Source organism: Pseudonocardia sp. ICBG601, from assembly GCF_020496245.1.
On record NZ_JAHLJA010000150.1, the window covers coordinates 798,259 to 855,929 of the forward strand.

Sequence of the window (57,671 nt, forward strand, 5' to 3'; positions counted from 1 at the left end):
GGGTTGGCCTCCAGCACGTAGAGCACGTCGCCGTGCAGGGCGTACTGGACGTTGAGCAGCCCGCGCACGCCGACGCCGTGCGCGATGGCGGCGGTGGCCTCGCGGACCTTCGCCAGCACCGACGAGCCCAGCGTGATCGGCGGCAGGGTGCAGGAGGAGTCCCCGGAGTGGACCCCGGCCTCCTCGATGTGCTCCATCACGCCGCCGAGGTAGATCTCCTCGCCGTCGCACAGGGCGTCGACGTCGATCTCGATGGCGTCGTCGAGGAACTTGTCGACCAGCACCGGGCGGTCCGGGGAGATGGTGGTGGCGCGGGCGATGTAGCCGGCCAGGGTCGCCTCGTCGTAGACGATCTCCATGCCGCGCCCGCCGAGCACGTAGGACGGCCGCACGAGCACCGGGTAGCCGATCCGGGTCGCGATCCCCCGGGCCTGCTCGAAGGAGGTCGCCATGCCGAACTCCGGGGCGGGCAGGCCGGCCTTGCGCAGGACCTCGCCGAACGCGCCGCGGTCCTCGGCCAGGTCGATCGCGGCCGCGGAGGTCCCGACGACGGGCACCCCGGCGTCGGTGAGGCGCTGCGCGAGCCCCAGCGGGGTCTGCCCGCCGAGCTGCACGATGACGCCCGCGACGGTGCCGGAGGTCTGCTCGGCGTGCACGACCTCCAGGACGTCCTCGAAGGTCAGCGGCTCGAAGTAGAGGCGGTCGGCGGTGTCGTAGTCGGTGGACACCGTCTCCGGGTTGCAGTTGACCATGACGGTCTCGAACCCGGCGGCGCGCAGCGCCATGACCGCGTGCACGCAGGAGTAGTCGAACTCGATGCCCTGCCCGATGCGGTTCGGGCCGGAGCCGAGGATCAGGACCTTCGGCTTCTCGGTCTGCGGGGCGATCTCCGACTCGGCCGAGGGGTCGGTCTCGTAGGCCGAGTAGTGGTACGGCGTCCTCGCCGCGAACTCGGCGGCGCAGGTGTCGACGGTCTTGTAGACCGGCCGGATGCCGAGGCGGTGGCGCAGGGTGCGCACGCCGTCCTCGCCGGCGAACTCGGGGCGCACCGCGGCGAGCTGACGGTCGGACAGGCCGTAGCGCTTGGCCCGGCGCAGCAGGTCGGCGTCGAGGACGGGCGCGGCCTCGAGCTCGGCGCGGATCTCCCCCAGCAGCGCGATCTGGTCGACGAACCAGGGGTCGATGCCGGAGGTCTTGGCGACGTCGTCGACCGACTGGCCGCAGCGCAGCGCGCGCTCGACCTCGTAGATGCGGCCGTCGACCGGGACGGTGTACTCCGGCTCGCCCTCGGGGTCCGGGGCGGTCCAGAAGCCGGCCCGGGCCCGCTCCATCGAGCGCAGCGCCTTGCCCAGCGCCTCCGGGAACGAACGGCCCAGCGCCATCGCCTCGCCGACGGACTTCATGGTCGTCGTCAGCTCGGGGTCGGCGCCCGGGAACTTCTCGAACGCGAACCGCGGGATCTTGACCGCGACGTAGTCCAGCGACGGCTCGAACGCGGCGATGGTCTCGCCGGTGATGTCGTTGCGGATCTCGTCGAGGGTGTAGCCGACGGCCAGCTTCGCGGCGATCTTGGCGATCGGGAAGCCGGTGGCCTTCGACGCCAGCGCGGAGGACCGCGAGACGCGCGGGTTCATCTCGATCACGACCAGGCGCCCGGTCTCGGGGTGGATCGCGAACTGGATGTTGCAGCCGCCGGTGTCGACACCGACCGCGCGCAGCACGGCGATGCCGACGTCGCGCATGTGCTGGTACTCGCGGTCGGTCAGGGTCATCGCCGGGGCGACGGTGATCGAGTCACCGGTGTGCACGCCCATCGGGTCGATGTTCTCGATGGAGCAGATGACGACCACGTTGTCGTGGTGGTCGCGCATGAGCTCCAGCTCGTACTCCTTCCAGCCGAGCACCGACTCCTCGATGAGGACCTCGGTGACCGGGGAGGCGGCGAGCCCGGCGCCGGCGAGGCGCTCCAGGTCCTGCGCCGAGTGCGCCATGCCCGAGCCGAGCCCACCCATGGTGAACGACGGCCGGATGACCACGGGCAGGCCCAGCTCGTCGGCGGCGGAGCGGACCTCCTCCATGGAGTGGCAGACCCGGGAGCGGGGGACGTCACCGCCGACCCCGATCACGATGTCCTTGAACTTGAGCCGGTCCTCGCCGCGCTCGATGGCGTCGACGTCGGCGCCGATCAGCTCGACGCCGTGGCGCTCCAGGGCACCGTTCTCGTGCAGCGCGATCGCGGTGTTGAGCGCGGTCTGCCCGCCCAGGGTCGCGAGCATCGCGGTGACCGGGGTGCCGTTGTCGCGCTCGGCGATGATGACCTTCTCGACGAACTCCGGGGTGATCGGCTCGACGTAGGTGGCGTCGGCGAACTCCGGGTCGGTCATGATCGTCGCCGGGTTGGAGTTGACCAGCGAGACCCGGATGCCCTCGGCCTGCAGCACCCGGCACGCCTGGGTGCCGGAGTAGTCGAACTCGCAGGCCTGACCGATGACGATCGGCCCGGAGCCGATCACCATGACGTGGTCGATGTCGTCGCGGCGGGGCATCAGTGGTCCTCCTGCCGGGCCTGGTCGTGCCGGTCCGGGTGCTGCGGGGTGGATGGGGATCCGGTGGGCGGTGGCGGCCACGGGCGGTCGTCGACGGGCCGGGCGCGGCCGGACACCGGGTCGCCGCCCGGTGCCGGCTCCGCCGGGGTGCCCTCGGCGTCCGGGTCGGCGGTGGCGCCCGGGTGGGCGGGCGTACCGCCGTCGCGGCGCAGCGCGTCCTCGATGTCGGAGAACGGCGCCGTCAGCGGGTCCGGGGTGCCGGGGCGGCCCACGGCGGGCATCCGGCTGGTGGGCGGCTCGATCTCGTCGCGGCCGGTGGCCGGGGTCCCGGCCGGCGGGGTGACGGGCAGCCGGGTGGTGTGCTCGTCGGCGGCGTCCGGTCCGGCGTCGGCCCCGGTGTGCGGGCCCTCCGGGCTGCCCGGCTCGAACCCGCCCGCGGCCGGGGCCGGGGCCGGTGTCGGCGAGGGCGCGGGCGGGGTGGGCCGCAGGTCGACCGACGGGGCCGCGGTCGCCGACGGCGGCGTGGCCGGGTCGGGCTGGGCGGTCATCGCCGGCGCGGGCGCCGCCCCGGTCCCGGACCCGGGCCGGGCCTCGGACCCGGGCTCGGGGGCCTCGGAACGGGCCTCGTCCTCGGGCCGCGGGTACGGCGCGGGCGCGGTGCCCTCGGGCCGCTGCCCGGCGACACCGGCGTAGCCGACCGGGTACTCGGTCATGAGCGCCACGAAGCGGTCGAACAGGTCCGACGCGTCGTGCGGGCCCGCGGCGGCCTCCGGGTGGTACTGCACGGAGAATGCCGGGAAGTCGAGCCCGGCCATGCCCTCGACGCAGCCGTCGTTGGGGCAGGTGTGGGTGATCTGCGCGCGGCCGTAGGGGGTGTCGAACTCCTCGCCCGCCTCGCCGGACACCGCGAAGCCGTGGTTCTGCGAGGTGATCGCGATCCGCCCGGTGGCGTGCTCGACGACCGGGATGTTGATGCCCCGGTGGCCGTAGCGCAGCTTGTAGGTGGACCGGCCGAGCGCGCGGCCGAGGATCTGGTTGCCGAAGCAGATCCCGAACAGCGGGATGCGCCGCTCCAGGACCTGCCGGGCGAGCGCGACCGGGCCGTCGGCGGTGGCCGGGTCACCCGGGCCGTTGGCCAGGAAGAAGCCGTCCGGGCGCAGCGACTCGACGGTCTCGATGGTGCTCGACGCGGGCAGGACGTGCACCTCGATGCCGCGGGCGGCCATCATCCGCGGGGTGTTGAACTTGATGCCGACGTCCAGGGCGGCGACGACGAAGCGCCGCTCCCCCACCGCGGGCACCACGTAGGTCTCGGCGGTGGTGACAGCGCCGTAGAGGTCGGCGCCCTCCATCTGCGGGGACTGCTTGACCCGCTCGACCAGCTCGTCGTCGGCGGCGAGGGCGGGGCCGGAGAAGATCCCGGCGCGCATGGCGCCCTGCTCGCGCAGGTGGCGCACCGCGGCGCGGGTGTCGATCCCGGCGATCCCGACGACCCCCTGGGCCCGCAGCGCGTCCTCCAGCGAGCCGGTGGCCCGCCAGTTCGACGCCCGCCGGGCGGGGTCGCGCACGACGTAGCCGGCGACCTGGATCGCCCGCGACTCGTCGTCCTCGTCGTTCCAGCCCGTGTTGCCGATCTGCGGTGCGGTCTGCAGCACGATCTGCCGGTGGTACGACGGGTCGGTCAGGGTCTCCTGGTAGCCGGTCATGCCGGTGGTGAACACGGCCTCACCGAGCGTCTCCCCGGTGGCGCCGTACGCCTGTCCGCGGAAGATCCGCCCGTCCTCGAGCACCAGTAGCGCGGTCACTGCACAACCTTCCCGTCCTGCGCGGTGATGCGTCCCCGCAGCACCGTCGCGACCACCGTTCCGGGCAGTCGCATTCCCTCGTACGGCGTGTTCGCCGCCTTGCTCGCCAGCTCCGCACCGCGGACCGTCCAGACCCCGTCCGGGGCGACCAGCGCGAACGTCGCCGGCTCCCCCTCCGCGATCGGACGGCCCTGGTCGGGCAGGTTCCCGATCTCCGCGGGGCGCTCCGACAGCACCCGCGCGACGCCGTGCCAGTCCAGCAGGCCCGGCTCCACCATCGTCTCGACCAGCACCGACAGGGCGGTCTGCAGGCCCAGCATGCCCGGCTTCGCGGCCTGCCACTCGGTGTCCTTGTACTGCGCGGCGTGCGGGGCGTGGTCGGTCGCGACGACGTCGATCACGCCCTCGGCCAGCGCCTCGCGCATCGCGCGGGTGTCGTCGGCGGTGCGCAGCGGCGGGTTGACCTTGTTCACCGGGTCGTAGCCGGTCAGCCGGGAGTCGGTGAGCAGCAGGTGGTGCGGGGTGACCTCGGCCGACACCCGCACGCCCTGGGCCTTGGCGGCGCGCAGCACGTCGATCGTGCGGGCGGTGGAGATGTGGCAGACGTGCAGCCGCGCGCCGGCCTCGCGGGCCAGCGCGCAGTCGCGGGCGACGATCGTCTCCTCCGCGGTGGCGGGCCACCCGGCGAGCCCGAGGCGCGCGGCGACGGCGCCCTCGTGCGCCTGGGCGCCGCCGGTGAGGCGGTGGTCCTCGGCGTGCTGGGCGATGACGACGTCGAGCGCGGAGGCGTACTCCAGCGCGCGGCGCATGATCAGCGGGTCGTTCACGCAGCGGCCGTCGTCGGAGAACATCCGCACCGCGGCGCGGGAGGCGGCCATCGTGCCGAGCTCGGCGAGCTTCTCGCCGCCGAGGCCGACGGTGACCGCACCGACCGGGTGCACGTCGACCAGCCCGATCTCCTCGCCGCGCCGGCGCACGTGCTCGACGACGACGTCGGAGTCGGCGACCGGGGTGGTGTTCGGCATCGCGAACACGGCGGTGAACCCGCCGAGCGCCGCAGCCCGGCTGCCGGTCTCGATGGTCTCGGACTCCTCGCCGCCGGGCTCGCGCAGGTGCACGTGCAGGTCGACGAAGCCGGGCAGCAGCACGGCGCCGTCGGCGTCGAGGGTCTCGGCGCCCTCGGGCGCGGTCAGGCCGGTGCCGATGGTGGCGACGACGCCGTCGGCGACGAGCACGTCGACCGGGTCCCCGCCGTAGGGCCGGGTGTTGCGGATCAGCAGGTCGGTCATTCGGGAGCTCCGGCGAGAAGGTGGTAGAGGACGGCCATCCGCACGTGCACGCCGTTGCGGACCTGGGCCAGGACGGCGGCGTTGGGGGCGTCGGCGACCGCGGGGGCGATCTCCATGCCGCGGATCATCGGGCCGGGGTGCAGGACGACCGCGTGGTCGGGCAGGAGCCTCGCGCGGTCCTCGGACAGCCCGAAGCGCACCGCGTACTCGCGCGCGGAGGGGAAGAAGCCGCCGTGCATCCGCTCGGACTGCACGCGCAGCATCATGACCGCGTCGAGCGCGGGCAGCTCGGCGTCCAGCTCGTGGGACACCCGGCACGGCCAGGACTCGACGCCGGTGGGCAGCAGCGTCGGCGGCGCGACGAGCACGACCTCGGCGCCGAGGGTCGCGAGCAGCAGCACGTTGGACCGGGCGACCCGGGAGTGCAGGACGTCGCCGACGATCCCGATCCGGCGCCCGGCGATGCCGCCGAGCCGGTCGCGCAGGGTCGCGGCGTCGAGCAGCGCCTGGGTGGGGTGCTCGTGGGTGCCGTCGCCGGCGTTGACGATCGCGGTGGGGGTGCCGGTGACCTCGCGGTCGGCGTCCACCCAGTGCGCGAGCCGGTGCGCCGACCCCGAGGCGGGGTGGCGCACGACCACGCAGTCCGCGCCCATCGAGGACAGGGTCAGCGCGGTGTCGCGCAGCGACTCCCCCTTGGAGACCGATGAGCCGGAGGCGGACACGTTCACGGTGTCGGCGCTCATCCACTTGCCGGCGATCTCGAACGACACCCGGGTGCGGGTGGAGTTCTCGTAGAACATCGTGATGACCGTGCGGCCGCGCAGCGTCGGCAGCTTGCGCACCTCGCGGCCGAGCAGCGCCTCGCGCAGCCGGTCGGAGGTGTCGAGCAGCGCGGTGGCCTCGGCGGCGTCGAGGTCGGCGACCGAGAGCAGGTGTCTCACCTGTCCCCCTCTCCCTGGGTGATCCAGACGCCGTCGCTGCCGTCGATCTCGGTCAGCGAGACCAGGATCTGCTCCGAGCGCGACGTCGGGACGTTCTTGCCGACGTAGTCGGCGCGGATCGGGAGCTCCCGGTGGCCGCGGTCGATCAGCACGGCGAGCTGCACCGCGCGCGGGCGGCCCTCGTCGCGCAGGGCGTCGAGCGCGGCGCGGGTGGTGCGCCCGGACATGAGGACGTCGTCGACGAGCACGACGAGCCGGTCGTCGACCCCGCCCTCGGGCACCGCGGTGGACTCCAGCGCGCGGGCCGGGCCGCGGCGCAGGTCGTCGCGGTAGAGGGTGGCGTCGACCGAGCCGACGGCCGGTGCGGCCCCGGCGAAGTCGGTGATCGCGGCGGCGAGCCGGTGGGCCAGGTGCACGCCGCGGGTGGGGACGCCCAGGAGCACGAGCCCGTCGGGGTTCTCGGCGCTGAAGGCGGTCTTCTCGATGATCTGGTGCGCGATGCGCGCGACGGTGCGGGTGACGTCGGCGGCGGACAGCAGTTCCCGTGCGGGCTGCTGCGCGTCGGCGTCCCCGCGGCGGTTCTGCGCCACGAGGTGGTCTCCTTCCCCGCCTCACCGGACGGGTCTTAAAGGACGGTCGTGCAAGAGCTGTGCGCCAACCTAGCAACCCGGCGGGTGTCCGCGCGGGCCCGCCGCAGCGCGTCACACCGCGAGCCGCGCCACAGCCGCGTCACTCGTTCGAGGTCACGTTCCCGTCACGATGCGCGATGGTCGACTGCGGACCGGTGCGACACCTTGCGATACCCGATTCTGCCCATGCGCACCCACAGGGGCGGGTGGTGGGATCGCGGACCCACACCCTGCGCTACCGCTGACGAGGGACGTGGACTGCCCCGTTCGTGTGGGAAACCGCTCGTCAACCCCCCGAGCAGGGGGTCGAACTTGACGGTGCCGGACCGGACCCGGAGGATTACTCTCCGTATCAATCAGCACGCGTGCAGCAGCGCCGCAACGCGCGGGACGGTCGGGACGCCGGCCCCCGCCGGAGCTGCCGCCCCGAACGGGACCACCCACAGGGGCGACGACGCGGCAGGCGCGACAACGGACCGGTGCACCGCCGGTGACCGGCCGGTCCGGCCACACCGGTACGGACCGTCAGGAACGAGGAGATCGATGGGCGACTACGCCAAGGCGCTCGGGGGCAAGCTCCGGGCGATCAGGCAGCAACAGGGGCTCTCCCTGCACGGCGTCGAGCAGAAGTCGGGCGGACGCTGGAAGGCGGTCGTCGTGGGCTCCTACGAGCGCGGGGACCGTGCGGTCACCGTGCAGAAGCTGGCCGAGCTGGCCGACTTCTACGGCGTCCCGGTGGCCGAGCTGCTCCCCGAGGGCCGCATCCCCTCCGGCAGCGAGCCCGCGACGAAGATCGTGATCAACCTGGAGCGGCTGCAGCAGCTCCCCGCGGACAAGGTCGGGCCGCTGGCCCGCTACGCCGCGGCCATCCAGAGCCAGCGCGGCGACTACAACGGCAAGGTGCTCTCGATCCGCGCCGAGGACCTGCGTTCGCTCGCGATCATCTACGACATGTCCCCCGGCGAGCTGACCGACCAGCTCATCGACTGGGGAGTGCTCCCGCCCGAGGCGCGTCCCGGGCAGCACGTGGGATGATCTGTTCCACCGGCCGCGTCCCAGGGGAAGGGTGACGCGACCGGTCGGGCGGTGGCCGGGGTCTGCACAGTCCCCCGGCCATCGCCCTTCGTGCGTTCAGGCCCTGGTCAGAGGGTCGCGCGCAGGTGCTCGGCGATGTCGGAGATCTGCCCGAGCACTCCGTTGACGTAGCGCGGGGAGTCGTCGGTCGACAGCGTCCGGGCCAGCTCGACGGCCTCGGTGATCGCGACCGGGTCGTCGACGTCGTCGACCCACAGCAGCTCGTAGATCCCGAGCCGCAGCAGGCCGCGGTCGACCGCGGGCATCCGGTCGACGTCCCAGCCCTCGGCGTGCTCGGCGATCAGCTGGTCGATCCGGTCCCGGTGGGTGGCGACGCCCTCGACGAGCCGCGCCGCGTAGTCCTGCACGGGCGGCGCGTCGTCGGTCTCGCGGCGCGCGGTGAGCACGGACAGAGCGTCCTCACCGCGTGCCTCGGCCTCGAAGAGGATGTCCAGTGCCCGTTTACGGGCCTTGGTGCGTGCGCGCACCTCAGCTCACGCGGCCGAGGTAACGGCCGTCCCGGGTGTCGACCTTGACCTTGGTGCCGCTCTCCAGGAACAGCGGCACCTGGATCTCGGCGCCGGTCTCCAGGGTCGCGGGCTTGGTGCCGCCGGTGGAGCGGTCACCCTGCAGGCCCGGGTCGGTGTGGGAGATGACCAGCTCGACCGAGGTCGGGAGCTCGATGAACAGCGGCTCCCCCTCGTGCAGCGACACCTGGGCGGAGGCGTTCTCCAGCAGGTAGCGCGCGGCGTCGCCGACGGCCTTCTCCGGGATCGGGATCTGGTCGAAGGTGTCGCCGTCCATGAAGACGAAGTCGGTGCCCTCGCGGTACAGGTAGGTCATGTCGCGGCGGTCCACCGTCGCGGTGTCGACCTTGGTGCCCGCGTTGAAGGTCCGGTCCACGACCTTCCCGGACATCACGTTCTTCAGCGTGGTGCGAACGAACGCACCGCCCTTGCCGGGCTTGACGTGCTGGAACGCCGTCACGGTCCACAGCTGGCCCTCGATGTTCAGGACCAGGCCGTTCTTCAGGTCGTTCGTGGTCGCCACGTGCGCGCTCTCCTGCTCGGATCTCGGATTCGTGCGTCGGTCAGGGTACCGCCACCCGGTTCACCGGCCCGCCCGAGGGGCGGGCGACCTGCCAGGATGGGCGCCATGACGGTGCGGGTGGTGGTGGCCGACGACCAGGCGGTGGTGCGGGCGGGGCTGCGGACGGTGCTGGCGGCGGCGCCGGACATCGACGTCGTCGGGGAGGCCGGGGACGGCGCGGAGGCCGCCGAGCTGGCCGAGACCCTGCGCCCGGACGTCGTGCTGATGGACGTCCGGATGCCCGGCACCGACGGCATCGAGGGGACCCGGCGGATCCGCGCGCTGCGCGACCCCGGCATCCGCGTGCTGGTGGTGACGACCTTCGACCTGGACCGCCACGTCTACGACGCGTTGCGGGCCGGCGCGTCCGGCTTCGTGCTGAAGGACGTCGAGCCGGAGGACCTCCAGGTCGCGGTCCGCACCGTGCACGCCGGGCACGAGCTGTTCGCGCCGTCGGTCACCCGCAGGCTCGTCGGCTCGTTCGTCCCGGCCGACCCGCCCGCCCCGGCCGGGCCCGCGGCCGGGCTGACCGAGCGGGAGCGGGAGGTGCTCGGGCTGGTCGCCGCCGGGCTGTCCAACGCCGAGATCGCCGACCGGCTGGTGCTGGGCGGCACGACGGTCAAGACCCACGTCTCGAACCTGCTCACCAAGCTGGGGCTGCGCGACCGGGTGCAGCTGGTGGTGTTCGCCTACGAGCACGGGCTGGTGGGAGCGGCCGGTGCCGACGGCTGAGCCCGGCCCGGACGGTCCCGCCGCCCCCACGCCGCTGCCCGGCACCCGCGCCGGGGACGTCGCGCTGGCGGTGCTGGCGCTGATCCTGGTCGCCCAGGAGCTGGTCACCGCCCTGGTCCTGGAGATCCCCGGCTACGCCCACCGGCTCGCCCCGCCGCTGTCCGTGGCGCTGGCGGCGGTGCTGAGCCTGGCGATGGCCGCCACCGTACTGCTGCGCCGCCACCGGCCGCGGCGCGCCTACCTGGTCCTGGCCGTGCTCGCCGCCCCGGCGATGGCGTTCCTCGGCGGGTTCGCCGCGCTGCTGTGGCCGCTGCTGGCCTTCTCCGTCGCGCGGGCTCCGCAGCGCGGACCGGTCGGCGCGGCGGCCTGGGTGACGCTGCCCTGGCTCGGTGCGCTCGGCCTGGCCGGGCTGCTGCGCGTCCCGGTGTCGCCGGATCCGGCGACCGAGGCGGGGATGCTCGTCGGCGGCTCGGTGGTGGTGGCGCCGCTGCTGGTCATCGCCGCCCTCGCGGGGCGGTGGAGCCGGTCCGCCGCGCTGCGCGCCGACCGGGAACGGGCCGAGACCGACCGGCTGCGGCACGGCACCGCGCTGGACGCCGAGCGGTCCCGGATCGCCGAGGAGATCGGCGGCGGGGTGCTCAGCGGTCTGCGCGGCCTGGTCGCCCAGGCCGGGGCGCTGGGCCCCGGCGCGACCGAGGCCGACCTGCGGGCCGTGCGGGAGCGGGCCCGGTCGGTGCTGGCCGCGATGCGCCGGGTCCTGGGCGTGCTCCGCGCGCCCGCCGCCGCCGAGCCGGGGCCCGTCGCCGCCGCGGTGCCGGTGCCCGCCGCACCCCCGCGGCGGCGCCGGCTGCCGCTACCCGACCGGGCCGGGCTGTGGGCGCTCGTCGCGTTCGTGGTCCCGGCACTGCTGATGGGGGCGCTGGTCGCCCCGGTGGCCGGCCTGGACACCGGGCAGCCGGTCGTCGACGGGTTCCTGCGCATGCTGGCGCTGCCCTGGCGGAACCCGGCCGCGGCGGCCGTCGTGGTGGCGCAGTTCGCACTCGTCGCCTGGTGGCGGACCGCGCCGGTGCCGGCGCTGCTGCTCGCCGGGGCCGGGTCGCTCGCCGCGGGGCTGCTCGACGGCTCGAACGTGTTCGCCGAGTCGGCCTGGATCCTGCTGGTCTGGGGCGCGGCGACGGCGGCGCCGGTCGTGACGTCCGCGGTGGCCGTGGTGGTGTCGACGCTCGTCGTCGTCGCCGGGGGTGTCCTGACGGGGGTGTGGGACCGGCTCGGCTACCCGGAGTCGGTGGTGGTGCTGAACTTCCTGGCCGTGGTGCCGCTGTGGGCGGCCGGGGTCGCGGTCCGCCACCACCGGCTCGACACCGCGGCCCGGCGGCGCGCGCTCACCGAGGCGGGCGTGCGCGACGCGCTCACCCGCGAACGCCTGCGGGTGGCCCGCGACCTGCACGACGTCGTCGCCCACCACGTCTCCGCGGTGGCGGTGCAGGCCGGGGCCGCGCGGCTCGCCGCCGACCCGGCGGCGCGCGCCGAGGCGCTCGGGCACATCGCCGACTCGGTCCGCCGGGTCGCCGAGGCGCTGCCCGCGCTGGCCGACCTGGGTCCGGACCCGGACGGCGCGGACCTGTCCCCCGCCGCGCTGCAGGCGCTGGTCGCGCCGTCCCGCTCGGCGGGTCTGCCGGTCACGGTGACGGTCGAGGGCCCGCCGGCGGAGACGCCCGGCGAGGCGGAGCTGTTCGCCCGGCGCATCGTCACCGAGGCCCTGACCAACACCCTGCGCCACGCCGGGCCCACCCCCACCCGGGTGCGGGTCACCCAGGGCGGCGCCGACGAGCCCGTCGTCGTGGAGGTCGGCGACGACGGCCCGGTGCCCGGCCACCGGCCCGACGGCACCGGCTCCGGCCTGGGCCTGCTCGGCATGCGGGAACGGGTCGCGCTGCTCGGCGGCGACCTGTACACCGGCCCCGGCGACGGTCCGGGGTGGACGGTCCGCGCGGTGCTGCCCCGCAGCCCGCTCGTCCGCGAGGACGACCCCGCCGCGTCGCCGATCTCGTCCTCCGCGCCGATCCGTGAAGGGGCCCCCGGCTCGTAGCGTCGGCCCCCACGAGCGGGGAGGGACCGATGACAGCACAGCAGCAGCAGCTCCGGGCCGGGCCGGTGACCGGCACCGGCGCGACGCTCGAGATCGACGCGCTGACCAAGCGCTACGGCGGCACCGTCGCCCTGGACGGGGTGAGCTTCGACGTCCGCCCGGGCGAGATCTTCGGCTTCGTCGGCTCCAACGGCGCCGGGAAGACGACGACCATGCGGATCGCCCTCGGGGTGCTGGCGGCGGACTCCGGGCAGGTCCGCGTCGGCGGGCGCCCGGTCGACCTCGACGTGCGCCGCACGATCGGCTACATGCCCGAGGAGCGCGGGCTGTACCCGAAGATGAAGGTCGGCGAGCAGCTCACCTACCTGGCCGAGCTGCACGGCGTCGACCGGGCCGCGGCGCGCCGGGCGGTGCTGCACTGGGCCGAGCAGCTCGGCGTCGACCACCGGCTCGGTGACACCGTCGACGCGCTCAGCCTGGGCAACCAGCAGCGCGTGCAGCTGGCCGCCGCGCTCGTGCACGACCCGGCGGTGCTGGTGCTCGACGAGCCGTTCTCCGGGCTGGACCCGGTCGCCGTCGACGTGATGAGCGAGGTCCTGCGGGAGAAGGCCCGCGCCGGGGTGCCGGTGCTGTTCTCCAGCCACCAGCTCGACCTGGTGCAGCGACTGTGCGACCGGGTCGGGATCCTCGTGGCCGGCCGGATGCGGACCGTCGGCACCGTCGGCGAGGTGCGCCGCGGTGGCGGCACCCGGCTGGAGGTCCACGCCCCCGCCGCCGCGCCCGGCTGGGCGCAGGGCCTGCCCGGGGTCACCGTGCTCGCCCACGACCGCGGCCGCACCGTCCTGGCGCTCGGCGACGGCGCCGACGACCAGCGGGTCCTCGCCGCGGCGCTCGCCACCGGGCCGGTGCGCGGCTTCACCGTCACCACGCCGTCCCTGACCGATCTGTACCGGGAGGTCGTCGCATGACCGGGTCCGCCACCCTGCCCGCGCACCGCGCGGTCGCGCTCGTCGCGCGTCGCGAGTTCCGGGTGCAGGTGCACAAGCGCAGCTTCTGGATCAGCAACGCGATCATGGTGCTGGTCATCGTCGGCGGCATGGTCGCCTACGCGGTGTTCGGCTCCGGCGGCGACGACCGGCCCACCGTCGGGGTGGCCGGGGACGCCTCGCTCGCCGCGGCGGTCACGACCGCCGGGGAGCGGCTCGGCCTGCCCGTCGAGGTCCGGGAGGTGCCGTCCGCGGCCGCCGGGCGCGACGCCGTCGCCGCCGGGGACCTCGACGTCGCCCTGACCGCGGACGGCCCGGCGGGCGCGGTCGCCGTCGTCGACTCCGAGGTGCCGTCGGCGACCCGCGCGGTGCTCGACGCCGCGCTCGCCGACCGGGCCACCGCGGCCGCGCTGGCGACGGTGGGCCTCACCCCGGCCGAGCTGGCCGCCGCGACCCCGCCCGCCGGGCTCACCGTCGACGCGCTCGACCCCGCCGACCCCGAGGCCGGGCAGCGCACCGCGCTGTCGTTCGTCGTGCTGATCGTGATGTTCATGCAGATCGTGGGCTTCGGCCTCACCGTCGCCATGGGCGTGGTCGAGGAGAAGTCCAGCCGCGTGGTGGAGCTGCTGCTGTCGACGATCCGCCCGCTGCACCTGCTGTGGGGCAAGGTGCTGGGCATCGGCGCGGTCGGGCTGGTGCAGCTGCTGCTCTACGGCGTCGTCGGCATCGGCGCCGGGATCGCCACCGGCCTGCTGACGATCACCGGCACCGCGCTCGGGGTGTTCGGCGCCGCACTGGGCTGGTTCGTCCTCGGCTACGCCTTCTTCGCGGTGCTCTACGCCGCCGCCGGGTCGCTGGTCTCGCGCCAGGAGGACGTCAACACCACCACCGGGCCGCTGATGATGCTGCTGTTCGCGATGTACGGCGTCTCGTTCTGGTTCCTGGGCTCGCCGGACTCCGCGGTGCTCGGCGTGCTGTCGTGGATCCCGCCGTTCCCGGCGATGCTGATGCCGCTGATGATCGCCGAAGGGTCGGCGACCGCCTGGCACGTCGCCGGGTCGGCCCTGGTCATGCTGGTGGCGCTGGTCCTGCTGGCGAAGGCGGGCGCCCGGGTCTACGAGCGGTCGGTGCTGCGGATCGGGGCGACCGTGCCGTGGCGGGAGGCGCTCAGATCTCGATGAGCTCGCGGGGCAGCCCGGTCAGCGGCACGGCCGGGCCGCCCGCGACGACGTGCAGGGTGTCCTCGATCCGCACCCCGCCCCGTCCGTCGAGGTAGACGCCCGGCTCGACGGTCACGACGTTGCCGGCGTCGATCCGCCCGGTGGCGGTGATCCCGAGCCACGGCGGCTCGTGCACCGCGAGCCCGACCCCGTGCCCGAGGCCGTGCGGGAACCGTTCGCCGTGCCCGGCGGCGGTGATCACGTCCCGGGCGGCCGCGTCGACGGCGGTCACCGACGCCCCGTCGACGAGCGCGGCCCGCCCGGCCGCGGCGGCGGCGTCGACCAGGGCGTGCAGCTCACGCTGCCAGTCCGCGGCCGGGCCCAGGCAGAACGTGCGCGTGGTGTCGGAGTGGTAGCCGTCCAGCGCCGCCCCGAAGTCGATCTTGACGAGGTCGCCACGGCGCAGCTCGGTCCCGGTGGGGCGGTGGTGCGGCACCGCGGAGTGCGGGCCCGCGGCGAGGATGGTGTCGAAGGCGGGGCCGTCGGCGCCCAGGCGGCGCATCCGGTCGTCGAGGTCGAGCGCGACGTCGGCCTCGGTGCGGCCCGGGCGCAGGCCGCCGTCGTCGAGCAGGGCGCGCAGCGCGGTGTCGGCCAGCGCGCAGGCCGCGGCGATCCGCTCGACCTCGCCGGCGTCCTTGACCGCGCGCAGCCGCCCGGCCAGCCCGGGGGCGCGGCGCAGCCTGCGGCCGGGGACGGCGTCGCGGACCGCGGCCAGCCCGTCGACGGTCAGCGTCGCCGAGTCGTAGCCGAGGGTCAGCCCGGCGGGGACCCGGGCCGCGCCGGCCGGCGCACTCGGCCGTTCGACGAGGACCTCCAGGTCGGGGCACTGCTCCGCGGCCTGGACGCGGTAGCGCCCGTCGGTGCAGAGCAGGTCGTCGCCCGGGTCGGCGGCGATCACCGCGGCGGCGTTGGAGCCGGTGAACCCGGTGAGGTGCCGGACGTCGAGCAGGTCGGTGACCAGCAGCGCGTCCAGTCCGGCGGCGGGGAGCAGGGCGCGCAGGGTGTCGCGCCGGGCGGGGTGGGACATGGCCCGAACCCTATGTCTAGGGTCGCGGCCATGGGTCTCTACTTCCGCCAGCTGCTGTCGGGCCAGGACTACGCCGTGGGTGACCCGGTGGCCACCCAGATGGTCAACTTCTCGTACCTGATCGGCGACGACGAGACCCGCGAGGCCGTCGTCGTCGACCCGGCCTACTCCCCCGACGAGCTGCTCGCGACCCTCGACGCCGACGGCATGCGCCTGACCGGGGTGCTGGCCACGCACCACCACCCCGACCACGTCGGCGGCACGATGATGGGCTTCGACCTCGTCGGCGTCGCGCAGCTGATCGGGTCGCACCCGGTGCCGATCCACGTGCAGCGCGCCGAGGCCGACTACGTGACGCGGGTGACCGGGCTGTCGGCGACCGACCTGACCCCGCACGACCACGACGACGTCGTCGAGGTGGGGAACGTCGCGATCCGGCTGCTGCACACCCCCGGCCACACCCCGGGCAGCCAGTGCTTCCTGGTGCCCGGCCCGGACGGCGACCGGCTCGTCGCCGGGGACACGCTGTTCCTGCAGGGCTGCGGGCGCACCGACTTCCCGGGCGGCGACACCGCGCAGATGTACCACTCGCTGCAGCAGCTGGCTGCGCTGAAGGGCAACCCGACGGTCTACCCGGGGCACCGGTACTCGCCGGCGTCGAACGCCCCGCTCGACGACGTGCGGGCCACCAACACCGTCTACCGGGCGACCTCGGCCGAGCAGTTCGTGGCCGCGTTCGGGTCATGACGGCCGGATCGTGACGGCCGGGTCGTGACCCCGGCCGCGGTGGTGCTCGTCGAGGGGGCCAGCGACGCCGCGGTGCTCGAGACCCTCGCGCGGCGCCGCGGCACCCCGCCCGGCGACGTGGCGATCGTCGTCCTGCACGGCTACACCAACCTGGGCACCGCGCTGGCGGCCCTCGCCCCGGCCGCCCCGGACCGGGTCGCCGTGCTGTGCGACGCCGGCGCCGCGGCGTACTCCCGCCGGGTCGCCGGCGCGGCGGTGCCGGTCCGGGTGTGCGACGCCGACCTGGAGGACGAGCTGCTGCGGGCGCTCGGCACCGCGCGGGTGCACGCCGTCCTCGACGCCTGCGGTGAGCTCGCCGCGCTGCACGCCCTGGCCCGTCAGCCCGGCCGCCGCGGCCGCGGCGCCGACGAGAACCTGCGCCGGTTCCTCTCGGCGCGCTCCGGGCGCAAGGTCCGCTACGGCGCGCTGTTCGCCGCCGAGCTGGATCTGCGGGCGCTACCGGACCCGCTGCGCCGGGTCCTCGACGACGTCGGTCTCTGACCGGGGTGCGGGGTCGGTCCCGTCGGTCGCGATCCACGCCGCGGAGAACACCAGCAGCCGCGACAGCAGGAACAGGAAGAACAGTGTCGCGAGCACGGTGCCGAACACGGCACCGCCCGCGGTGTCGGACACGACGCCGACGACCAGCGCGACCCCGAGCTTGAGCAGCTCCAGCGCGACCGCGCCGACGGCGGCGGGGCGCACGACCCGGCGCAGCGGGACCGGTCGGCGCGGCAGCCGGGCCAGCACGAAGCAGAACACGGCCCAGTCCAGGACCAGCACCACGACGGCGCCGAGCACCCGCAGCGCGACCCGGCCGCCGAGCGCGTCGCGGACACCCACCAGCTCCAGGGTGAACCCGGCCAGCCCGGTCACGGCGAACGTCACCACCACCGAGGCGAGGACGGCGGCGCCGAGCACGGCCAGCGCACCCAGGTCCCACAGGACCCGGCGCGGCGAGACGATCCGCTCGGCGGGCAGCCGGAACTGCGCCGACAGCGCCTCCCGCAGGTACGACGTCCACGTCGACCCGGCCCACAGCACCCCGAGCGCGCCGATCCCGACGAGCGACCCGCTGCGGGCGGCCGCGGCCTCGACGGCGGGGGCGACGGCGTCGGTCAGCCCGGCCGGGAACGCCGCCTCGACGGCGAGGACCAGGTCGTCGCGGGAGGTGGTGCGCCAGAACACGAGCAGCCCGAGGGCGAAGAACAGGACGAGCAGCAGCGGCACCGCCGCGATCACGGTGTAGAACGCGACCGCGGCGGACAGGTGGTTGCCGCGCTGGTGGCGGTAGCGGTCGGCGGCCCGGCGGGCGTGCGCGACCCCCGCCCGGACCGCCACCTCAGCCGCTGATCGCCGCGTACGCGGTCGCGAGCAGGCCTGCGTCCGGGCCCTCCAGACGGCCGGGCTCCGCGAGCCCGTCGAGGACGACGAACCGCAGCGTCCCGGCCCGGGACTTCTTGTCCCCGCGCATGGTCTCGGTCAGCTCGTCGAGCACGCCGGGCTCGTAGCGCGTCGGCAGCCCGACCAGCTCCAGCACCTCGCGGTGCAGGTCGGCGGTGGCGTCGTCGAGCCGCCCCGCGGCGCGGGCCAGCTCGGCGGCGAACACCAGGCCGACGGCGACGGCGTTGCCGTGCCGCCACCGGTAGCGCTCGCGGCGCTCCACGGCGTGGCCGAGGGTGTGGCCGTAGTTGAGGATCTCCCGCAGGTGCGACTCGCGCAGGTCCGCCCCGACGACGTCGGCCTTCACCCGGATCGCGCGGCGCACCAGCTCGGCCAGCACCGGCCCGGCCGGGTCCAGCGCGGCGGCCGGGTCGGCGCGGACGCGGTCGAGGATGACCGGGTCGGCGATGAACCCGGCCTTCCACACCTCCGCGGACCCGGCGACGAGCTCGGGACGTGGCAGCGTGCGCAGCGTGTCGAGGTCGACGAGCACCGCGGACGGCTCGTGGAAGGCGCCCACCAGGTTCTTCCCGGCGGCGGTGTTGATGCCGGTCTTCCCGCCGACGGCGGCGTCGACCATGGCGAGCAGCGTGGTCGGGACGTGCACGACCCGCACCCCGCGCATCCACGTGGCGGCGACGAACCCGGCGAGGTCGGTGACCGCTCCCCCGCCGAACCCGACGACGACGTCGGCCCGGGTCAGTCCGGCCCGGGCGCAGGCGTCCCAGCAGTCGGCCAGCGAGGCCAGGGACTTGCCGTCCTCGGCGTCGGGCACCTCGTGGGTGGCCGCGGCCAGCCCGGCGGCCGCCAGCTCGGCGCGGGCGGCGCCGGCGCGGTCGGCGAGCGTCGGCGGGTGCAGCACGAGGACCCGGCCGGCGCCGGTGCCGGCGACGACCTCGGCCAGCCGCGCGGCCACCCCGGCGCCGACGAACACCGGGTAGGGCGCCTCGGTGCGGACGTCGATGCGGACCGAGCCGTCGGGCTCGGTGGTGCCGGACGTGTCGTTCATCGGGCCTCCGCCCGCTCGGTGCCGGTGCCGTCCTGCGGCGAGCCGAAGCCGGGCACCGGCAACGTCGAGTCCTGGCGCGGGGTGGGCCGGTCGAACGGGTCGGCGGCGTCCGGGGACGCCTCGGGCAGCGCGGCCGGGCCGTGCCCGAGCCCGGCCAGCACGGCGGCGACGACCTGGTTGGGGCTGCGGCGCACCGTCGTGACGGCCACGGTGGCGACCTCGGCGTAGAGCGGGGCCCGCTCGGCGAGCAGCGCCCGGAACGTCGCGCGCGGGTTCACCCCGGCCAGCAGCGGGCGCGCGGTGGACATCCCGGTGCGGCGCATCCCGTCGGCGAGGTCCACCTCCAGGGCGACGACGCGGTGCCCGGCGAGCAGCGCGCGGGTCTCGGCGGCCAGCACCGAGCCGCCACCGAGGGCGAGGACGCCGTGCCCGGCCCGCAGCTGCTCGGCGACGACCTCGCGCTCCAGCGCGCGGAACGCGGCCTCGCCCTCCTGCACGAACATCTCCGCGATCGGCTTGCCGATGCGCGCGACGATCGCGGCGTCGGTGTCGGCGAAGGTCAGGCCGAGCCGCTGCGCGAGCAGCGAGCCGACCGTGCTCTTGCCGGACCCGGGCGGGCCGACGAGCACCACCCAGGGGCGGCCCTCGGCATCGGGGGCCGGGGTGGGGGCCGGCGCGGTCACCGCTGCCCCGCCAGGTAGGAGGCGAGGTTGCGGCGGGTCTCGTCGAGCGAGTCGCCGCCGAACTTCTCCAGCGCGGCCTGGGCCAGCACCAGCGCCACCATCGTCTCGACGACGACCCCGGCACGCGGCACGGCGCAGGCGTCGGACCGCTGGTGGATGGCGGTGGCCTCCTCGCCGGTGGTGGTGTCGATCGTGCGCAGCGCCCGCGGCACGGTGGAGATGGGCTTCATCGCGACCCGGACCCGGACCGGCTCGCCGTTGGTCATGCCGCCCTCGATGCCGCCGGCCCGGTTGGTGAGCCGGGTGACCGGGACGGTGCCCGCCGGGCCCTGCCCGGGCGAGCCGGCGGGGACCATCTCGTCGTGGGCGACGGAGCCGCGGCGGTGCGCGGTGCGGAAGCCGTCGCCGATCTCGACGCCCTTCATCGCCTGGATGCCCATCAGCGCGGCGGCGAGCCGGGCGTCGAGCCGGCGGTCGGCCTGCACGTAGGTGCCGACGCCGACCGGCATCCCGTAGGCGATGACCTCGATGACCCCGCCGAGGGTGTCGCCGGCGTCGTGCGCGGCGTCGATCTCGGCGGCCATCGCGGCGCCGGTGGCGTCGGTGAAGGCGCGCACCGGGTTGGCGTCGATGCGGTCGAGGTCGGCGGGGCCGGGCAGCGGCTCGTCGTCCGGGGCGTCGACGGCGCCGATGCCCACGACGTGGGACACGATCGTCACGCCGAGGGCCTGCTGCAGGAACGCCTTGGCCACGGTGCCGAGCACGACGCGGGCGGCGGTCTCGCGGGCGCTGGCGCGCTCCAGGACCGGGCGGGCCTCGTCGAAGCCGTACTTGGTCATGCCGGCGAGGTCGGCGTGGCCGGGGCGGGGCCGGGTCAGCGGCGCGTTGCGGGCCCGGTTCGCGATCAGCTCCGGGTCCACCGGGTCGGCGGCCATGACCGTCTCCCACTTGGGCCACTCGGTGTTGGCGATGCGGACCGCGACCGGCCCGCCCTGGGTGACGCCGTGCCGCAGGCCGCCGATGACCTCCAGCTCGTCGGCCTCGAACGCCATCCGCGGGCTGCGGCCGTAGCCGAGCTTGCGGCGGGCCAGCTCGGCCTGCAGCTCCTTGGTGGTGACCGAGACCCCGGCGACCATGCCCTCCAGCACGCCCACCAGGGCCGGACCGTGGGACTCCCCGGCGGTGATCCATCGCAGCACGGCGACCATCCTCTCACCCGGGGATCCGGGGCCCCGGTACGGCCACCGCGACGACGGCGAGCGCCACCCCGAGCAGCACCGGCCCGTGCGGGAGCCTGCTCCCCCACCCGGCCCGGCCGGCCACGACCGCGACGAGCGCCACCGCCGCCGAGGCGACCGCGGCGCCCACCGCGACCACCGGGAGCAGCGCCCACCCCGCACCGGCGGCCGCGGCCCCCACCGGGGCGGCCAGCTTCACGTCGCCGCCGCCCATCGCGTGCGGCGAGACCAGGTGCACCACCAGGTAGGCGCCGCCGAGCAGGACCGCCCCGGCCAGGCCGCGCTGCACGGCGCCGCTCCCGGCCGGGACGAGCGCGACCAGCACCAGCCCGAGTGCGGGCACCGTCAGCGCGTTCGGGAGCCGCCGGACCAGCAGGTCGGTCGCCGACCCGGCGACGGCCAGCCAGGACAGCGCCGCGAGCAGCGCCGCCCACCGCGGGTCCAGCCGCCCGGCCTGCACCGCCAGCGCGACCGCCGCCCAGCACGCCGCGAGCCCCGCCTCGCACCACCCCACCGGGACCGGCGCCCCGCGCGGCAGCCGGACCAGCAGCCACCGGGTGCCCGCCCCGGCGACGAGACCCAGGGCGGCGGCGGGGACGACGAGGCTCATATCCCGATCCTGGGGGCCGCGACGCCGTCCGGACCGACGGGTTGCCCGCCTGTGGACAACCCGCCGGGCGCGGGCAGGATGACCGGAATGGGTTCCAGTGCGCCGCAGGGTGACCGCCGGGCCGGGGCGGTGGTCCGCGCCGAGGTCGACCACGGTGTCGCCGAGCTGGTGCAGGACGCGGCGCGGCCGTCGTCGTGGACGCTGCTGCTCGACGGGACCGCCCAGTCCCACGTCGACCTCGACGACCCCGAGCACCTCGAGTTCGAGTACGTCCGCCGGATCGCCCACCTCGTCGACCTCGCCGCGCCGCCCGCCGTGCCGCTGCGGGTGCTGCACCTGGGCGGCGGGGCGTGGACGCTGGCCCGCTACGTCGCCGCGACGCGCCCCGGGTCGGCCCAGACCGTCGTCGAGCTCGACGGCGAGCTGGCCGCCCTGGTCGCGCACCGGCTGCCGGGCCCGGGGGTCGCCGACGGGCTGGCCGTGGTCACCGGGGAGGCACGCGCCACCCTGGGCCGGTTCGCACCGGCCTCGTTCGACGTCGTGGTCGTCGACGTGTTCGCCGGGGCCCGCACCCCGGCCCAGGTCACGACGGCGGAGTTCCTCACCGCCGTCCGCCGGGTGCTCGCGCCGACCGGGATGCACGTGGCGAACCTCGGCGACGGCGCCCCCTGGCCGTTCCTGCCCGGCCAGATCGCGACGGCCGGGGCGGCGTTCGCCGAGCTCGCGCTCGTCGCCGCCCCGGACGTGCTGCACGGGCGCCGGTTCGGCAACCTCGTGCTGGCCGCGTCGGACCGGGAGCTGCCGGTGCCCGGGGTGACCCGCCGGGCGGCCGGGGACCCGTTCCCGGCCCGGGTGCTCGACGACGCCGACACCCGCGCCCTCGGGCGCGGCGCGGGCGTCGTCACCGACGCGTGCGCCGCACCCTCGCCCCGGCCGCCGGAGGGCTTCTGGGGGCAGTGACCCCCGCTCAGGCCAGGGACGGGTCGACCAGGACCTTCATCTTCCGGCCCGCGTGCAGCGCCTCGAAGCCCTCCTCGACGACATCACGCATGGCGATCTTCTCCATCCAGCCGGTGGTGTCGTAGTGGCCGTTCGCCATCAGCTCGATCACCGCCCGGTAGTCCTCGTGGGTGTAGCAGAGCGAGCCCTGGATGCGGGACTCGCCGAGGACCAGGTTGAGCAGCGGGGTCACCAGCGGCGTCTCGTAGATCGCGACGCTGACCATCGGGCGGCCCGCCCCCAGCGAGTCCAGCGCGGTCGCGACGGCCGGGGCCACGCCCGCGGCGTCGTAGCAGGCGTCGGCGCCGCGGCCGTTCGTCGTCTCCGCCACGATCGCCGGCACGTCCTGGGCGGTCGGGTCGAGGGTGTGCGCGCCGAGCCGCTCGATCGCGCCGCGCCGGGTCGCCGACGGCTCGACGACGCGGACGTTCTCCACGCCCATGCCGCGCAGGGCGAACCACAGGCCGATCCCGATCGGCCCGGCGCCGAACACCAGCGCGGTGTCGCCCGGGTTCACCCCGCCGAGCTTCGCCGCGTGGTAGGCCACGGCCATGGGCTCGACGAGCGCGCCCATCTCCAGCGACACGTTCTCCGGCAGCGGGTGCAGCATGTGCGCCGGGACGACGGTCGTCTCGGCCATGCCGCCGTCGGCCATCAGCCCGTGGAAGCCGATCTGCGCGCACACGTTGTAGCGGCCCTCGGAACAGCGTGAGCAGGTCCCGCAGGTGTAGAGCGGCATCACCGCGACCCGGTCGCCCTCGGTGACGCCCTCGACCCCGGACCCGATCTCGACGACGGTCCCGGAGAACTCGTGGCCGAGGGTCAGCGGCAGCTCGCGGCCGGTGAGCGGGTGCTTCTCCCCGTTCGGGATGAAGATCGGGCCCGCGTAGTACTCGTGCAGGTCCGAGCCGCAGATGCCGTTGAACCCGACCTTGAGCCGGACCTCGCCGGGACCCACCTCGCCCTCGGGCACGTCGGTGATGTCGAGGTCCCCGGGTCCCCGGTAGACGACCGCACGCATCGCTGGCTCCTCTCGCCTGACGTCGCTGTCAGGTCCCGGTCTACCGGCGGGGGGTGAGCGCCGTCACGGGTTGGGCCCAGGTTGCATGCGCGCCCGGTGATGGGTCAGAACGCTCCGGCGGCGCGGGCGCGGTCGACGTTGCCGAGGTGCTCGGGGTAGGTCGTGGCGAAGCAGGAGGCGCCTTCGGTGGTGCACCGCACGAAGAACAGCCACGGGCCCGCAGCCGGCTTCTCAGCGGCCGAGAGCGCCGCGGTGGACACCGAGGCGACGGGCGTCGGCGGCAGCCCGGTGTTGAGGTAGGTGTTGTACGGCCCGGGGGTGCCGCGGGCCTCGGCCGTGGTGCGCAGCGCCTGCACGTCGAGCGGGTAGTTGACGGTGGAGTCCATCTCCAGGCGCTGGTTCACCGCGAGCCGGTTCTCGATCACCCGGGCCACCTTCGGCATGTCGGGGACGAGCGCCTCCTTCTCCACGACGGAGGCGAGGACGAGGGTGCGGTAGGCGTTCTCCCCGCCCAGCCCGGCGGCCGCCAGCCTGGTCGCCGACGCGGTGAGCACCTGGCGCAGCACCTGCTCCGGGGTGCCGCGCGGGTCCAGGTCGTACGGCCCGGGGGCGACCAGGCCCTCCATCCGGCGTCCGGGGGCGGCCGCCCGGTAGCCCGCGCGGGCCCACTCGGGGACGGCGATCGCGGCCGGGTCGGCGTCGGCCATCGCGGCGCGCAGCGCGTCGACGTCGGTGCAGCGGGCGTCGCCGTCCGCGGTGCCGAGGCAGGTGGCGCGGGAGATCTGGGACAGCACGCCCGGGGAGACGGTGCCGTCCGGGGCGCGGGTGTCGTCGAGCTGGACGCCGCCCTTGACGTCGAAGAACCCGACGCGCCGCTCCGGGTCGAGCAGCCCCTCGACCGCGGAGTCGCCCGACATCTGCGAGCGGAGCTCGTAGTAGCCGGGCTGGACCCGCTGGATGTCGGGCTCCTCGGCGGCGGCCTCGACGAACGCGGCCCGGGACTTCACCACGTCCAGCCCGACCAGGGTCTCCCCGATCGCGCTGGTGGTGTCGCCGGACTCGACGCGCACCACGACCGAACCGCTGCCGGAGCCGGCGTAGTCGTCGGCGCCGCGCAGGTACAGGCCGACGGCGACGAGCACCGCGCCGGCCAGCAGCGCCGACCCCAGCAGGGCGAGCCGCCGCCGCCGGAAGTGCACCGGGGTCGGACGGTGCCGTACGGGCCCCGCGGTCACGCTCACATCGGGCCCCGGGACGTCACGTCGTTCTCGCCGGCGCCGGTCACGCGGTCGAGGGTATCCGCCGCGGGCCCGGCCCGTGGTCACCCCCGGTCACGGTGATCAGGTTCCGCGGGTGGTATCCAGCCAGCCCTGCAGGATGGCCACCGCGGCCTGCTGGTCGATGACCGCACGCTGCTTGCGGCCGCGCACGCCGCGCCCGGCCAGCTGCCGGGTCGCGACGACGGTCGTCATCCGCTCGTCGGTCAGCTCGACCGGGATGTCCAGCCCCGCCTCCAGTGCGGCGGCGAACTCCCGTGCGGCGACGGCGGCCGGACCGTCCTCGCCGCGCAGGTTCCGGGGCAGCCCGAGCACGACGCCGACGACGTCGTGCTCGGCCACCAGCGCGGCGATCCGGCGCACGTCGGCGCCGCCCTCGGCGTCGCGGGGCACGGTCTCGACCGGGGTCGCGAGGATCCCGTCCGGGTCGCACATCGCGACCCCGACGCGGACGGCGCCGACGTCGATGCCCAGGCGCCGCCCGCGGGTGGGGGTCACGGACGCAGCGCGGCGCGCAGCTTCTGCACCGCGGCGTCGATCCCGGCCGGGTCGGTGCCACCGCCCTGGGCGAGGTCGGGCTTGCCGCCGCCGCGCCCGCCGACGGCCGCGGCGAACTCCCCGATCAGCTTCCCGGCGGCGATCCCGTTGTCCCGGGCCGCCTTCGTGGTGGCGACGACGAAGGACACCTTCTCCCCGTCGACGCCGAACAGCACGACCACACCGGGCCGGTCGCCCAGCTTGCCGCGGACGTCGGCGGCGAGGGTCCGCAGGTCGTTGCCACCGACACCGTCCGGCGCGGTGACAGCGACCAGGGCGGTCCCGTCGAGGTCCTCGGCCTGCTGGGCGAGCGCCCCGGCCGAGGCCAGGACGGCGTCGGCGCGGTGCTTCTCCAGGTCGCGCTCGGCGGTCCGCAGCCGCTCGACGATCCCGTTGATCCGCTCCGGCAGCTCCTCCGGACGGGCCTTGAGCTGGTCGGCGAGCTGGTTGACCAGCAGGTGCTCGGTGGTGGCGTGCTTGAAGGCGTCCAGCCCCACCAGCGCCTCGACGCGGCGCACCCCGGAGCCGATGGAGGCCTCGGACAGCACCCGGACCAGGCCGAGCTCGCCGGTGCGCCCGACGTGGGTGCCACCGCACAGCTCGCGCGAGTAGTCGCCCATGTCGACCACGCGCACGCGGTCGCCGTACTTCTCGCCGAACAGCATCATCGCGCCGAGCGTGCGGGCCTCGTCGATGGACGTCTCGTAGGTCTGGATCTCCCGGTCCTCCTGCAGGACCGAGTTGACCTCCTCCTCGATCTCGACCAGCGCCGCGGGCGGCACGGCCCCGGTCGGGGAGGTGAAGTCGAACCGCAGCCGGCCCGGGGCGTTGAGCGACCCGGCCTGGGCGGCGGCGCTGCCGAGCGCGCCGCGAACCCCGGCGTGCACGAGGTGGGTGGCGGTGTGCGCGCGCGAGATCGCGGACCGACGGGTGCGGTCGACCTCGGCGACGACCTCGGCGTCGAGGGTCACGGTGCCGGCGGTGACGACGCCGCGGTGCACCCGCAGCCCGGCGACCGGGGACTGGACGTCGTCCACCCGGACCTCGAAGGACGCGCCGCGCAGCACGCCGGTGTCGGCCTGCTGGCCGCCGGCCTCGGCGTAGAACGGGGTGCGGTCGAGCAGCACCTCGACCTGCTCGCCCTCGTGGGCGGCGGGCACGGTGGCGCCGTCACGCAACAGCCCGACGACCCGGGACTCCGACTGCAGCGTCTGGTAGCCGAGGAAGTCGGTGGCGCCGTGGGTGTCGAGGACGGCGCGGTAGACCGAGGCGTCGACGAAGCCGACCTTGCGCCCGGCGGCGTCGGCCTTGGCCCGCGAGCGCTGCTCGTCCATCAGCGCGGTGAAGCGCTCCCGGTCGACGGTGAGCCCGGCCTCGGCGGCCATCTCCAGCGTCAGGTCGATCGGGAAGCCGTAGGTGTCGTGCAGCGCGAACGCCTGGTCGCCGGGCAGGGTGTCGCTTCCGGCGGACCGGGCACGGGACACCGCGCCCTCGAAGATCCGCTCGCCGGCGGTCAGCGTGGCGCGGAAGGTGTCCTCCTCGGCCCGGATGACCGCGGAGATCCGCTCGAAGTCGGTGGCGAGCTCGGGGTAGGTCGGCGCCATGGTGTCGCGGACGACGGCGGCGAACTCGCCCAGGCACGGCCCGGTGACGCCGAGCAGCCGGGCCGAGCGCACGATGCGGCGCAGGAGCCGGCGCAGCACGTAGCCGCGGCCCTCGTTGCCGGGGGTGACGCCGTCGCCGACGATCATCAGCGACGAGCGGGCGTGGTCGGCGATGACGCGGAAGCGCACGTCGTCGATCTCGCCCTCCGGGCCACCCGCGCCGTAGCGCTTCCCGGACAGCTCCTCGGCCTTGGCGATGACCGGGCGGACGAGGTCGGTCTCGTAGACGTTGTTGACGCCCTGGAGCAGGAACGCGACCCGCTCGACACCCATCCCGGTGTCGATGTTCTTGTGCGGCAGGGTGCCGATCGGCGGGTGCCCCTTCTTCGGGGACAGCGCGCCGCGCTCGTCCTGCATGAAGACGAGGTTCCAGATCTCGAGGTAGCGGTCCTCGTCGGCCTCGGGGCCGCCCTCGGCGCCGAACTCCGGGCCGCGGTCGACGTAGATCTCCGAGCAGGGGCCGCCGGGGCCGGGGACGCCCATGTCCCAGTAGTTGTCGTCGCCGCCGCGGCGCTGGATGCGCTCCTCGGGCAGGCCGGCGATCTCCTTCCAGAGCGCGATGGCCTCGTCGTCGTCGTGGTAGACGGTGACCCAGATGATCTCGGGGTCGAAGCCGTAGCCGCCCTCGTCCTGGCTGCGGGTGATCAGCGACCAGGCGAACTCGATGGCGCCGCGCTTGAAGTAGTCGCCGAAGGAGAAGTTCCCGGCCATCTGGAAGAACGTGGTGTGCCGGGTGGTCTTGCCGACCTCGTCGATGTCCGGGGTGCGGACGCACTTCTGGATCGACGTCGCGCGCGGGTAGGGCGCGGGGACGTCGCCGAGGAAGTACGGCTTGAACTGCACCATGCCCGCGTTGACGAACAGCAGCTGCGGGTCCTCGAGGATCAGCGAGGCGCTGGGGACGGGCGTGTGCCCGTTGCTCTCGAAGTGGGCGGTGAAACGACGGACGATCTCGTGGGTCTGCACCGGTGGGTCTCTCGTGACGGGTACGGCTGGCGACGGGTCGGCGACGGGGCGGGCGCCCTGCGCCCGCGCCACACCGTAGGCCGCGCGGCGTGGGGACGCCGCGGGAGGCCGGTCGTGCCAGGTTACCGGCACCCGGAGGAGGGAACGGCCGGTGCCGGTGCGCGCCCGAGCGCACCGGCACCGGCCGTCTGCGGGTCCCGCCGTGCTCCCGGTCCGGGGGGTCGACCGGAGGGCCGGCGGGTCCGCCGTCACGCCCCGGTCAGACGGCGACCGGCAGCGGGGCGTCGAGGGGGGTCCGCGGCGCGGGGACGAGGACCCGGGGGGTGTGGACGGGGGTCCGCGGAGCGGGGACGGCGACGACCCGGACACCGGCCCGGCGGGACGCGCGGTCCTCGAGCTCGCGGCGCAGCCGCTGCAGCGCGCGGTGCTGGGCGACGCGGACCGCGCCGGGGGTGGAGCCGAGCGCGTCGGCGGTCTCCTCCGCGGTCAGCCCGACCGCGATGCGCAGCGTGAGGATCTCGACCTGGCGCGGGCCGAGCAGGCCCATGAGCTCGGACAGGCGGTCGTTGCGCTCGGCGTCGAGCACGACCTGCTCCGGGTCCTCCTCGCGGCTGAGCCGCTCGGGGAGCTCCTCGACGGCGTCGCAGCGGTTGCGGGCCATCGCCCGGAACGCGTCGGCGATCTTGTGCCGGGCGATGCCGAACACGAACGCCCGGAACGACATCCCCGAGGGCCGGTAGTCCGGGAGCACGGCCAGCACCGCCATGCAGACGTCCTGCGCGACGTCGTCGGCCGAGCCGAGGATCGTCTCGCGCCGGCCCAGCCGGGCCCGGCAGAAGCGCTCCACCTGCGGGTGCACCTTCGCCAGGAGCAGCGCGACCGCGCGCTCGTCGCCGGCGACGGCCGCGGCCAGCATCTCCGGCGGGAGGAGGTCCGCCGCCTGCCGGGAGTCGGCCTCCTCGGCGGCGTCCTCGGGTGCGGTCGCGATGGCCACGGGTCCGTCGTGCATCTGCCCAGCTCTCCTCAGTCGCGACCCGGGGGCCGCGTCAGGCGCCGGCACCGCCCGTCCGACCCAGGAGAGGTCGGGCGGTGCGACTGTCGCGCTGTCCTCCGCCGGTGGTGGTCGGCGCTGCCGGCAGGTCCGCTCGGCCGCGCCCCGGCCTGCGATCAACCCTTCCGGTGCACCCTTTCGGGGTCAATGAACATGCACAATTTGCGGTATAGGTAGACGGACAGTACGGGCTTTGGTCCTCATGGGGGCAACCTCGGGCACGGACGGACGTCCACCCCTTTCGGAGGGGTGTCCTCCGCCTGCGGGCCGTGACCCGGGCGGAGCAGCGTCGTTGGGCCGGGTGTCACGCTCCGCTCGCCCGAAGGACCGCTCGTGTCTCTGCGTCGCCCGCACCGCCTCCTGCTCGCCGCTCTCGGCACCGTCGCGATCGGTGTGGGGGTGGCCGTGCCGGCGACCGCGGCCCCGGCGCTCCCCCCGGTCGCGGTCGGCGAGGACGCGGCCGCGGCGCTGGTGCCCGCGGTGACCGAGGCCCTCGGGCCCGCGCTGGCCGGGACGTGGCTGGCCGACGGACGGCTGATGGTGGGCACCTGGGACGCCGCGGCCGCCCCGCTGGTCACCGCGCTCGGCGCGACGCCGGTGGTGCGCGACGAGCCGCGCCGCGACCCGGCCGCGGTGCTCTCGGCGCTGGCCGGGCGCACCGCGACGGGGATGCCCGCCGGTCTGGACTCCTACGGTGTCGACCCCCGCACCGAGCAGGTCGTCGTGAGCGTCGTCGACGGGCCGGGCGCCGACGCGCTGGCCGCGGGCCTGACCGGCGGTCTCGACCCGTCCGCGGTGCGGGTGGAGCGGGTGGCGGCGCCGGCGCACCGGCAGGCCGCGGTCGGCGGGGGCGACACGATCACCGACGGGACCCGCCGCTGCACGGCCGGGTTCGCCGCCTCCGACGGCAGCAGCGACTGGCTGATCACCGCCGGGCACTGCACCCGGGGCTCGTCGTCCTGGTACGCCACCGACGGCTCGACGATCGGCTCCGAGGTCGAGACCGCGGGCCGCGGGGTGGACGTCGGCGCGATCGCGGTCGAGTCGGGCAGCGTGTCGGCGACGGTGTCGGGGATCCGGGTGGCCGGGAGCCGTCCGGCGCCCGTGGGCTCCACGGTCTGCCTGTACGGGTCCACGAGCGGGCGGTCCTGCGGCACGGTCCAGCGCACCGACATGACGGTGAACTTCGAGGGCCAGAGCCAGTCCGGGCTGACCTCGGTGGCGGCGTGCGCCCAGGAGGGCGACTCCGGCGCCCCCTACATCACCTCGTCCGGGCAGGCCCAGGGCGTGCACACCGGCGCGGGCGGCGAGGGCAACTGCACCAGCTACTTCACCCCGATCCGCACCGCGACCGGGGCGCTCGGGCTGACCCTGACCACCGGCTGAGCGCGCGGACTCAGTCCCGGGTGCCGCGCACGACGCGGCGCAGCTTGGGCAGGCGCTCGGCGAGGACGCGTTCGTGCCCGCGCCCGGACGGCGCGTAGTAGTCGACGCCGACGACGTCGTCGGGCGGGTACTGCTGGCGCAGGACGCCGTCGGGGTCGTCGTGCGGGTAGCGGTAGCCGACGGCGTTGCCGAGCTTCTGCGCGCCTGCGTAGTGGCCGTCGCGCAGGTGCGGGGGCACCCCGCCGACCCTGCCGGAGCGGACGTCGGCCATCGCCGCGTCGATCGCGGTGATCACGGCGTTCGACTTGGGTGCGGTCGCCAGGTGCACGGTGACCTGGGCGAGCGCGATCCGTGCCTCCGGCATCCCGACGAGCTGCACGACCTGGGCGGCCGCGGTCGCGGCGGGCAGCGCGGTCGGGTCGGCCAGCCCGACGTCCTCCGAGGCGTGGATCATCAGCCGGCGCGCGATGAACCGGGCGTCCTCCCCCGCGACGAGCATCCGGGCCAGGTAGTGCAGGGCGGCGTCGGGGTCGGAGCCGCGGATGGACTTGATGAACGCGCTGATGACGTCGTAGTGCTGGTCGCCCGCGCGGTCGTAGCGCACGGCGACCTCGGTGACGGCGCGCTCGACGGCGGCGAGGTCGATCACCGGGTCACCGCCGGCGCCGAGGACACCGTCGGCGGCCGCCTCCAGCGCGGTGAGCGCGCGACGCCCGTCGCCCGCGGAGAGCCGGACCAGTGCCTGTTCGCCGTCCTCGGCGAGCTCGACGGTCGCGTTCAGGCCCCGCTCGGAGGTCACGGCGCGCCGGAGCAGGGTGCGCACGTCGTCCTCCCCGAGGGACTGCAGCTGCAGCACCAGGGAGCGGGACAGCAGCGGGGACACGACGGAGAACGACGGGTTCTCGGTGGTCGCGGCGACGAGCAGGACGAGCCGGTCCTCGACCGCGCCGAGCAGGGCGTCCTGCTGGGTGCGGGAGAAGCGGTGGACCTCGTCGATGAACAGCACCGTGGTGGTGCCGCTGCGGTCGCGACGCCGGCGGGCCTCCTCGATGACCGCCCGCAGCTCCTTCACCCCGGCCGAGAGCGCGGACAGGGCGACGAAGTGCCGCTCCGCTCCCCCGGCGCCGGCCATCAGCCGGGCAAGGGTGGTCTTGCCGGTGCCGGGCGGGCCGTAGAGCAGCACCGACGCCGCGGCGCCGCCGTCGAGCAGGCGGCGCAGCGGCGCGCCGGGGGTGAGCAGGTCGGCCTGGCCGACGACCTCGTCGAGGGTGCGCGGGCGCATCCGCGCGGCGAGCGGCGCGTCGGGGCGGACGGCGTCGCCGTCACCGGTGTCGCGCTCGTCGCCCCCGGGGTCGATGTCGAACAGGCCGTCGGTGCTCATCCGTTCCAGCCTGCCAGGACACCGGCCCCGGGGGGACGGGCGGCTCAGGCGCGGTCGATCTCGTCGGCCAGGACGGGGGTGTGCACCGGGTTGTGCTCGTGGAAGCGGCACTCGGCGTAGGTGACGATCATTGCGGCGACGCCGGCGATCTGCACCGGCAGCTGCAGCAGGGTCCCCACGACCTGCCCCAGGACGGGGCTGAGGTACGTCAGCGGCGCGACGACGACCAGCGAGATCACCAGCGAGTACACGATCGCGATCAGGAAGAAGACCACGAGCCGGCCGAACACGGGGAAGAACCGGGGGTTGACCAGCGTGAACGTGCGGCCGATCCCGGCCCGCTCGATCACGACGACCCCGATCAGCGCGCCGGTGAACACCACGCCCAGGTAGATGGCCGGGATGATCAGCAGGAAGAAGCCGATGACCACCAGCAGCCCGGCCAGCAGCGACCAGCCGATCACCGGGAGCGCGCGGTTCTTCGCGAACGCGATGACCTGGTCCTGGCTCCAGGGGCGCTGGGCCGCGTCGCGCACGACGACGAACACCGACGCCGCGTAGCCGAGCGCGGACAGCACGATCGCGATCACGGTCAGGAGCAGGGTGGTCAGGCCGAGGCTCGCCACGAACCCGGTGCTGAGGTCGAGGTCGACGGGGTCGAACGACGACGTCGTGCTCCCCCCGAGGAGGTAGCTGATGCCGCTGAGGACCGCGGTCGGGATCAGCACGATCAGGTTGATGATCAGCAGCGGCTTCCAGCTGCGCTGCAGCACGCCGACGATCTTCGAGAACCAGTCGCCGAAGGAGAACGGCACCAGCGGGTCCGGGGAGGTGCCGCTGGGCGGGGCGCCGCCGGAGGGGTAGGCGGGCTGGCCGTAGCCGCCCTGCGGGTACTGGCCGCCGTACTGCTGGCCGGTCGGGTACTGGCCGGGGTACTGCTGCCCGGCCCCGGGGTACTGGCCGGGGTACTGGGCCCCGTACTGCTGCTGGCCGCCGTACTGGCCCGCGCCGGGGTACTGGCCGGGGTACTGCTGCTGTCCGTAGGGCTGGCCGGGGGACTGCTGCCCCGGGTCCTGCCCGTACGGGGCCTGGCCGTACTGCTGACCGTGCTGCGGGCCGTACTGCTGGCCGTACTGCTGGCCGGGGTCCTGCGCGTACGGCCGGCCGTACTGCTGTCCGGGGTCCTGGCCGTACCGCGGCTGCCCGGGGTCCTGGCCGTGCTGGGACGGGGCGGCGGCGCCGTACTGTCCCGGCTCCTGCGCGCCGGTGGCGGCGTCCTCCTGCCCGGCCTGCTGCCCGCCGGGATACGGCGTGCCCGGCTGGCCCCCGCTCCCGGCCGCCTGCCCGGGCTCCTGGGCGCCACCGGGCGTCGCGGCTCCCCCGGGACCGGCCTGCGGGTCCTCGCCCCGCGGCGGTTCGTTGCTGCTCATGCGCGCGGACCCTAGTTGCGGGCGGGGTGCGGCGGTGCCGAATTCACCGGCTCGCCCCCGATTCGTGACCGATGCGTACGCAGCGTGATCGTCACCGACCCCGGATCGTCGCCGGAACGCAACGCCGCGGACGCGCGGTGTCACCGGCCCGCAACAGAGCCCGTGCACGCTCACGGGGCATGGACACGATCCCGAGTTGCCCGCTCTGCTCCCGTCCGCGCACCCCCGCGGACGTCCGCGGACTCGTCTGGAGCAGCCACCACGGCCCGACCGGCACGGTGTACGTGTGCGGTCCGTGCACGCGCGCCCACCTCGTCGACCTCGAGTGCGGGCTGCTCGACCCGGCCCGCGGCGGTGTCGCGCCGGTCGTCGCGGCCCCGCTGCCGCACGCGGCCTGACCGGTCGGACGGGGCGGGCAGGCACCGACCCGCCCGGCCCGCGGCGCGGCGACGGGCGGTCGTCGTAGGGTCACGCCGTGCGCGAGATCCTCGAGTTGCTCGAACGTGACGCGTCGTTGAGCCACGACACCGTCGCCACCATGCTGGGTCTGCCCCGGGACGAGGTCGACGCCCGGATCGCGGAGTGGGAACGCTCCGGGGTGATCCGCAGGCACAAGGCCGTCGTGGACTGGGCCCGGTACGAGGACGGCGGCAACGGCCACTCCGGCGCGGGCCGCGCCGGGGCGCAGGTGACGGCGTTCATCGACGTGTCGGTGGCCCCGGCCCGCGGGGTCGGGTTCGACGACGTCGCCGCCCGCATCTCCCGCTTCGACGAGGTCCGCGACTGCTACCTCGTCTCCGGTGGGCACGACCTGCGCTGCACGGTCGTCGGCCCGGACATCCGCGCGGTCAGCGACTTCGTGTCCCAGAAGCTGTCCACGATCGACCGGGTCCGCTCGACCGCCACGCACTTCGTGCTGGCCACGCACAAGCGTGACGGCGACTCCTTCGCCGAGCCGGAGCCCGACCACCGGCTGCCGGTGACCCCGTGAAAGCGCTCAACGCGACGATCTCGGCGATCCCGCCGTCGGGGATCCGGCGGTTCTTCGACATCGCCGCCGAGATGGACGACGTCATCTCCCTCGGTGTCGGTGAACCCGACTTCGTGACGCCGTGGCGGATCCGCGAGGCCGGGATCTACGCCCTGGAGCGCGGCTACACCACCTACACCGGCAACGCGGGCCTGCCGAAGCTGCGTGAGCTGGTGTGCGCGGACCTGGCGTCGCGCTACGACGCCCACTACGACCCCGCCACCGAGTGCCTGGTGACGACCGGGGTGTCCGAGGGGCTCGACCTGGCGTTCCGGGTGCTGCTGAACCCGGGCGAGGAGGTCATCGTCCCGGAGCCCTGCTACGTCGCCTACCAGCCGTGTGTGGCGTTCGCCGGTGGTGTGCCGGTCGGGGTGCCGACCCGCGCCGAGGACGGGTTCGCCATCGACATCGCCGCGGTCGAGGCCGCGGTGACGCCGCGGACGAAGGCGATCCTGATCGGCTCGCCGGCCAACCCGACCGGCGCGGTGCAGCCGCCCGAGGTGCTGCGCGAGCTCGTCGCGCTGGCCGAGCGGCACGACCTGTACCTGCTCTCCGACGAGATCTACGACCGCCTCACCTACACCGGCGCCCACACCTGTCTGGGCGCGGTCCCGGGCGCCCGGGAGCGGACGGTGGTCCTGGGCGGGTTCTCCAAGGCCCAGGCGATGACGGGGTGGCGGGTCGGCTGGCTCGCCGCGCCGGAGCCGATCGCGGAGCTGTGCCTGCGGGTGCACCAGTACACGATGCTGTGCGCGCCGCACATCTCGCAGATCGCCGCCGTGGAGGCGCTGACCAGCGCGGAGGGCGACGTCGCGGAGATGGTGGCCGACTACGACCGTCGCCGCCGGGTGTTCGTGAAGGGCCTGCGCGAGGCCGGGCTGGACTGCCCGGAGCCTGCGGGCGCGTTCTACGCGTTCCCCTCGATCCGCGCCTCCGGGCTGGACTCGGAGACCTTCGCCGAGCGGCTGCTGCGGGAGGAGTCGGTCGCGGTCGTCCCGGGCAGCGTGTTCGGGCCGTCCGGGGAGGGCCACATCCGCTGCTCGTACGCGACGGCGCTGCCGCAGCTGGAGCAGGCCGTGGAGCGGATCGGGAACTTCCTGCGACGCCTGTAGCCGGGCCGCGCCCGCGGCCGGGCCGCATCAGGGCTCGCCCGGACCCGCCCGGCAGGCAGGCATCCCCCGCGACGACCGGCGAACGGCAGGTGATCAGTCCGGGCCGCGGTAGGTGTGCCCGGTCGGCGTGGTGGTGACCACGGTCCCGTCCGGGGCCCGGGCGATGTGCCATCCGGGTTGCTCGCGGACGTGGTTGTGGAACTCGCAGACTCGACGTCCGTTGTCGAGTTCGGTGCGTCCGCCGTCGGCATCCCGCCGGATGTGGTCGAGGTGGCGGACGGGTGCGTCGCAGTAGGGCTCGGTGCAGCGGTTCTGCGCTCGGGCTCTCACGAGGGTGGCGAGGAGTCCGGTGAAGGTGCGCCTACGGGAGTCGCCGCCGATGACGATGCCCTGGTCGGTGAGCAGTCGGCGCAGGGACTTCGTCCCCTCGGAGGTGGCGAGCAGGTCGACCGGAACGGGACCGAAGCCGGGGATCTCCGCGGGCAGCGGGGACTGCGGGTCGAGCAGGGCCTGCACGGGCACGGTGACCTGGACTTCGAGGTTCACCGCCGTCGCGGTGGCCTGTCCGGTGACGCGTTCGACGAGGGTGTCGGCCATGACCTGTCCGCGGGTGCGGGTCAGCGGCTGCGGGTCGACCTGGACCTCGACGAACGCCTTCTGCAGCGCAGCCAGGCAGGCGGCGCCCTGCTCGACCGGCACGTAGGCGGTCAGGTAGCTCATCGCATCCGGCGCCGGCCGCAAGGTGACCCGGCACTCGGCCTTGGCCGCGTGGACCCGGGCGCGGAAGCGCTCCGGGGCGATCTCGGCGACCAGACGCCGCGTCATCGCACGCAGGCGCCCGATGCCGTACCGGGTGAGGTCCCGGACGGCGGCGAGCCGGGAGTCGACCCGCGCGCGCTGGGTGGTGTTGAGGTCGCGGCATTCGACGGCGATCGCGGTGACCTTGGCGGCGCTGAGCTGACCGGTCTCGTGGAGACACCGGATGTCGTCGAGTCCGGCGTGCAGGTCGCGGGCGTTGGCGACGCGGGTGCGGGCCTCGGCGGTGGAGACCCGGCAGGCCAGCTGGATCTGGGCGACGACGCTGCGGTGGAGCTTGTCGAAGTCGCTCCGGTCATCGACGCGCCGGTTCTCGACATGGGCCTGGGCGAAGACCCGGATCCGGTCCGCCTGCAGGGCGGCCAGGGCGGCCTGGAGGGTCTCGATCTCCTGGATCTGGTCGATCAACTCCGACTCGGACAACGCGCAGGTGTCGGCGGCGAGCGCCTGTTCGACATGCAGCCGGAGCAGGGTGAGGTCACCGGACGAGAACCCGTCGCCGGGCACGCCGGTGGCGTGGGCGGGTGGTTCCTGGGTGGCGGTCACACCATCGACGATACTCGAACGTGTGTTCGATCACTAGTTTCCGTTCGCTATCGCGAATTTGTGAACTGCAACGACGCACTACCTGAGGTGGTGCGATGTCTCGGGACGGTCGGAAACCAGCGGACGTGCTCAGGATCTGATGTCGGCAGGTGCTCCCCCGGACCGCGTCGGGCCCGACCACGGCGGCCGCGCCGGAGTGATCGAATGCGACCGGGTCGCCGGGATCAGGCGGGCACCTTCCGTGCCCGCGCCCCCTCCACGAGCCCCCGCACCATCACCGGGCAGAGGTCCCGGGACCGCCGCACGAGCCACGGCACCCCCTGCACCACCAGCCACGCCCCCCGCTGCCAGGCCGTCACCTCCCGCCCACCGGCGGCGTCGAGCCCGATCTCCCCCGGCACCGCGAACCCGGCGGCGCCGAGCAGCGTGGCGAAACCACGCGCGAGCAACCGGTGCCCCAGCTCGGACGGGTGCAACCGGTCCACGCTCCACGCCGCCGGGTCGTAGCTGCCGGCGGTGTCGAGGTCGAGGATCCCGACGGCGGACCGCCCCGTCGCAGCGACGGCGTCGGCCACCGCCCCGTCGACGGCCCCGTTCAGGGCGGCGATCCGGGTGGCGAGCGCCCGCTGCAACAGCCCCGGCAGCGGCCAGACGCGGGTGTGGTCGTGGAAACGGAGCAGCAGCACGGTCGCACCGGCCCGCAGCAGCAGCTCCAGCGACTCGGCGCAGTCCCGCCGGATCGCGGCCGGGTCGAAGTCCGAGCGCAGGGTGTCGTTCATCCCGGCGCACAGCACGACGACGTCGGGCCCCGACGCCGCGGCCGCGGGCACCTGCCCGTGCCGGGCGTCGGCCATCCACGCCCCGGTCCGGGCGTGGTTGTCCAGCCGGACCGAGCCGGGGTGGGCGGGATCGTCGAGGGCGTCGCGCAGCAGCGGGCCGAACCCGCGCCAGCCACCGCCGGGCAGGGGGTCACCCAGCCCGACGGCGGTGGAGTCGCCCAGCAGCACGAGGTGCCGGACGGGCCGCCCGGTCGCGCGCGGTACGGCGACGGGACGGACGGGGCGGAGGACCGGATCGACGACGGACGGGCGCGCGGTCATCGGGGACACGCCGACACGATCACCGCCGCAGCCACCGTTTCCGTGTGCAACCGGTGACGGGTCCCGTACCGCCGTGGGAACTCTCGGGGCGGGCCCCTACCACTCGCCGCCGCGGAAGGCGGGGAACAGCGGCAGCGTCGACGACGCGTCCGGGAAACGGGTGTCGAGCGCGGTCACCACGGCCTCGGCCAGCGCGGCCGTGCCGGGCCGGGCGGTCGCCTCCGCTGTGACGCCGAGGCCCCGCCAGTAGTGCCGCAGCGCCGTGGAGATCCGCGGGGACCGGCCGGCGTCGGGACCGATCGGGCCGTCGCGCTCGGGCACCCGCGGCAGCAGCTGCCAGGTCGACCACCACACCCACAGCACCTGGGCGTCGGCGAGGCGCGACTCCAGCAGCTCGGGGTCGTCCAGCTCGGGCCACACCGGCGCGACCTCGGCCCGCCAGGCGTCGAGCATGGCGTCGGCGACGGCGTCGGGCAGGGCGAAGCTCGACGAGCAGCCGGGGAACGGCACCCGCACGTAGGCGGCGTCGAGGACGACGTCGCGGAAGCAGCCCCACTCGAAGTCGACGAACCGCACCCCGCGGCTGGTGACCAGGTTGTTGTCCGGGCAGGTGTCGGACGGGCTGAACGCGCGGAACCCGGTGCCGCCGAGCAGGCGCACCCCGCCCTGGGCCTCGAACAACGCCATCTCCGGCACCTCGACGCCGAGGATCCCGGCCAGCAGCTCCGGCAGACCGGCCAGCGCGGCACGGGCCTGGTCGGCGACCGGGTCCCGGCGCGCCTTCTCCCCCAGCCGGCGCAGCAGCGCCCCGAAGTCACCCTCCCGCCCGGCGGTCGCGGCCTGCATCCGGCCCAGGCCGCGGGCCCAGCCGAGCAGGCAGGTCCGGGCGGCCTGGGCGTCCGGGCCGAACAGCTTGTCGGCCAGGGTCAGGCTGCGGCCGAGGTCCTCCAGGACGAGCAGCCGCTGCACCGGGTCGTGCGCGATGATCACCGGGCTGGGCCGGACGTCGCTGGGCAGCGCGGTGAACAGCTGGCAGGACGCGACCTCGTAGCGGAACGGGTCCGACGCCAGGTCCGCGCCGTCCTCGGGCGGCGCGTAGTGCTTCACGACGACGCTGCGCCGGTCGGAGAACGGGTTCTTCGCCATCCGGGCCCGGGCGACGACGGAGCGGCCGCTGCCGCCGAGGTCCTCGGGCTCGAACAGCTCGACCTCTGAGCCCGCCCGCCGCGACAGCAACCGCGCGGCCCCGGCCACCGCCGCGACCGCGCCGGGAGTCGACTGCGGATCGGTCATCGAAGGGGACCCTACCCTTCGGAGAGCGCGCGGTCCGCGCCCCGACGACGGGATCCGCGACGGGCCAGCACCAGCACCGCGGCCGCCGCACCGATGGCGCCCACCAGGTTGACCCCCAGCTGCAGCACCGACTGTGCCGCCTCGCTCCAGCGTCCCTCGATCACCGCGACCGAGGCGTAGGCGGCGGCCGGGACGGTCGTCACCGAGATGAACACCCCGACCAGCGCCGACGAGCGCGCCGAGGTCAGCGAGAGCATCCCGGCCGCCCCGGCGAGCACGGCGACGACCAGCGAGAACGGCCCCACCTCGTAGATGAAGTCCATCTGCTCGAGACCGTCGAGCCCGGCGGAGGACAACCAGCCGAGCAGGTCGAACACCAGGGTCGCGACGGCGGTGACGGCCATCGCCAGCGGGAACCCGGCGGCGAGCGCGAGCGCACCGCGCGAGACCAGGTCGCGGCGGCGCAGCACCAGCCCGATCGCCATCGCCGCCATCGGGCCGAACTCCGGGCCCAGCACCATCGCCCCGACCACCGTGACCGGTGAGTCGGTGACCGCGCCGACGGCGGCGAGCAGGCAGGCGATGGTGAGGAAGGTCAGGAACGTCGCGGACAGCCGCGACTCCTCACCGGTGCGCTGGATCAGCTCGTCCCAGACGACGGCGTCGGCCCCGTCCCCCGGCGCGGCCTCCTCGGCGGCGTCGGCCCGGTCGGACAGCACCGTGTCGAGCTGTTCGAGGGTGATGCCGCCGTCGTGGTCGACGCCGAGGTCGGCGAGCCGGCCCAGCAGGTCGTCGGCGCACTCCCGGGCGACGTCGGCCTCGACCAGGTCACCGGCCGGGTGCACCGCCACCCCGGGGTGGACCACCAGGTGGGCCACCCCGGGTTCGGCGTCGAGGACGCTGCGGACCTCGACCGTCCGCCCGGGTGGGCAGACCACCCGCAGGTGCAGCACCTACGCGGCCGGGCCGGGCTTCTCCGGGGCGCGCTCGGGCTTCGCGTCGACGCCCGCCTCCTTGCGCTGGGCGGCGGTGATCGGCGCGGGGGCCTGGGTCAGCGGGTCGAACCCGCCACCGGTCTTCGGGAACGCGATGACCTCGCGGATCGAGTCGACGCCGGCGAGCAGCGCGGTGATCCGGTCCCAGCCGAACGCGATCCCGCCGTGCGGCGGCGGGCCGAACGAGAAGGCGTCGAGCAGGAAGCCGAACTTCTCCTGCGCCTCCTCCGCGGACAGGCCCATGATCTCGAAGACGCGCTTCTGCACGTCGGCCGAGTGGATACGGATCGAGCCACCGCCGATCTCGTTGCCGTTGCAGACGATGTCGTAGGCGTAGGCCAGGGCGTTGCCCGGGTCCTTCTCGAAGGTGTCGATCCACTCCGGGGTCGGCGAGGTGAACGCGTGGTGCAGCGCGGTCCACGCACCGCCGCCGACGGCGACGTCGTCGGTGTCGGCGGCCGACTCGAACAGCGGCGCGTCGACGATCCAGACGAACGACCAGGCCGACTCGTCGATCACACCGGTCCGCCGCGCGATCTCGCCCCGGGCCGCACCGAGCAGCGCGCGGGCCTCGGCGGGCTTGCCGGCGGCGAAGAAGATGCAGTCGCCGGGGTTCGCGCCGACGGCCTCGGCCAGCCCGGACCGCTCGGCCTCGGACAGGTTCTTGACGACGGGGCCGCGCTCGTCGACCTGGCCGTCCTCACCGATCAGCACGTAGGCCAGGCCGCGGGCGCCGCGCTGCTTGGCCCACTCCTGCCAGCCGTCGAGCACCTTGCGGGGCTGCGACGCCCCGCCCGGCATGACGACGGCGCCGACGTAGGGGTTCTGGAAGACCCGGAACCCGGTGCCCGCGAAGTACGACGTGAGCTCGGTGAGCTCGATGTCGAAGCGCAGGTCGGGCTTGTCCGAGCCGTAGCGGGCCATCGCCTCGGCGTAGGGCATCCGGCGGATCGGGGCCTCGATCTCATACCCGACGAGGCGCCACAGCGCGGTGAGGACCTTCTCGGCGAGTGCGATGACGTCGTCCTGCTCGACGAAGCTCATCTCGATGTCGAGCTGGGTGAACTCCGGCTGGCGGTCGGCGCGGAAGTCCTCGTCCCGGTAGCAGCGCGCGATCTGGTAGTACCGCTCCAGCCCGCCGACCATCAGCAGCTGCTTGAACAGCTGCGGGCTCTGCGGCAGCGCGTACCAGGAGCCGGGGCGCAGCCGGGCCGGGACGACGAAGTCGCGCGCACCCTCCGGGGTGGACCGGGTCAGGGTCGGCGTCTCGACCTCGATGAAGTCCTCGGCGGCGAGCACGTCGCGGGCGGCCTTGTTCACGTCGCTGCGCAGCTTCATCGCCGCGGCGGGCCCGGAACGGCGCAGGTCCAGGTAGCGGTGGGAGAGCCGGATCTCCTCGCCGACGCCGGTGTGCTCGTCGATCGGGAACGGCAGCGGCGCGGACTCCGACAGCACGGTCAGCTCGGTGACCGTGACCTCGATGTCGCCGGTCGGCAGGTCGGAGTTCTCGTTGCCCGCGGGACGGCGGACGACCTCGCCGACGACCTGGATGCAGAACTCGGAGCGCAGCCGGTGGGCCCGCTCGGCCATCTCGCCCTCGCGGAACACGACCTGGGCCGATCCGGAGCGGTCCCGCAGGTCGATGAAGATCACGCCACCGTGATCGCGGCGGCGGGCCACCCATCCGGCGAGGGTCACGGTCTGGCCGGCGTTCTCGGCACGCAGCGTGCCGACGGGGTGGGTTCGCATCACGGCGGTCAAGGCTATCGGCACCCCCCGGGCCGCCTGCCACCAGGTTTCCGGCGGGTTCTCACAGCAGGCTCAGCTGCCCGTCGCCGGGCTCCGCCGCCCGCGGCGCCGCGACCGGCTGCCGGGTCCACCCCGGGTCGCGCGGGTTCGGTTCGGGCCGGTCCAGGCCGTGCCGGGCCAGCAGCGGGGCGACCCGCCGGGCCAGAGCCCCGCGGTGGTCCCGGGTGGCGTAGGCCCCGCCGCGGTAGAGCCGCTCGTAGCGCGGCAACAGCGCGGGGTGGGTCCGCCCCAGCCAGGCCAGGAACCACTCCCGGGTCCCGGGACGCAGGTGCAGCGCGAGCACCGTGGCCCGGCTCGCCCCGGCGGCGGCGATCTCGCCCAGCAGGGCGTCGAGCGCCTCGGTGGAGTCGGTCAGCCACGGCAGCACCGGGGCCACCATGACCCCGCAGGGCAGGCCGGCGTCGGTGATCCGGCGGACCAGGTCGAGGCGGGCCCGCGGGCTCGGGGTGCCCGGCTCCAGGTGCGACTGCAGCTCCCGGTCCAGCAGCGCGATCGACACCCCGGTGCCGACGCGGACGTCGGCGTTCGCGGCCGCGAGCAGCGGAAGGTCCCGGCCCAGCACGGTGCCCTTGGTGAGGATGGAGAACGGCGTGCCGGAGCGGGCCAGCGCGGTGATCACCCCGGGCATCAGCCGGTAGCGGCCCTCCGCCCGCTGGTAGGGGTCGGTGTTGGTGCCCATCGCGACGTGCTCGCGCCGCCACGACGGCCGGGCCAGCTCCCGCTCCAGCACCCGCGCGACGTTCACCTTGACCACGATCTGGGAGTCGAAGTCCGCGCCCGCGTCGAGGTCGAGGTAGGTGTGGGTGTTGCGGGCGAAGCAGTTGTGGCTGACCACCCCGGCGGCGACGAAGTCCCCCGTGCCGGTGGTGATGTCGACCATCGGGCGGAGGGTGCCGGTGTCGCGGACCGCCACCACCCGCGGCGCTCCCCCGGGCGGCTCCTCGACGCGGGCACCGCCGACGTCGCGCACCCGGGCCACGGCCGGGTCGGTCACCGCGACCAGCCGCAGCTGCTCGGCGACCCCGCCCAGCACCCGCAGCGCCCGCACCCCGGGCCGGGCCGACGGCTCCGAGGCCACCCGGAACCCGAGCCGGCGCAGCGCGTCGACGCAGGCGCGGGCGAGCTCCTCGTCGCCGGGCACGATCCGCAGCACCCCGGCGGAGACCTCACCGCAGGCGTCGACGATCCCGCCGACGAACCCGGCCGACCAGCCGCGGGCGGGCCGCTGCGGCCAGGCCGTCGGCGACGGCGCGGGTGCCGCGAGCATCCCGGCGGCCACAGGCACCGGCCGTGCGGTCAGCAGGTGGTGGGCGCGGGCGAGCGCCTCCAGCTCGACCCAGCCGGTCGGGAACGGCTCGGCCCGCACCCGGCCGCGCACCGCGTCGGCCCGGACCAGCCCGCAGAGCCAGCCCTCGGCGTACCCGTCGGGCCGGGGCCCGCCCGGGACCGCGGCCGCACCGGGCCCGACCAGCGCCGTCCCCGGGCTCAGGTGCGGCCGGTCCGCCGAGGACCGGCAACGCCCCGGGCGCACGTGCGCCCAGCCGGAGGTGGTGAGGAAGCGGTGCTCGGCGGAGGTGACGAGCCGCGTGCCGTCGTCGAGGGTCACCTCCTGGGCACGGCGCCGCGTCGACCAGCGCGCGAGCACCGGGGTCCGGACGAAGCGGCGCCGCCCGCCGCCGTCGGTGACGGTGCCGACCACCTCGTCCCCCGGGCGCAGCTCCCCGATGGGCCGCGACCGGCCGTCGGCGGTGAGCACCGGGGTGTCCGGGACGAGGCAGTAGGTGCAGGCGTGCGAGCAGCCGCGGTAGGGGTTGACCGTCCAGCCGAACGGCACCGGCGACGACGACGGCACCCGGTTCAGCACCGAGCGCGCCTCGACCTCGTGGAACACCGTGTCCGCGAACCCGGGCGTGCGCACCGAGCGCAGCAACCCCCGCATCCCCGGCAGCGCCGTCGCGTTCCCGACACCGTCCGCCCCGACCTGCTGTCCGTCCCATCGCACCGCTCCAGTCGAACACAAGTTCGAACCTTGGACAACCGGTCGTCGCCGGGCGGTCGCGTCCGGGCGAACGGCACCCCGCCAGGCGAAGATCGTTTGCAAGGATGCGGACGTGCCCCCGCCCCCGCCCGTCCCGCGCGACCCGTCCGCCCCCGACGGCGGGCGGCCCGCCGCCCCGCGGACGGGTGGGCGGCGGCGCGCCGAGGACCGGCCCCCGGGCGCCTCGGGCGGGCACCGGCTCCCGGCTGGCGAACCGGCGCGACACCGGGCACGTCAGGCACCCTCCCCGCGCCGTCCGGCCCCCGTGGAGAACCGCCCCGGGCCCGCACCGGCGGGCGGCGCGGCGGCGGACCCCGCCGACGGCACCGAGACCGGTCCGATCCCCCACCCCGGGCACCCGGGCGGCTGGGGCGACTGCCCCGGCCAGGCCGACCTCGGCGCGACACCCGGCCCGCCGGCCCCGCCCGACCCCGGCCGGGGACACGGGCAGGGGCACCCACAGGGACACGGCCACGGACACGGACACGGACACGGCGCCGCCTCCCCCGCCGGGCGACGGGTGCGCAGGCTGCTGGTCGCGCTGCTCGTGCCGTGCGCGCTCGCGACGCTCGCCGGGGTGGCCCTGCTCTGGCCGGGCGCGACCCCGGTCCCGGAGATCCCGCCCACCCAGCAGGTGCACGGCACCGTCACCGCGGTGCAGGTCGCGGACTGCTCCCCCGGCGCCGGGGACCGTCGCTGCACCGGGGTGACGGTCGCACTGTCCGACGGACCGCGCGCCGGACGGGACCTGGTGCAGCTGGTGCCGAACGAGCCGTCGACGCCGCGGTTCGCGGTGGACGACCCGGTCACGCTGTCCTGGTCGGGCGCGAACCCCGACGACGCGGGCTCCTACCAGCTCGTGGACTTCCAGCGCGGCGCCCCGCTGGGGTGGCTGGCGGCGGCGTTCGCACTGGCCGTCGTCGTACTGGGGCGGCTGCGCGGGTTCGCGGCGCTGGTCAGCCTGGCGCTGAGCTTCGTCATCCTGCTGTGGTTCGTGCTGCCGGCGATCCTGTCCGGCGGCTCCCCGCTCGCGGTCGCCGTCACCGGCGCCTGCCTGATCATGTTCGTGGTGCTGTACCTGACCCACGGGTTCACCGCGCGGACCTCGTGCGCGGTGCTCGGCACGCTGGCCTCGCTCGCCCTGATCGGGGTGCTCGGCTACCTGTTCACCGTCACCTCGCGGCTCACCGGGCTCGACGACACCACCGCCACCCTGATCGGCACGCTCGGCCCCGGCGTGCCGATCGACCCGCGCGGCCTGGTGCTGGCCGGGCTGGTGATCGGCGCGCTCGGGGCGCTCGACGACGTCACCGTCACCCAGGCCTCCGCGGTGTGGGAACTGGGCGCGGCGAACCCCGAGCTGGGAGTGCGCGAGCTGTTCGCGGCCGGGATGCGGATCGGGCGCGACCACGTCGCGTCCGCGGTGAACACCCTGGTGCTGGCCTACGCCGGCGCCGCGCTCCCGCTGCTGCTGCTGTTCACGGTGGCGGCGGGCGGCGTGACCCAGGTGCTCACCAGCCAGGACGTGGCGACCGAGATCGTGCGGACCCTGGTGGGCAGCATCGGGCTGGTCGCCGCCGTCCCGGTGACGACCGGGCTGGCCGCGCTGGTCGTCGGCCGGCGCTGAGTCCGGTCCGGCGACCTAGCCGGCGGGCTGGAGCACGAAGTCGTAGCGGGCCTCGTACCAGGGGACCTCGCTGTGCCCGCCGTCCGGCGTGGGGCCGGGCTCGCGGCGGGTGAAGCCGACGACGAGCTCGCGCTTGACCCCGAACACGACGTCGGAGTCGAGGAACTCGGTGCCCTCCCGGAACAGGTGGGTGATCAGCGGCTCGTAGCCGGGCACGGCCAGCAGGAAGTGGATGTGCGCGGGCCGCATCGGGCTGATGTCGGTGCGCGAGACGAGGTCGCCGACGGGGCCGTCCATCGGGATCGCGTAACCGAGCGGGGCGATGGTGCGCAGGCAGTAGCCGCCGTCGTCGCCGGTGGTGTACTTCGCGCGCAGCCGGGCCTCGTCGACGTCGAGCTGGGCCTCGTAGGTGCCGTCGGCGTCGGACTGCCAGACGTCGAGGACGGCTCCGGTCACCGGGGTGCCGTCGAGCGCGCGGACGCTGCCGTGCACGAACAGCGGGTCGCCGGGCAGCCCGTCGGACATGTCCTCGCCGGAGGCCTTCTCCGGGGAGCCGTCGATGTGGAACGGGCCGAGCACCGTCGCCGGGGTCGCGGCCGGGGCGAGCCGGTGGTTCTGCTGGACGACGAGCATCGACAGCCCGAGCACGTCGGAGGCCAGGATGAACTCCTCGCGCTTGTCGTCGGAGATCTGCCCGGTGGCGGTCAGCCAGCGCACAGCGGCCATCCACTCGTCCTCGGTGAGGCGGGTCTCGCGGGCGAAGTCGTGCAGGTGCCGCACCAGGGCGGTCATCAGCTCGGCGGTGCGCGGATCGTGCGCGGTCGCCCAGCGCGCGACGGCGGCGTCGGTGATCGTGTCCTCGGTGACGGTGGCGGGCTGCGTCATCGCAGGTCTCCCTCGGGCTCGTACGGGTCGGGGTCGACGGACCGGTTGTGCAGGTCCACCGACAGGAAGATGTCGTTCGCGACGGGGTGGCGCAGCTCCTCGGCGAGCTGGCCGATCAGGCCCGCGGTGCGGGCGAGCAGGGCGAAGCCGCGCAGCAGCTCCAGCGGCAGCCCGAGGTCGGCGAGCGCGGCGCCGCAGACCCCGGCGCCGTTGAGCGGCAGGGTGCGGCCGAGAACCTGCGAATGCACCCGGCCGATCGCGGCGAACAGGCTCAGGTGGTCGCCGAGCAGGCCCTCCTCGGCGGCGATCGCGAACAGCCGCGGGGTGCGGGGGTCGCCGTCCTTGTGGACGTGGTGGCCCAGGCCCGGCACGAACCGCTTCGCCGCCCGCTGGGCGGTGACGATCTCCAGCGCGACGGCGTCCCAGCCGTCGTCGGTGGTCGGGCGCTCGGCGGGCAGGTGGTCGTGCAGGAAGCGGCCGCAGTCCTCGGTGACGCCGAGGAAGCGCGACCCGCCCCCGAGCAGCCCGGCGGCGAGCGCGCCCTGCACCGAGTCCGGCGCGGACAGGTGGGTGAGCCGGGTGACGATCGCGGTCGGGGTGAACCCGTGGTCGGCCAGCGCGGCCAGCACCGCCTCGAACACCCGGGTCTCGCCGGGGGTGGGCCGGCGCTGGGTGGCGAGCCAGAACGCGAGCTCGCCGAACCCGACCGAGCCCATGACGTCGTCGGCGAGGTCGTGGCCGAGCAGGGTGATGGTGTCCTTCGTCGAGGCACCCAGGGCGGTCGGGTAGGTCATGAGTCGAGCCACTTCCTCAGGTCGGCGCCGTGCTCGTCGAGCCGCGGCGGGGGGAGCCGGTAGACGGCCGGGGTGGCGGAGAACCGGACCGGGTGCCGGGTGGTGGGCACCGCGCGGTCGCCCTCCCCGACGGTGACGACGGGGTCGAGCCCGAAGCGCTCGGCCATCGCGAACCCGCCGTCGATGGTCTGGATCGGCCCGGAGGGCACGCCGGCGGCGGTGAGCAGCTCGAACCACTCGACGGCACCCTTCGTCGCGAGCCGCTCGACCAGCAGCGGGCGCAGCTCCTCCCGGTTGACCGTGCGGTCGGCGTTGCGGGCGAAGCGCGGGTCGTCGGCGAGGGCGGGGACCTCGAGCACGCCGCAGAGCTTGCGGAACTGGGCGTCGTTGCCCGCGGCGACGATCAGGTCGTCGTCGGCGGTGGGCATCGGCTCGTAGGGGAACACCGAGGGGTGGGCGTTGCCCATCCGGTAGGGCACCGTCCCGCCGGCGACCCAGGCGGAGCTGTGGTTGACCAGCCCGGTCAGCGCGGAGGACAGCAGGTTGACCTCGACGTGCTGACCGGCGCCGGTGCGGTCGCGGTGGCGCAGCGCGGCGAGGACGCCGATTGCGGCGTGGTTGCCGGCCATCACGTCGAACACCGAGATGCCCGCGCGGTACGGCGGCCCGTCCGGGCCGCCGGTGAGGCTCATCAGCCCGGACATCGCCTGCACCATGAGGTCGTAGCCGGGGACGTGCGCGCCCGCGCCGGAGCCGAACCCGGAGATCGAGGCGTAGACCACACCGGGGTTGTCGGCGGCGACGGCCTCGTAGTCCAGCCCGAAGCGGGCCATCCCGCCGGGCCGCAGGTTCTCGATGACGACGTCGGCGCGGCGGGCGAGCTCGCGGGCCGCGGCGAGGTCGCCGGGGTCGCGCAGGTCGAGCGCGATCGACCGCTTCCCCCGGTTGATGCCGAGGTAGTAGGTGGCCTCGCCGTCGCGCTCGGGCGGGGTCCAGGTGCGGGTGTCGTCGCCCGCCGGTCCCTCGACCTTGATGACGTCGGCGCCCATGTCCGCCAGCAGCATCGTCGCGTACGGCCCGGCCAGGATCCGGGAGAAGTCGGCGACGAGTACGCCGTCGAGCGGCCCGCCGGTTCCGGGTTCCGCCATCGGTGTCCCTCCGAAGTGATCGCTGTGCGGACGAGTGTCCGCCAGACGATCGTGACCCCGGGCGCGGGCGGCGGTCAAGCCGTCGCCGACACCGTCACGTGCGGCGCGGAGGCGAGCCGGGCGAAGTCGGCACTGATGTCGCCCGCGGTCTGCAGCAGCAGCGGCAGGTGGTGTTCGAGCAGGGTCTCCAGCGAGGTCTCCGCGGCGTGACAGTTGACGTTGACCCCGGCGACGACCCGGCCCTCGCCGTCGCGCAGCGGGGCGGCGACCGAGCGGATGCCCGGGGCGAGCTGCTCGTCGGTCAGCGCCCAGCCGCGGGCGCGGACCTCGCGCAGCTCGGCGTCGCGCTCGGCGGACGCCGGGGCGTGCCGCGGGGTCAGCCCGGAGCGCGACGGCTCGGCCAGCACCCGCTCCAGCTCCTCGGGGGCCAGCGCGGCGAGCTGCACCTTCCCCAGCGACGTCGACGCGGCCGGGAACCGCGTTCCGATCTGCACCGACAGCGCGACGATCTTGGGCACCGCGACCCGCGCGACATAGACGATGTCGCTGCCGTCGAGCTGGGCGATCGAGCAGGACTCGTGGGTCCGCGCGACGAGGCGCTCCAGGTGCGGCCGGGCGACGTCCCACAGCCCGGTCGACCGGACGTAGGCCACGCCCAGGTCCAGCACCCGCGGGGTGAGGGCGTAGCCGCGCTCGCCGGAGCGGACGTAGCCGAGCTCGGTGAGGGTGAGCAGCACCCGGCGCACGGTCGGGCGGGCGAGCCCGGTCGCGCCCGCCAGGTCGGCGAGGGTCATCTCCGCCCGGCCGGGCCGGAAGGCGGTGATCACCTCGAGACCGCGGGCGAGCGCCTCGATGAAGTCCGGGCCGGTCCCGTCGCGTGCCATGGGCCCACGGTAGCCGGACACCCCCGCGACCCGGCCGTTGACAGCACAAGAAGGGTGCGCGACAGTGGCCGCCGTTCGTGCGATGTCCGCACAGCGGACGCTTGTCCGCAGGAATGAGGGGTGCGTCGATGAGCGTCGTCTTCCGCAACGGGACCGTCCTGACCGTGGACGCGGGCCGGACGGTCCTGTCCGGCCACGACGTCCTGGTGACCGGTGACCGGATCGCCGCGGTCGGGGTCGGTCTGGAGGTGCCCGAGGGCACCGAAGAGGTCGACGCGACCGGCGGGATCGTGATGCCGGGCATGGTCGACACCCACCGGCACATGTGGCAGACCTCGTTGCGCGGGTACGGCGCCGACTGGACGCTCACCCAGTACTTCGTCTGGAACTACCTGGAGTGGGGCAAGATCTTCCGCCCGGAGGACATCCACGCGGGGAACCTGCTCGCCGCGCTGGAGGCCCTCGACGCGGGCGTCACCACCACCGTCGACTGGTCGCACGGGCTGCAGACCCCGCAGCACGCCGACGCCGCCGTCGACGCTCTGACCTCCACCGCGGGCCGGTTCGTGCTCGCCTACGGCAACATCCACGACGCCCCCGCGAACTGGACCGCCGACCCCGGGTTCCGCGAGTTCGTGTCGCGGCGCATCACCCCCGGCGACGACATGCTCGGCTTCCAGCTCGCCTTCGACGTCACCGGTGACCCGGCGTTCCCCGAGCGCCCCGCGTTCGAGGTGGCCCGCGAGCTCGGCGTCGGCGTCACCACGCACGCCGGGGTGTGGGGCGCGACCAACGACGACGGCGTCCGGCTCATGCACGAGCACGGCTTCGCCGGCCGGGACACCGTCTACGTGCACGCCGCGACCCTGTCCGCGGACTCCTACCACCGGATCGCCGCCACCGGCGGCTCGGTGTCGGTGTCCACCGAGAGCGAGCAGAGCGCCGGGCAGGGCTACCCGCCCACCTGGGCGCTGCGCGAGCACGGGATCCCGGTGTCGCTGTCGATGGACACCTCGATGTGGTGGAGCGCGGACCTGTTCTCGGCGATGCGCACCACGCTGGGCGCCGACCGGTCCCGTGAGCACCTGGAGGCGCACGCGCGCGGGGACACCGTCACCCACTCGTCGCTGCGGGCCGAGCAGGTCGTGGAGTGGGCGACCCGCGGCGGGGCCCGCGCGATCGGGCGCGAGTCCGACCTCGGCTCGGTCGAGGTCGGCAAGAAGGCCGACCTGGTGCTGCTGCGCAACGACCACTCGCCGGTGTCGTTCCCGCTGCTCAACCCGCACGGTCACGTCGCGTTCCAGGCCCAGCGCGGCGACGTGCACACCGTCCTGGTGGACGGGCGCGTGGTGAAGCGCGACGGGCGCCTGGTCGACGTCGACCTCGCCGCGGCGCGGACCGCGGTCACCGCGACCGTCGAGCACCTGCGCGCCACGATGGGCGAGGAGGCCTGGCAGGCCGGGATGAACCCCGAGATCCCCGAGACCAAGGTCCTCGACAACCCCTACACCTACACCGACTACCGCAGCGCGGCCACGCACGGCGGCTGATCAGGCGGGGAGGCGGGCCACCAGGTGCGCCTCGCCGTTGCCCTCGCCGTGGGCGAGGACCTCGAGGCCGGCGAACGCGGCGGTCAGCTCTCCGGGCACAGCCCGGAACGGGCCGCCCGCGTCGCCGACCTCGGACAGCACCGTGACCACCAGCAGCCCGCCCGGGGCGAGCGCCGCACGCAGCGCCGGGTAGAGCACCGGGTCGCGGAACCGCTGACAGACGACGACGTCGTAGCGGTCGTCGTCGCGGGGGAAGCCGGCGTCGAGGTCGGCCTCCACCCAGCGCACCCGGACGTCGTGGGCGGCGGCCAGCCCGGCGCCCACGGCGAGCCCGGCCGGGGACACGTCGACGGCGACGACGTCGAGCCCCCGCATCGCCAGCCACACCGCGACCGCGCCGCGCCCGCAGGCCACGTCCAGCGCCCGGCCCGAGGACGGGAGCAGGTCCGTGCGCCCGCGCATCGCGTCCGGCGGGAGCGGCGCCCCGGCCCCCGCGGCGGTGTGCCGGGCGTCCCAGCGTTCGCGGTCCGAGGCCGCCACCGCGGCCTCAGCCCGCCAGGGCGGTCACGACGGCGTCGGTGACCGCGTCCAGCGGGACGTCCTGCTGCTCGCCGGAGACGAGGTCCTTGAGCCCGACGGTGCCGTTCTCCAGGTCCCGGTCCCCCAGGACCAGCGCGAACCGCGCGCCGGACCGGTCGGCGGACTTCATCGCGCCCTTGAGCCCCCGGCCGCCGTAGGCCAGGTCGACCCGCAGGCCCCGGGCCCGCAGCTGCGCGGCGACCACGACCAGGCGGCGCTGCGCGGCGTCGCCGAGAGACACCCCGAACACCTCGACGCGGGCGTCCGACCAGGGCTGCACACCCTCGGCCCGGCAGGCGAGCAGCGTGCGGTCGACGCCGATGCCGAACCCGACGCCGGACAGCTCCGGTCCGCCGAGGGTCGCCATCAGGCCGTCGTAGCGGCCGCCGCCGCCGATGCCGGACTGCGCGCCGAGACCGTCGTGGACGAACTCGAAGGTGGTCTTGGTGTAGTAGTCCAGACCGCGGACCATGCGCGGGTTCGGCGCGTAGGCGACGCCGAGGTCGTCGAGGTGGGCCAGCACCCGGGCGTGGTGGTCGGCGGCGGCGTCGGACAGGTGGTCCATCAGCAGCGGCGCGTCGGCCATCGCGGCACGGACCTCGGGGCGCTTGTCGTCGAGCACCCGCAGCGGGTTGATCTCCGCCCGGGCCCGGGTCGCCTCGTCGAGGTCGAGCCCGGCGAGGAAGTCCTGCAGCAGCGTGCGGTAGGTGGGGCGGCACTCGGCGTCGCCCAGCGAGGTGATCTCCAGCCGGTAGCCGGTCAGGCCGAGGGACTTGAAGCCCTCGTCGGCGATCGCGATGACCTCGGCGTCCAGCGCCGGGTCGTCCACCCCGACCGCCTCGACGCCGACCTGCTGGAGCTGCCGGTAGCGCCCGGCCTGGGGCCGCTCGTAGCGGAAGAAGGGGCCCGCGTAGCGGAGCTTGATCGGCAGGCCCTGCTTGTCGAGGTTGTGCTCGATCACCGAGCGGACCACACCGGCGGTGCCCTCGGGGCGCAGCGTCACCGAGCGGTCGCCGCGGTCGGCGAAGGTGTACATCTCCTTGGAGACGACGTCGGTGGACTCCCCCACCCCGCGGGCGTAGAGGCCGGTGTCCTCGAACACCGGCAGCTCGATGTGGCCGTACCCGGCCCGCTCGGCGGCGGCGGCGAGGGTGTCCCGCACGTGCACGAACCCGGCCGAGGACGGCGGGAGGTACTCGGGGATGCCCTTCGGCGCGGCGAACGGCTCGGGCCTGCGGGCCCGGCTCACCTGCGGCTCGGTGGCGGTCACGGTTGCTGCACGTCCTCTCCGGGGATCAGATCGGGGTCGTCCCAGCCTAGAACCGGTGTCTCTCAGGTTTCTCCCCAGGTCGCCCCGATACCCTCACCGCGCGTACGAGTGATCAAGTCAGGGAGTTGGGCGGGACGTGGCGACGAACGAGCAGCGCCGGGAGGCGGCCAAGCGCAAGCTGGAGGCGCAGCAGGCCCACCGGGCCGAGCGGCAGCAGAAGCGCAAGCGGAACACGACGATCGCGGCCGTCGTGACGGTGCTGGTCGTGGTGCTGGCCGCGGTCGGGGTGTACGCGCTGACCTCGGCCTGGGGCGGCTCCGACGACGCCGGGCAGAGCGCCGCCGCGCCGCCGCCCGCCGGGGACGGCCCGGACACCGCCGGTCGGCCGACCGTGCCGCTGCCGACGCGCCCGACGGCGCTGCCGGCGTCGGTGGACTGCACCTACCCGAAGTCCCCCGAGCCCGCCTCGAAGCCGGTGAACCCGCCGGCCGCGGGCCCGACCTCGGCGCAGGGCACGGAGACGGCGAACCTGCAGACCAGCGCGGGTCCGATCGACCTCACGCTGGACCGCGGCCTGGCGCCGTGCACGGTCAACAGCTTCGTGAGCCTCGCCCGGCAGGGCTACTTCGACGGCACGTCCTGCCACCGGCTGACCACCAGCCCCGGCCTGCAGGTGCTGCAGTGCGGTGACCCGAGCGGCAGCGGGCGCGGCGGCCCCGGCTACTCCTTCGCCGACGAGGTGTTCCCCGGCCTCACCTACGGCCGCGGGCTGCTCGCGATGGCCAACGCCGGCCCGGACACCAACGGCAGCCAGTTCTTCATGATCTACGGCGACGCCCAGCTGCCGCCGAGCTACACCGTGTTCGGCTCCATCGGCTCCGAGGGCCTCGCGACGCTGGACAAGGTCGCCAAGGGCGGCGAGTCCGTCGGCTCCGGTGACGGCGTGCCGAGCATCCCGGTCGAGATCCAGCGCACCACCCTCGGCTGACCGGCTCCCCGGTCCGCCCCTGGTGGGGCGGGCCGGGGTCAGGCCGCGCTGGTGACCCGGTAGACGTCGTAGACGCCCTCGATGTTGCGCACCGCCTGGAGCAGGTGCCCGAGGTGCTTCGGGTCGCCCATCTCGAAGGAGAACCGGGAGATCGCGACGCGGTCGCGGGAGGTGGTCGTCGTCGCCGAGAGGATGTTGACCTTCTCGTCGGCCAGCACCTTCGTGACGTCGGACAGCAGCCGGTGCCGGTCGAGCGCCTCGACCTGGATGGCGACCAGGAACACCGACTCCGGCGACACCGACCAGGTCACGTCGACCAGCCGCTCCTCGCGGGCGGTGAGGTCCCCGGCGTTGGTGCAGTCGGTGCGGTGCACGCTGATCCCGCCGCCGCGGGTGACGAACCCGAGGATCTCGTCGCCCGGCACCGGGGTGCAGCAGCGGGCGAGCTTGATGTACAGGTCGCCGAGGGCCTGCCCGTCCTCGCCGGTGACGACGACGCCGGCGTTGCCCGACGGGCGCCGGTGGCGGACCGTCGACGGCGTCGCCCGCTCGGCGAGCTCCTCCTCGGCCTCCTCCTCGCCGCCGAACCACGCGACGAGGCGCTGCACGACGTGCTGGGCGCTGGCCTGGTGCTCGCCGACGGCGGCGTAGAGCGCGGAGACGTCGGAGTAGTGCATCTCCCGGGCGAGCGCGGACATCGCGTCGCCGGAGATGAGGCGCTGCAGCGGCATCCCGGTGCGGCGTGCCTCCCGGGTGATCGCCTCCTTGCCCTCCTCGACGGCCTCCTCGCGGCGCTCCTTCGCGAACCACTGCTTGATCTTGGCCTTGGCCCGCGGGGACTTCGCGATCTGCAGCCAGTCCCGCGACGGCCCCCCGTCCTCGGCCTTCGAGGTGAAGATCTCGACGACGTCGCCGGAGGAGAGCTGCCGCTCCAGTGCGACGAGCTTGCCGTTGACCCGGGAGCCGATGCAGCGGTGCCCGACCTCGGTGTGCACGGCATAGGCCAGGTCGATCGGGGTGGAGCCGGTCGGCAGGGTGACGACGTCGCCCTTCGGGGTGAAGACGAAGATCTCCCGCGCGGCCAGGTCGAAGCGCAGCGAATCGAGGAACTCGCCGGGGTCGGCGGCCTCGCGCTGCCAGTCGAGCAGCTGGCGCATCCACGCCATCTCCTCGACCTCGACCTCCTTGTTGCCGCCGCCCTTGACCTCCTTGTACCGCCAGTGCGCGGCGATGCCGTACTCGGCGGTGCGGTGCATGGCGTGGGTGCGGATCTGCACCTCGAGGGGCTTGCCGTCCGGTCCGATCACCGTGGTGTGCAGCGACTGGTAGACGCCGAACCGGGGCTGGGCGATGTAGTCCTTGAACCGGCCGGGCATCGGCTGCCACAGCGCGTGCACCATGCCGATCGCGGCGTAGCAGTCGCGCACCTCGTCGACGAGCACCCGGACCCCGACGAGGTCGTGGATGTCGTCGAAGTCGCGGCCCTTGACGATCATCTTGCGGTAGATCGAGTAGTAGTGCTTCGGCCGGCCCTCGACCTTGGCCGGGATCCGCGCGGAGTCCAGCTGCGCGGACACCTCGTCGATGACCTGGCGCAGGTAGGTGTCGCGCGACGGCGCCCGGTCGGCGACCAGCCGCACGATCTCCTGGTACTTCTTGGGCTGCAGGATCGCGAAGGACAGGTCCTCCAGCTCCAGCTTCACCGTGGCCATGCCGAGGCGGTGCGCGAGCGGGGCGAACACCTCGAGGGTCTCGTTCGCCTTCTTGACCTGCTTCTCCGGGCGCAGGAAGCGCATCGTGCGCATGTTGTGCAGCCGGTCGGACAGCTTGATGACCAGCACCCGCGGGTCCCGGGCCATCGCGACGACCATCTTGCGGATCGTCTCGGCCTCCGCGGCGGTGCCGAACTCGACCTTGTCGAGCTTGGTGACCCCGTCGACGAGGTGCGCGACCTCGTCGCCGAAGTCGGCGCGCAGCCGCTCCAGGGAGTAGTCGGTGTCCTCGACGGTGTCGTGCAGCAGGGCCGCGACCAGCGTCGTGGTGTCCATGCCCAGCTCGGCCAGGATCGTGGAGACGGCGAGCGGGTGGGTGATGTAGGGGTCCCCGGACTTGCGGGTCTGCCCGTCGTGCTTGTCCTCGGCGACGTCGTAGGCGCGCTGGAGCAGCACCAGGTCGGCCTTGGGGTGCAGCGAGCGGTGGACCGCGGCGAGCGGCTCCAGCACCGGGGTCACGATGGCGACGCGCTGCGGCGTCATCCGCCGGGCGATGCGGGCACGGACCCGGCGGGTCGCGGACGGGCGCGGCGGTTCGTCGTCGGGCGTCAGCGGGCGCGTGGCCGGATGGGCGCCGGTCCGGTCGACCTCGGTCACCGCACCTCCTGCTCGTGCTCGGGTGGCGGGAAGGGTCCCGGGGCCGAGGATAGTCCGCGAATCGGGGCCCGTCGTGGTCAGGCGTTCAGCAGCGCGTCGATCCGCAGGTCACCCAGCTTCGCCCGGCCGTTCAGCGCGGCCAGCTCCAGCAGCGTGCCGAACCCGACGACCTCCGCCCCGGCGTCGGCCAGCAGGGCGCAGGCGGCCGCGGCGGTGCCGCCGGTGGCGAGCACGTCGTCGACCACGTAGACCCGCGTCCCCGGCTCGACGACCCCGGCCGGCAGCTCCAGGGTGGCGCTGCCGTACTCCAGGTCGTAGCTGCGCGACGCGGCGACCGCGGGCAGCTTGCCCGCCTTGCGGACCGGCACGGTCCCGACCCCGGCGACGAGCGCGACGGCGGCGCCGAGCAGGAACCCGCGCGCCTCCACCCCGACCACCAGGTCCGCCTCGCCCGCGTTGGCGGCCAGCTCGGTGGTGACGGTCGCGAAGGACTCCCCGTGCGCCAGCACCGGGGTGATGTCACGGAACAGCACCCCGGGCTGCGGGTAGTCGGGTACCGAGCGGACCAGCTCGGCGACCCGGAGCAGGTCCTCCGCGGAGTCCCCGGTGATCCCGGGCCCGACCCGGATGCCGTCGACCTGTGCCCCGCTCACCCGCGACGCCGTCCGGTCTTGCCGGTCGGGCGGGCGCCGGGCCGCGGGGCGGCGGGTGCGGAGGAGCTCACGGCGGCGAGGGTATCGGTGGCCGGATCGTCCTCGACGTCCGAGTCCGTGTCGCCCCGGCCGGCCGCGCGGGCACGACGGGCCTCGACCCGGGCGGCCTGGTCCCGGACGCGCTTGTCGCGCAGCTTGATGTCGACCAGCGCCGGGGTCGCCAGCAGCAGCGAGGAGACGACACCGGTGATCATGCCGACGAGCTGGACCAGGGCCAGGTCGGCCAGGGTGCCGACGCCGAGCAGGCCGACGCCGATCACGAGCAGGCCGAGCACCGGCAGGATCGCGATCAGCGAGGTGTTCATCGACCGCATCAGCGTCTGGTTCAGCGCGAGGTTCGCGGCCTCGGCGTAGGTGCGCCGGGTCAGCTTCAGCAGCCCGCGGGAGTTCTCCCGGACCTTGTCGAACACCACGACGGTGTCGTAGAGCGAGAACCCGAGGATGGTCAACAGGCCGATCACGGTGGCCGGGGTGACCTCCAGCCCGATGATCGAGTACACCCCGGCGGTCACGACGATGTCGTTGACGAGCGCGATCAGCGCCGCGGCGGCCATCGCCCGCTCGAAGTAGAACGCCAGGAACAGCGTGACCAGCACGATGAACACCGCCAGCGCGATCAGCGCCTGCGTGGTGACCTCACCGCCCCAGGTGCCCGAGACCTGCGAGTCGCTGATCGAGGCGGCGCTGGGGGTGCCGTCCGCGCCGAGCGGCTGCAGCTGGGTGAACAGCGCCTCGCGCAGCGGCACGAGCTGCTCGGGGGTCAGCGGCTCGGACTGCAGCACGATCGACGCGGCGTCGCCGGACCCGACGGACTGGGTGACCTCGGGCGCGAAGCCGATCACGCCCTCGTAGACCCGGTCGACCTGCTGGGTGCTGATCGTGCCGGCGGCGCCGTTCGCGGGCAGCTGGATCTGCGAGCCGCCGGTGAAGTCGATCCCGAGGTTGAAGCCCCGGAAGACCAGCGACAGCACGCAGACGGCGATGAGCACGCCGAAGCCGATGTACCAGGTCTTCCGGCGGCCGATGATGTCGACGTTCGCGGTGCCGGTGGTGAGCCGGGTCCAGCCCGACAGCGACTCGGGGTTCGTCATGCGCCCGCTCCCTTCCCGGTGGTGGCCGCGCGCCTGCCGACGGCCGGCTTCTCACGGCGGTGCCGCGACCCGATCCGGTCGACCGCGGCGAGCCCGGACAGCCCGGGCCTACCCAGCGACTTGGAC

General features: G+C 74.8%; 49 protein-coding genes and 2 pseudogenes (2 of these 51 only partly in view). 15 read left to right on the forward strand and 36 right to left on the reverse strand.

Translation table 11 applies throughout. The features are described 5' to 3' along the window. From carB to pyrR, 5 genes and pseudogenes are all read right to left on the reverse strand, one after another. Positions 1–2,546, reverse strand: the 5' portion of a protein-coding gene (carB, locus tag KPL57_RS49385; protein WP_226357335.1) for a carbamoyl-phosphate synthase large subunit. 766 nt of this gene lie to the left of the window's left edge; the window shows 2,546 of its 3,312 coding nt (coding positions 1–2,546); the start codon lies at positions 2,544–2,546; its stop codon lies off the left edge, out of view. 710 nt (positions 2,547–3,256) lie between these two features. Beyond that, positions 3,257–4,351 (reverse strand): annotated as a pseudogene (carA, locus tag KPL57_RS49395) (glutamine-hydrolyzing carbamoyl-phosphate synthase small subunit); the annotation flags it as partial. Next, positions 4,348–5,640 carry a dihydroorotase gene (locus KPL57_RS49400; protein ID WP_226357336.1) on the reverse strand — a complete coding sequence of 431 codons (1,293 nt, stop codon included), beginning with the start codon at positions 5,638–5,640 and terminating at the stop codon, positions 4,348–4,350. The gene KPL57_RS49400 and the pseudogene carA, both read right to left, overlap by 4 nt. After that, positions 5,637–6,581: an aspartate carbamoyltransferase catalytic subunit gene (locus tag KPL57_RS49405; protein WP_226357337.1), complete on the reverse strand. Its 945-nt coding sequence runs from the start codon at positions 6,579–6,581 to the stop codon at positions 5,637–5,639. The genes KPL57_RS49400 and KPL57_RS49405 overlap by 4 nt, the downstream gene beginning before the upstream one ends. Continuing rightward, positions 6,578–7,171, reverse strand: coding sequence for a bifunctional pyr operon transcriptional regulator/uracil phosphoribosyltransferase PyrR (gene pyrR, locus KPL57_RS49410; RefSeq protein WP_062395627.1), 594 nt, complete (start codon positions 7,169–7,171; stop codon positions 6,578–6,580). Before pyrR ends, KPL57_RS49405 begins: the two co-directional genes overlap by 4 nt. Before the next feature lie 582 nt (positions 7,172–7,753). On the opposite strand from pyrR, the gene KPL57_RS49415 reads away from it, so the two are divergent. Beyond that, positions 7,754–8,245 carry a transcriptional regulator gene (locus KPL57_RS49415; RefSeq protein ID WP_020625790.1) on the forward strand — a complete coding sequence of 164 codons (492 nt, stop codon included), beginning with the start codon at positions 7,754–7,756 and terminating at the stop codon, positions 8,243–8,245. Positions 8,246–8,352: 107 nt separating this feature from the next. Here the strand turns inward: KPL57_RS49415 and nusB are convergent, their stop codons facing one another. Both nusB and efp read right to left on the reverse strand, forming a co-directional pair. Then, positions 8,353–8,772, reverse strand: a complete 420-nt coding sequence (gene nusB, locus KPL57_RS49420; protein WP_100877619.1) for a transcription antitermination factor NusB — start codon at positions 8,770–8,772, stop codon at positions 8,353–8,355. Between the two features lies 1 nt (position 8,773). Then, the gene (efp, locus tag KPL57_RS49425) at positions 8,774–9,334 is read right to left on the reverse strand and encodes an elongation factor P (RefSeq protein WP_073574689.1); all 561 of its coding nucleotides are present in this window, start codon (positions 9,332–9,334) and stop codon (positions 8,774–8,776) included. A 105-nt stretch (positions 9,335–9,439) separates the two neighbouring features. Here efp and KPL57_RS49430 point away from each other — a divergent pair, with 105 nt between their 5' ends. The 4 genes from KPL57_RS49430 to KPL57_RS49445 are packed head-to-tail and all read left to right on the forward strand — an operon-like array spanning position 9,440 to position 14,361. Then, complete coding sequence (locus KPL57_RS49430) at positions 9,440–10,105, forward strand: response regulator transcription factor (protein WP_073574688.1); 666 nt, start codon at positions 9,440–9,442, stop codon at positions 10,103–10,105. Then, positions 10,092–12,194 (forward strand): histidine kinase, encoded by a 2,103-nt coding sequence (locus KPL57_RS49435; RefSeq protein WP_226357338.1) that lies wholly within the window; start codon positions 10,092–10,094, stop codon positions 12,192–12,194. The genes KPL57_RS49430 and KPL57_RS49435 overlap by 14 nt, the downstream gene beginning before the upstream one ends. A 29-nt stretch (positions 12,195–12,223) precedes the next feature. Next, on the forward strand, positions 12,224–13,162 hold the full coding sequence (locus tag KPL57_RS49440) for an ABC transporter ATP-binding protein (protein WP_226357339.1): 939 nt from the start codon (positions 12,224–12,226) through the stop codon (positions 13,160–13,162). Next, a complete protein-coding gene (locus KPL57_RS49445; protein WP_226357340.1) occupies positions 13,159–14,361 on the forward strand; it encodes an ABC transporter permease in 1,203 nt (400 codons plus the stop codon). The genes KPL57_RS49440 and KPL57_RS49445 overlap by 4 nt, the downstream gene beginning before the upstream one ends. On the opposite strand, the gene KPL57_RS49450 is transcribed toward KPL57_RS49445, so the two are convergent. Continuing rightward, positions 14,348–15,427 (reverse strand): Xaa-Pro peptidase family protein, encoded by a 1,080-nt coding sequence (locus tag KPL57_RS49450; RefSeq protein ID WP_226357341.1) that lies wholly within the window; start codon positions 15,425–15,427, stop codon positions 14,348–14,350. The genes KPL57_RS49445 and KPL57_RS49450 overlap by 14 nt on opposite strands. Positions 15,428–15,457: 30 nt before the next feature. On the opposite strand from KPL57_RS49450, the gene KPL57_RS49455 reads away from it, so the two are divergent. Both KPL57_RS49455 and KPL57_RS49460 read left to right on the forward strand, forming a co-directional pair. Then, the gene (locus KPL57_RS49455) at positions 15,458–16,174 is read left to right on the forward strand and encodes an MBL fold metallo-hydrolase (RefSeq protein ID WP_062395645.1); all 717 of its coding nucleotides are present in this window, start codon (positions 15,458–15,460) and stop codon (positions 16,172–16,174) included. A gap of 24 nt (positions 16,175–16,198) precedes the next feature. After that, complete coding sequence (locus KPL57_RS49460; RefSeq protein WP_226357342.1) at positions 16,199–16,714, forward strand: hypothetical protein; 516 nt, start codon at positions 16,199–16,201, stop codon at positions 16,712–16,714. Here the strand turns inward: KPL57_RS49460 and KPL57_RS49465 are convergent. From KPL57_RS49465 to KPL57_RS49485, 5 genes are read right to left on the reverse strand one after another with little or no spacing between them, the layout of a single operon-like run. Next, complete coding sequence (locus tag KPL57_RS49465) at positions 16,670–17,554, reverse strand: YhjD/YihY/BrkB family envelope integrity protein (RefSeq protein ID WP_226357343.1); 885 nt, start codon at positions 17,552–17,554, stop codon at positions 16,670–16,672. The genes KPL57_RS49460 and KPL57_RS49465 overlap by 45 nt on opposite strands. A 1-nt stretch (position 17,555) precedes the next feature. Beyond that, complete coding sequence (gene aroB, locus KPL57_RS49470; RefSeq protein WP_226357344.1) at positions 17,556–18,665, reverse strand: 3-dehydroquinate synthase; 1,110 nt, start codon at positions 18,663–18,665, stop codon at positions 17,556–17,558. Continuing rightward, on the reverse strand, positions 18,662–19,348 hold the full coding sequence (locus KPL57_RS49475; RefSeq protein WP_308253124.1) for a shikimate kinase: 687 nt from the start codon (positions 19,346–19,348) through the stop codon (positions 18,662–18,664). Before KPL57_RS49475 ends, aroB begins: the two co-directional genes overlap by 4 nt. After that, positions 19,345–20,547, reverse strand: coding sequence for a chorismate synthase (gene aroC / locus KPL57_RS49480; RefSeq protein WP_226357345.1), 1,203 nt, complete (start codon positions 20,545–20,547; stop codon positions 19,345–19,347). The genes KPL57_RS49475 and aroC overlap by 4 nt, the downstream gene beginning before the upstream one ends. Positions 20,548–20,560: 13 nt before the next feature. After that, on the reverse strand, positions 20,561–21,196 hold the full coding sequence (locus KPL57_RS49485) for an A24 family peptidase (protein ID WP_226357346.1): 636 nt from the start codon (positions 21,194–21,196) through the stop codon (positions 20,561–20,563). Positions 21,197–21,283: 87 nt separating this feature from the next. On the opposite strand from KPL57_RS49485, the gene KPL57_RS49490 reads away from it, so the two are divergent. Beyond that, positions 21,284–22,156 carry a spermidine synthase gene (locus KPL57_RS49490; RefSeq protein WP_224402313.1) on the forward strand — a complete coding sequence of 291 codons (873 nt, stop codon included), beginning with the start codon at positions 21,284–21,286 and terminating at the stop codon, positions 22,154–22,156. 7 nt (positions 22,157–22,163) lie between these two features. Here the strand turns inward: KPL57_RS49490 and KPL57_RS49495 are convergent, their stop codons facing one another. The 5 genes and pseudogenes from KPL57_RS49495 to shbA all read right to left on the reverse strand — a co-directional run. Next, positions 22,164–23,216, reverse strand: coding sequence for a 2,3-butanediol dehydrogenase (locus KPL57_RS49495; RefSeq protein WP_226357347.1), 1,053 nt, complete (start codon positions 23,214–23,216; stop codon positions 22,164–22,166). 104 nt (positions 23,217–23,320) lie between these two features. After that, positions 23,321–24,415 carry an endolytic transglycosylase MltG gene (gene mltG, locus KPL57_RS49500; protein WP_226357348.1) on the reverse strand — a complete coding sequence of 365 codons (1,095 nt, stop codon included), beginning with the start codon at positions 24,413–24,415 and terminating at the stop codon, positions 23,321–23,323. Positions 24,416–24,556: 141 nt separating this feature from the next. Further along, positions 24,557–24,991, reverse strand: a complete 435-nt coding sequence (ruvX, locus tag KPL57_RS49505) for a Holliday junction resolvase RuvX (RefSeq protein WP_226357349.1) — start codon at positions 24,989–24,991, stop codon at positions 24,557–24,559. Beyond that, a complete protein-coding gene (alaS, locus tag KPL57_RS49510) occupies positions 24,988–27,660 on the reverse strand; it encodes an alanine--tRNA ligase (protein WP_226357350.1) in 2,673 nt (890 codons plus the stop codon). Before alaS ends, ruvX begins: the two co-directional genes overlap by 4 nt. A gap of 394 nt (positions 27,661–28,054) precedes the next feature. Continuing rightward, positions 28,055–28,576 (reverse strand): annotated as a pseudogene (gene shbA, locus KPL57_RS49515) (RNA polymerase sigma factor ShbA); the annotation flags it as partial. A 468-nt stretch (positions 28,577–29,044) separates the two neighbouring features. Between shbA and KPL57_RS49520 the strand changes: the two are divergent. Beyond that, entirely contained in the window at positions 29,045–30,097 is a 1,053-nt protein-coding gene (locus KPL57_RS49520; protein WP_226357351.1) for a S1 family peptidase, read from the forward strand. Between the two features lie 10 nt (positions 30,098–30,107). On the opposite strand, the gene KPL57_RS49525 is transcribed toward KPL57_RS49520, so the two are convergent. Together KPL57_RS49525 and KPL57_RS68035 are read right to left on the reverse strand one after the other, a co-directional pair. Then, the gene (locus KPL57_RS49525; protein WP_226357352.1) at positions 30,108–31,478 is read right to left on the reverse strand and encodes a replication-associated recombination protein A; all 1,371 of its coding nucleotides are present in this window, start codon (positions 31,476–31,478) and stop codon (positions 30,108–30,110) included. A 44-nt stretch (positions 31,479–31,522) separates the two neighbouring features. After that, entirely contained in the window at positions 31,523–32,908 is a 1,386-nt protein-coding gene (locus KPL57_RS68035; protein ID WP_264199416.1) for a hypothetical protein, read from the reverse strand. A 179-nt stretch (positions 32,909–33,087) separates the two neighbouring features. Here KPL57_RS68035 and KPL57_RS49535 point away from each other — a divergent pair, with 179 nt between their 5' ends. From KPL57_RS49535 to KPL57_RS49545, 3 genes are all read left to right on the forward strand, one after another. Then, positions 33,088–33,306 carry a hypothetical protein gene (locus KPL57_RS49535; protein WP_226357353.1) on the forward strand — a complete coding sequence of 73 codons (219 nt, stop codon included), beginning with the start codon at positions 33,088–33,090 and terminating at the stop codon, positions 33,304–33,306. 77 nt (positions 33,307–33,383) lie between these two features. Next, positions 33,384–33,899 carry an Lrp/AsnC family transcriptional regulator gene (locus KPL57_RS49540; protein WP_073574671.1) on the forward strand — a complete coding sequence of 172 codons (516 nt, stop codon included), beginning with the start codon at positions 33,384–33,386 and terminating at the stop codon, positions 33,897–33,899. Continuing rightward, on the forward strand, positions 33,896–35,050 hold the full coding sequence (locus tag KPL57_RS49545; RefSeq protein WP_100877600.1) for an aminotransferase class I/II-fold pyridoxal phosphate-dependent enzyme: 1,155 nt from the start codon (positions 33,896–33,898) through the stop codon (positions 35,048–35,050). The genes KPL57_RS49540 and KPL57_RS49545 overlap by 4 nt, the downstream gene beginning before the upstream one ends. Before the next feature lie 93 nt (positions 35,051–35,143). Here the strand turns inward: KPL57_RS49545 and KPL57_RS49550 are convergent, their stop codons facing one another. The 6 genes from KPL57_RS49550 to KPL57_RS49575 all read right to left on the reverse strand — a co-directional run bounded on the left by KPL57_RS49550 (position 35,144) and on the right by KPL57_RS49575 (position 43,611). Further along, a complete protein-coding gene (locus KPL57_RS49550) occupies positions 35,144–36,412 on the reverse strand; it encodes an HNH endonuclease signature motif containing protein (RefSeq protein WP_226357354.1) in 1,269 nt (422 codons plus the stop codon). A gap of 224 nt (positions 36,413–36,636) precedes the next feature. Further along, the gene (locus KPL57_RS49555; protein ID WP_226357522.1) at positions 36,637–37,512 is read right to left on the reverse strand and encodes a GDSL-type esterase/lipase family protein; all 876 of its coding nucleotides are present in this window, start codon (positions 37,510–37,512) and stop codon (positions 36,637–36,639) included. A 96-nt stretch (positions 37,513–37,608) separates the two neighbouring features. Further along, the gene (locus tag KPL57_RS49560; RefSeq protein WP_226357355.1) at positions 37,609–38,805 is read right to left on the reverse strand and encodes a hypothetical protein; all 1,197 of its coding nucleotides are present in this window, start codon (positions 38,803–38,805) and stop codon (positions 37,609–37,611) included. An 11-nt stretch (positions 38,806–38,816) separates the two neighbouring features. Next, positions 38,817–39,758 (reverse strand): DUF389 domain-containing protein, encoded by a 942-nt coding sequence (locus KPL57_RS49565; protein ID WP_226357356.1) that lies wholly within the window; start codon positions 39,756–39,758, stop codon positions 38,817–38,819. Further along, complete coding sequence (aspS, locus tag KPL57_RS49570) at positions 39,759–41,552, reverse strand: aspartate--tRNA ligase (RefSeq protein ID WP_226357357.1); 1,794 nt, start codon at positions 41,550–41,552, stop codon at positions 39,759–39,761. It abuts the gene before it with no gap. 58 nt (positions 41,553–41,610) lie between these two features. Continuing rightward, positions 41,611–43,611 (reverse strand): intein-containing Rv2578c family radical SAM protein, encoded by a 2,001-nt coding sequence (locus tag KPL57_RS49575; RefSeq protein WP_226357358.1) that lies wholly within the window; start codon positions 43,609–43,611, stop codon positions 41,611–41,613. 301 nt (positions 43,612–43,912) lie between these two features. On the opposite strand from KPL57_RS49575, the gene KPL57_RS70860 reads away from it, so the two are divergent. Continuing rightward, positions 43,913–45,274 (forward strand): YibE/F family protein, encoded by a 1,362-nt coding sequence (locus tag KPL57_RS70860; protein WP_226357359.1) that lies wholly within the window; start codon positions 43,913–43,915, stop codon positions 45,272–45,274. 15 nt (positions 45,275–45,289) lie between these two features. On the opposite strand, the gene KPL57_RS49585 is transcribed toward KPL57_RS70860, so the two are convergent. From KPL57_RS49585 to KPL57_RS49600, 4 genes are all read right to left on the reverse strand, one after another. Continuing rightward, the gene (locus KPL57_RS49585; RefSeq protein WP_226357360.1) at positions 45,290–46,159 is read right to left on the reverse strand and encodes a dioxygenase; all 870 of its coding nucleotides are present in this window, start codon (positions 46,157–46,159) and stop codon (positions 45,290–45,292) included. Beyond that, positions 46,156–46,953, reverse strand: coding sequence for a citryl-CoA lyase (locus tag KPL57_RS49590; RefSeq protein WP_226357361.1), 798 nt, complete (start codon positions 46,951–46,953; stop codon positions 46,156–46,158). The genes KPL57_RS49585 and KPL57_RS49590 overlap by 4 nt, the downstream gene beginning before the upstream one ends. Next, entirely contained in the window at positions 46,950–48,101 is a 1,152-nt protein-coding gene (locus KPL57_RS49595; RefSeq protein WP_226357362.1) for a CaiB/BaiF CoA-transferase family protein, read from the reverse strand. The genes KPL57_RS49590 and KPL57_RS49595 overlap by 4 nt, the downstream gene beginning before the upstream one ends. A 74-nt stretch (positions 48,102–48,175) precedes the next feature. Then, on the reverse strand, positions 48,176–48,985 hold the full coding sequence (locus KPL57_RS49600; RefSeq protein WP_226357363.1) for an IclR family transcriptional regulator C-terminal domain-containing protein: 810 nt from the start codon (positions 48,983–48,985) through the stop codon (positions 48,176–48,178). Between the two features lie 128 nt (positions 48,986–49,113). On the opposite strand from KPL57_RS49600, the gene KPL57_RS49605 reads away from it, so the two are divergent. Continuing rightward, positions 49,114–50,535 carry an amidohydrolase family protein gene (locus KPL57_RS49605; RefSeq protein ID WP_226357364.1) on the forward strand — a complete coding sequence of 474 codons (1,422 nt, stop codon included), beginning with the start codon at positions 49,114–49,116 and terminating at the stop codon, positions 50,533–50,535. Here KPL57_RS49605 and KPL57_RS49610 read toward each other — a convergent pair whose 3' ends face one another. Together KPL57_RS49610 and hisS are read right to left on the reverse strand one after the other, a co-directional pair. Continuing rightward, on the reverse strand, positions 50,536–51,075 hold the full coding sequence (locus KPL57_RS49610) for a bifunctional 2-polyprenyl-6-hydroxyphenol methylase/3-demethylubiquinol 3-O-methyltransferase UbiG (RefSeq protein WP_226357365.1): 540 nt from the start codon (positions 51,073–51,075) through the stop codon (positions 50,536–50,538). A 7-nt stretch (positions 51,076–51,082) separates the two neighbouring features. After that, a complete protein-coding gene (gene hisS, locus KPL57_RS49615) occupies positions 51,083–52,384 on the reverse strand; it encodes a histidine--tRNA ligase (protein ID WP_226357366.1) in 1,302 nt (433 codons plus the stop codon). A gap of 136 nt (positions 52,385–52,520) precedes the next feature. Between hisS and KPL57_RS49620 the strand changes: the two genes are divergently transcribed. After that, the gene (locus tag KPL57_RS49620; RefSeq protein WP_226357367.1) at positions 52,521–53,372 is read left to right on the forward strand and encodes a peptidylprolyl isomerase; all 852 of its coding nucleotides are present in this window, start codon (positions 52,521–52,523) and stop codon (positions 53,370–53,372) included. A 38-nt stretch (positions 53,373–53,410) separates the two neighbouring features. Here KPL57_RS49620 and KPL57_RS49625 read toward each other — a convergent pair whose 3' ends face one another. The 4 genes from KPL57_RS49625 to secD all read right to left on the reverse strand — a co-directional run. Further along, complete coding sequence (locus KPL57_RS49625; RefSeq protein WP_226357523.1) at positions 53,411–55,696, reverse strand: bifunctional (p)ppGpp synthetase/guanosine-3',5'-bis(diphosphate) 3'-pyrophosphohydrolase; 2,286 nt, start codon at positions 55,694–55,696, stop codon at positions 53,411–53,413. 122 nt (positions 55,697–55,818) lie between these two features. Next, the gene (locus KPL57_RS49630) at positions 55,819–56,352 is read right to left on the reverse strand and encodes an adenine phosphoribosyltransferase (RefSeq protein ID WP_226357524.1); all 534 of its coding nucleotides are present in this window, start codon (positions 56,350–56,352) and stop codon (positions 55,819–55,821) included. A gap of 38 nt (positions 56,353–56,390) precedes the next feature. Next, positions 56,391–57,545 (reverse strand): protein translocase subunit SecF, encoded by a 1,155-nt coding sequence (gene secF / locus KPL57_RS49635; RefSeq protein ID WP_226357368.1) that lies wholly within the window; start codon positions 57,543–57,545, stop codon positions 56,391–56,393. After that, positions 57,542–57,671: the end of a protein translocase subunit SecD gene (gene secD, locus KPL57_RS49640; RefSeq protein ID WP_226357369.1), read on the reverse strand. The gene runs 1,616 nt beyond the window's last position; only the last 130 of its 1,746 coding nucleotides appear in the window; its start codon lies beyond the right edge, outside the window; its stop codon occupies positions 57,542–57,544. The genes secF and secD overlap by 4 nt, the downstream gene beginning before the upstream one ends.

Bases quoted from the DNA above. Each gene is read 5' to 3' on its own strand.
- KPL57_RS49415 (WP_020625790.1), top strand. From the start codon at position 7,754: ATGGGCGACTACGCCAAGGCGCTCGGGGGCAAGCTCCGGGCGATCAGG.
- secF (WP_226357368.1), bottom strand. From the start codon at position 57,545: ATGACGAACCCCGAGTCGCTGTCGGGCTGGACCCGGCTCACCACCGGC.
- aroB (WP_226357344.1), bottom strand. From the start codon at position 18,665: ATGAACGACACGTCCGGCACCACCGAGCCCGACGGCTCGGTCCGCATC.
- KPL57_RS49485 (WP_226357346.1), bottom strand. From the start codon at position 21,196: ATGAGCCTCGTCGTCCCCGCCGCCGCCCTGGGTCTCGTCGCCGGGGCG.
- KPL57_RS49555 (WP_226357522.1), bottom strand. From the start codon at position 37,512: ATGACCGCGCGCCCGTCCGTCGTCGATCCGGTCCTCCGCCCCGTCCGT.
- KPL57_RS49525 (WP_226357352.1), bottom strand. From the start codon at position 31,478: ATGAGCACCGACGGCCTGTTCGACATCGACCCCGGGGGCGACGAGCGC.
- KPL57_RS49595 (WP_226357362.1), bottom strand. From the start codon at position 48,101: ATGGCGGAACCCGGAACCGGCGGGCCGCTCGACGGCGTACTCGTCGCC.
- KPL57_RS68035 (WP_264199416.1), bottom strand. From the start codon at position 32,908: ATGAGCAGCAACGAACCGCCGCGGGGCGAGGACCCGCAGGCCGGTCCC.
- KPL57_RS49455 (WP_062395645.1), top strand. From the start codon at position 15,458: ATGGGTCTCTACTTCCGCCAGCTGCTGTCGGGCCAGGACTACGCCGTG.
- KPL57_RS49445 (WP_226357340.1), top strand. From the start codon at position 13,159: ATGACCGGGTCCGCCACCCTGCCCGCGCACCGCGCGGTCGCGCTCGTC.
- KPL57_RS49495 (WP_226357347.1), bottom strand. From the start codon at position 23,216: ATGCGTGCGGTCGTCTACCGGGGACCCGGGGACCTCGACATCACCGAC.
- KPL57_RS49590 (WP_226357361.1), bottom strand. From the start codon at position 46,953: ATGACCTACCCGACCGCCCTGGGTGCCTCGACGAAGGACACCATCACC.
- KPL57_RS49560 (WP_226357355.1), bottom strand. From the start codon at position 38,805: ATGACCGATCCGCAGTCGACTCCCGGCGCGGTCGCGGCGGTGGCCGGG.
- KPL57_RS49535 (WP_226357353.1), top strand. From the start codon at position 33,088: ATGGACACGATCCCGAGTTGCCCGCTCTGCTCCCGTCCGCGCACCCCC.
- KPL57_RS49440 (WP_226357339.1), top strand. From the start codon at position 12,224: ATGACAGCACAGCAGCAGCAGCTCCGGGCCGGGCCGGTGACCGGCACC.
- KPL57_RS49605 (WP_226357364.1), top strand. From the start codon at position 49,114: ATGAGCGTCGTCTTCCGCAACGGGACCGTCCTGACCGTGGACGCGGGC.
- KPL57_RS49400 (WP_226357336.1), bottom strand. From the start codon at position 5,640: ATGACCGACCTGCTGATCCGCAACACCCGGCCCTACGGCGGGGACCCG.
- KPL57_RS49430 (WP_073574688.1), top strand. From the start codon at position 9,440: ATGACGGTGCGGGTGGTGGTGGCCGACGACCAGGCGGTGGTGCGGGCG.
- KPL57_RS49490 (WP_224402313.1), top strand. From the start codon at position 21,284: ATGGGTTCCAGTGCGCCGCAGGGTGACCGCCGGGCCGGGGCGGTGGTC.
- KPL57_RS49600 (WP_226357363.1), bottom strand. From the start codon at position 48,985: ATGGCACGCGACGGGACCGGCCCGGACTTCATCGAGGCGCTCGCCCGC.
- KPL57_RS49450 (WP_226357341.1), bottom strand. From the start codon at position 15,427: ATGTCCCACCCCGCCCGGCGCGACACCCTGCGCGCCCTGCTCCCCGCC.
- KPL57_RS49585 (WP_226357360.1), bottom strand. From the start codon at position 46,159: ATGACGCAGCCCGCCACCGTCACCGAGGACACGATCACCGACGCCGCC.